Genomic DNA, 51,656 nt, shown 5'->3' on the forward strand with positions numbered 1-51,656 from the left:
TGCCCCTGTTGTAGTGGAAATATTCAAGCGGTTTCTAATGAAATCAAGCACTTGCCGCACTTCGTGTCGAACTCGGGTGGTGAGCTGCGCAATGCGACCTGGGCGGAGTTCGAGCTCGATAAAGCTGTATGGACGGTGCCTGCTGAGAGGATGAAGCGGGAGAAGGCTGGCAAGCTATTTGGTAAGCCCCATGTCGTGCCGTTGGCAAAGCAAGTTGTGACTGCATTGCGAGACCTGCATGGGTTGACCGGGGCCAGTCCATATGTGTTTCGCGGGGAGCGGCACCATGATCGGCCGATGAGTGACGCAGCCATCAACGCTGCGTTGCGAGCGATGGGTTTTTCGGCGGATGAAGTAACTGGGCATGGTTTTCGGGCAACTGCTCGTACGATGCTCGCAGAGCGCCTTGGCGTCGCTGAGTCGGTTATCGAGGCGCAATTGGCGCACTCTGTTCGAGATAGCCTTGGGCGTGCATATAACCGAACTGAATTTCATGCAGAAAGAAAAGCAATGATGCAAAATTGGTCTGATTATCTTGATGAATTATTGGGCTAACACATCTCTGTTTGTCTTCTTTATTTTAATTAAGGCTTGACTCGAATGTTGGAATCGCGGTGTCTGATAAAGAGTCTGCTGCTTTGATTGTTCCATTCATCGAGTAGGTGATGAGTCCCCTTTGAAGATTATGAATAACCTCGTAGGTGAACGAATCAATCCTGTAGTATTTGCCGGATATAAATGGTGCGATTTCTACAGGCAATCCTTCCTTTGAAGTTACCTCTAGTCGTCCTATGGCATTGTCATAGATTCTAAAGTCTCTGATTTTTGCAGATACCAATTTGGCATTGTCAAAGTTGCTTACGTGGGCATCAATCATCTCTTTCTTGATTTCCAATGCTTCCGTAAAGTAATCTTTTTCGCCTAATACTGCTTTTAAGAGTTCTTGAACAATCCAGTTCCCTCGGGGTGGATTTGTTATGGATAAATACATCTCGCCATTCTTTGCTTCAAAGAAGCTGGCTAAATGCTGATCCATTGTGGAGATTTTTGTTTTTATTTCGGTTCCGTCCTCTAAATACTGGGTCGTACTAAGGTCCCGGGTGATGATATGGCGAATTGTTATTTTTTTAGGGTCGGATTTTATTAAGTGCAAGCTCTTTGAGCTTAGATTCTTTATGTGCGACTCCAAATCGGATAATGTATGTCCTTTCACCCTTAGTTTGATGTAGCGTAGCTTGATCATGGCTTCTCCAATAAGGCGATTGCATTTTTAGCTGATTCTTCGATCAATCGGAAGAATTGATCTTGCTCTTCAAGCTTAGGCGCTCTCTTCTTCGCAGTTGGTTTGCCCTCGCTGCAAATGACAGCACCGCGAACTTGGTAAGAAAAGTCGGTGCAATCCTTTGGGTCGCCGAACTGAGCCTCTAGTTCAAATATATCGGAGTCGACACTGGATGCCGGTTTTACTCGCCATGCAACTTTAACGATGTAATAGCCTTTGTTATAGAGTTCATCGATAACAAATGACTTGGTGACACCAGTTCCTTTAAGTGAAACCTTTTCGACGTAGGAGCGATCCTCTAATTCCTTCTTTTCGCTCTCGTTGTTCTCCTCGTCGTCGTCACTAATGGTTCGATCAGCTACGTCTGGTTTGTAGCAGTAAGCCTCGGTTACGGTAATTAAGTTGTGCTTGCTAATGTTGCTCACAAGATTGTGAAAGAAGTTGGTCCTGACTTCTGGGTCAGCATAGCCTATCAATGAGATTTTTTTTCTGGTAATGGGGGTTTTGCACTCTTTTTCGATCTCGGAAATTACTTGATCGAGTAATAAATCTATGTATTTTTCTTGCGTGCTGCGAATTACATATTTGCCATCGTTGGTTTTTCTGAATTCGATCACTGCATCGCGTGGTTGAACCTGCCTGAATTCAACCTCTGTGTAGTCAATGTGCTCGTATTGAATATGTGCCGAAATACGGTCTGATTGAGAGTCGATGGTGAGCATTTCACCTTCTTCTTCGATTTTCTCCTTGACTATTTTTAGGCTGTTTATAATGTCTGTTGCAGATATTTGGTTTACTATTTCCGTGTAGGTGATCCTCGACCGCCTGGCAACCTTGCCGAGTTTTTCGCTGATATTTTTATGATCGAAGAAGTCGGCTGTGAGGCGGGAAAAGTATTGGGCTAAATCATCTTTGCTTGTATGTGATGAAACAACAATATTCCTTTCAAAGAGCAAGTCTTTGATTAGTTCGGTTGTGACCCGTGCATGGTTCATTGCATCAAATATCACTTTGTCTGATGCGAAATAAAGTGATGCTCCTACACGCCTTTTCATTGCTTCCACCCTAGTTCATCGGCCTTGTAGTTCGGCGCAATCTGATTGATTGAGTCAATTGTTATTGCGTCAATCTCATCTTTTCGACCATTTTCAAACTTCCAAATTTGACAGTAACGGCTCTTTGCGCGATTGAAATTATTTTTTATTTCATTGCTTGCTTCTGGGTTGAATGCCCGAATCTGCAAATTTTCTTGAGAGTTAATTAATTGGTGCCTTGATAGGCTGTCTAGAAGATAGACAAATTCATCAATTGTTCCACCTTTTCGCCCGTAGTAAACTAGATTTCCTCTGCGCTCAAGTACTTCTCCGTTATCGCCTAGCACCGGGAGATATTTGATTACAAAGTATGGGGAGAGGAGCATTTCAATTGTTGCTCCGACCCGCTGGTCATCTGCTGTCTTTCTCTTCCAAAGCGTGAGGTCCGGAAAGAAAAATCGGTAGTGTTGGTTGATCTTTTTGTCCGCGATCAATAACTTGATGTCCGTGGCAATCGAGAATAGATTGCTGATTTCATCCGGGCCAAGTATATGTATTGTTTGCCCTTTGGCAACAGGGATGGTTTTGTGTGATATTGATTTTAATAGCTGTTTAAAACGGCCCTTTGCTTTGTTGTCGTGGTTCGCAACAAAGAGTAATCCGCGAACCTCATACTTTTCATCTTCCTCAGCTAGAAATTTTGCGCGCCATGTATTTGTAATGGAGGCGCATTCAATTGTCATGGCAAGGGATATTAATGCCTCGCGAATCTTGCCTTGCTGAAGAGTGTTGTTGCCGTACGATTTTAAATCTGTGTGTAGGTATATTCGTTTGTTTAGGTACGGGTCGATATAGTGGTAGACAATATCTCCTGGGTGTGTGCGCTTTGGCTCTCCACCCTTTGTTTTGTGTGAGTCGGAAACGCAGCTGAAATTACTATCTTCCTGGGCGTGTACTTCCCAATGAAATACCTTGAAGATATCATTTTGAATTTTGTTTGCAATTAATGATGTGTTATGTGTTTCTGACAATTGCTATTCCCTGGGTAATCATCAATCCATTGTGTCAGATTGTGTTTCACAACGGAAGACGGGCGCAAGCCTGTACTGAGCAAGATTGAGTGTGCAGCCCTGAGCACTAAAACCAGCGATCTATGGCTTGGTCGAAGGGGACGGCGCGCTGTCGAGACCCCGCCCCGCCCCCGGGCTTCATAGGTCTGTTTTGACGGGCCTGCCGACACCCCAGAGAACAAGGCGTGGTGCGGCTGGAGAGTCCAAGCATGGGCGCGATCAGATGCCGGGATTTAACGGAATTTGTTGGTAGCCCGGCCTGGCTTCCAAGGGGGCAGTGACGTAACTGTATTTACTTGGGACTGCTATTTAGGGGATGAGTCGGCCCACCGCCAAGTGTCGCGTCCGGCCGCTTTCGCTGCATAAAGGGCGTGGTCAGCACGATCCATCGCATCGACAAGAGTCTCGCCCCGGGCAACTTCCTCAACCCCCGCACTCATCGTCAGATGTAAGGAAGTACCGTCGGCCAAGTGCAGCGGCGAGTCGCGGACGCCCCTCAAGAGGCGCTCTATCATTTGTGCCGCCGCTTCATGGTCTGCGACAAGCAGGAGTGCTATGAACTCTTCGCCGCCCACTCGAAAAACTGGTTCATCTGCCCGAGAGTTCGTCCGCAGTAAATCGCCAATATGCTTCAGTGCCAGGTCCCCCACGGCATGGCCATGAATGTCGTTGACGCGCTTAAAGTGATCCGCATCCAGCATGACCATGACAAGCTTCAGGCTCCGTCGTGCGGCTTGAATTCGGCTCCGCTCAAGTTGTTCCTCCAAGCCGTAACGCAGTGGCAGTCCTGTCAATGAGTCGATTCGAGCGCTATGTTCGATGAACTCCGTTTTGAAATACGCAAGGTCGCTTATTACCTGATCTTGAGTGCTTTCAAACGTCTCAAGTAGCAATGCATTGCCGGCCTGGGAGTCAATGATTGCCTTGCAAATTGCGCGCGCTGCATCGTGCATTTTTTGATGTTGCTGCTCTAGATGCTGTGACCTTGTCGTGTCAATTGCATCGAACTGAGCCCTCTCGCTTCGAAACCAACGGCCGAATTCACAGCGGTTGTGGGCGTCTTCGCTGACCAAATCTACTTTTGGTATGTCGCCCAAGACGGCGCAACGTAGCAACTGATGAGACCATCCGATGTGCACCTTTACAGCGCTATCTAACTTTTCTATGAAGTGTTCAGCTTCGCCTGTGAAGGTGGTGTTTCGCATGAGTGGGGAGCCTTGGAATACGACCTCTTGCCGACTTCGAGTCGAACTTCTCCCTTCGTCAATTTTGATCATCCCTTATTCCAAGTGCATCGTCGAGCGCACTTGCCGTCAATCGACAACAGTGTTGTCAGGCCCATATAAGAAATATGGGGCGTGCCCTCACAGGACACGCCCCTTTCACTTTGTGATGGCCTAGCCTGGCGCAACCCCTGCCTCAGGTCTCAGCGGACTCCTGCTGCTGGGCGTGCCGCGCCTGGTGAGTCTCCGCCGGGCTCATGAACTTGCGGTTCGCAAACGGCCCCAGCTCCAGAGTCCCCAATGCCTCGATCGCAGGCAGCTCATCGGCCACCGGATGGGCGCTGGCCATCTCCTTGATGCAGGCCCACACAAACGCCTCACGCCGGGCCTCCGGATCGTCGGTGATGGTCAACAGCCGGGGCAGCTCGCAATGGCGCACCAGGGCCAGCGCCCGGGCCAGGGGCTCACCCATCTCGTCCAAGGCCTGATAGACCTGCAGGTGGGCATAGGCCTCGAAGGCGGCGCGATGCGCCAGGAGATAGCTTTGGGCGTCGTTGGAGGCCTGCACCTGGGGCTCAAAGGTGTTGGCCTCGCACTCGGCCAGGGCCAGGCGCAATTCCTCGGCGATGGTGGCCGCGTCGTTCTTGTTGAACAAGGCGTTCTTCACTTCCTTGGTCTGGGTGTAGTTCGCAGCGGCGAAGGCCCGGCGGAAGAGGTCGTGTGAATCAGCGGCGGCCTGCTCATGGGCGGTGATCTTCGAGCGCAGTTCTTCACAGCGCTGCAGCAGATCGGCATAGGCCTTGTCTGAGCCGGCTTCGTAGGCTTGGCGGGCCATGGCCAGGTGAATAAGGGCTTCCTTGTAGGTCTCCTTGGCCTTGGCGAATTTGTCGTGAATCGAAGTCATTGTGTATCCAGAAAATGAGAACGTGAGATAGGGGATAGAGAGAAATAGCGGCCGAGGTGATCAGCAGTCGGTCAGATGGAAATGGGCCGTCCGGGCCTTGCCGTCGGCGGCAGTGAACTGCAGCGAAACCTTGGTGTCTTTGGCCGTAAATTCGCCCGTGATGTCGTTGAGCTTCTTGCGAGCTGCGGCGTATTCGCGGGTGGCCTCTTCGAGCTTCTGGCCGGCTGCGTTGAGGGCCATTCGGGCTTGAGATTCGTTGGCAAACATGGGTAGATCCAGTGAGAAAAAAGGGTTGAAAAACAGTTGAAGGAAAAAGGAGACGTTGAGCGCTATCCGGAGAGCAGGGCCAAGGCCCAGCTCCGCCCGAAACATCACGGCCTCAATCGGCATCGAGCCACTCGATAAAGCCCGTCTCCTGCAGGTGGGTGCGGGTCATCTGTCGCTGAGCCAGCGAGAGCCGCCCCAGAACGGCGCGCAAGGCCTGGCGAAGGGCCTTCATGCGTTGCTCCAAGGCCTCCAGTTGGGCGCGCTCTGCAGCGCGTTCCGTGGCGTGCTTGCTGGCCTGCTCTGTGAGCTGACGTTGAGCGGTCTGCAGCCGAGTGCGCAGGTTGTCGTCTTCGCGCTGCTGGGCCGTGCCTGCCCCCGAGGCCGGGGCTGCAGCCTGGGCCGGTGCCTGGCGCGAAAGCGCCTCGCGCACTTCGAAATATTCAACAGTAGCAAGCGCGGCCTTGAACTGAGCCCGGCGTTTATCGCGGTAGCGGCGCTGCCGCTCGGCAGGGGTGAGGCGGGCCATCAGTAGTCCCCCCCGAAGTCACGATGCGCCTTGAACCAGTCGCAGCGCTGCAGCACGTCCTTCATGGGCACCATGCGAGGGCTCACGCCGGGCATGTTGCCCCGGGCGGCCTCGGCACAACCGCCATAGGGGCGGAAGTGCCGGCACTCACTGCAGCGTCTGCGGTCGTCTCGCAGGCCGGCCGAATCGAGCAGCTCGGCCAGGGCGTCACGGTTGGCCTTGATGGCGTCGCGCAGCTCCTGGGTCAGCAGGCTGGCAGGAGTCACCCGCAGGGCGCCCGAGGCCTCCAGCTCCACCGAAATCCCCAGCTCGCGCAGGGTGCTCAGCAGGGCCTCGGCGCGCTCTTCTGCGGACGGTTCAGGCGAGATCCGGGCGGCGATCTCCCACAAGTTGGGCTCGCCGTTGACGGTCAAACACCCACCAAAGCCCACCAAACCCACCAAGGCCTGACGGCCGTGAGAGTCCGAAGTGCTCAACGTGGCGCGTCGATTCGCTGCCGCTAACCCTCCAATTCCCACCAAACCCACCAGAGGTAAGCCAGGCGTGCGGCTCAACTTGTCGCGCCGGTTCGCCTTCGCAAACCCACCAGAAGCCACCAAACCCACCAAAGGCAGGGCCGTTGATGTCGTGGTCGTTGTTGTGGTCGGGCGCATCAGAACACCTCCGCATAGGAGGGGGTGCCGGCTTGAGCCGCCTTCAAAGGTTGAATCGTGGCGCGTCGATTCGCGGTCACTAACCCCCCAATTCCCACCAAACCCACCAGAGGAAGGCCAGGCATGCGGCCCAACTTGTCATGCCGGTTCGCCTTCGCAAACCCACCAGAAGCCACCAAACCCACCAAAGCCGGGGCCTTCGTTGCTGTGGTCATCGTTGTGCTCAGATGCATCAAAACACCTCCACATCGGCGCCGGTGCCGGTCTGGTCACCGTTCAAAGGTCGATTCATGGCGCGTCGATTCGCCTCCGCAAACCCCCCAATTCCCACCAAACCCACCACGGCAGGCGAGGTGGTGCGCTCGCTGTCTTCGTCTTGCTCCGGGTCGTCGTTGGTGGGATTGGTGGGCTTTGGTGCGTTTGTGGCGGTCGATGGCCGCGCGAGATTCACGGCCCAATGCAGTGCACCTGCCCGCAGGCCCACCCGTGAGAACAGCTTGCCGCCCACGATGCGCCCCGTCATGCGCTCAATCCAGCGCCCCAAGATCCGCGAGTTGACCTTGCCGGCCTGGCCCGCGATGTCGTCCAAGGCCACGCCTAGGCGTTCGTCGGTGTCGGCCCTGCGGATGGCAATGGCGACAGTGGTCTGCATGCTTCCAAACGTCCCATACCAGGCCTCCAGCATCGCGGAGAGCTTCGTCGTCTCCGGGTCTTGCTCGAACGCCCTGGCGGCGGCCTCCATCGGGTCTTCAAGCGCTGGCAGATCCTCCGAGCCATCGGCCGCCACCAGGCCCGCCAGCCAGCAAATCGGCTGCCGCACCAGGTCGTCCCACTGCTCAAAGCTCGCGGTGCGTCCCTTGGCCGCTTTGGGTCGGCCGGCCGTGATGTACGCCCGCACGATGGTGAGCGCTGCCACCACGTACTGCAGCCGCTCGGCCGCGATCATCTGTGCCGGGTCGAATGAGAAATCCCGCGTGTACGGCTTCTCGCTCTGGGCATCGATGCGAGCCGTCAGCACCCGCCTGCAGGTGTCCGAGGTCATGCGCAGGTTGTTGCCCGTCGCAATGAACAAGGCCCGGTTGGGTAGCGTCACCGTCTCGCTGCTGCCCAGGATGCGGTCTGCAAAGGTGGGCGCGGTCAAGAACGCATCCAGCGAGGCCGAGCCCAGGGGCTCGCGCACGTTGTCCCACAAGACCACGCGCTGGCCTTCGCGCAGCACAGCAAACAAGCGCTTGCGCGTCTCTTCGTCGGTGTCGGCTGGTGGCAGCACCGCCGGGTCTGAGCCCATGGCCATCACCCCAATGCAGCGCGCCAACAAGGTCTTGCCGCTGCCCGCTGCAGGGGCGTCCAGGCCAATGCCTGGCGTCGTGGGCAGGCTGGCTCGCAGCGCTGCAGACAAGAGGCCATGCAACACCACGGCCCGGCTCACATCGTCCACCAGGGGGAACAGCGCAAAGGGCCGCCAGAGATACCGCAAGGCGTTGAGCGCGTCCGTGGGGCTCGGTGAACTCGGCACCCTGGGCGGGTTCGGATGCTCGCAGTAGTACAGCAGCCCCGAGCCCTCATCATGGCCGGGCCGGTCCAGAATCGTGCCGTCCACGCGCAGGGTCGGCGCTGTGACCACGGCCACCAGCTTTCTGAAGCCTCGCTCCCCATGCTTGGCCAGGATGGCCCGAGCCACACCCAGCGGCGCGTCCTCGGCGCCTTCGTCCGTCACGTCGTCCCCGGCCGAGTCCTTGCGGCGGCGCACCGAATAGAAGTCACACACCCGGCCCATGTGATCGGTGAGCCAGTCCGGCGAGACCGGCCGGGCCTTGCCCTCGCTCACGTAGGCAATGGCGCCTTCGCCATAGTCGAACAGCTCGCCCCGGGACTTGAGGACAGACAGCACCGCGTCAGTGGTGGCCACACGCATGCCTCGGCCAACTTGCACTCGGGCGGACTGTCGCATCAACTCAAACCGCACCCCACCATGGCGGTGCGTGTACAGGTAGGGCCGCTGCCCGCTCTTGAGGTTCACCACGGCCACGCGCCGGTCTTGGTCCGGGTCCAGCGGGTCGGCGAACTGGGCGTTGTGCCAGCGGTCAGGCAAATCCAGGATCTCGCCCACCGACACCGATTGGCCATCGGCCGCCGTGAGCATGAAATGCCCCATGAGCACCCGCTTCTCACTGGCCCGAATCAACACATCGCGGGCCTTCTCCAAGGGGATGCCGCGGCGCTGCGCCAGGGCCGGCGCCTTGGCCGAGGCCCAGCGCTCGCGCTGGGCAGCACACTGGCTCGCAATGGCCTCACGCTTGGCCTTCTTCAAGGCCTGCACCCGCTTCAAGGTCTCGCTGTCGGTCTCGATCAACGCCAGGTCAAACAAGGCGTTCCCGTCGCCGTGGATCTGCGGCGCCGCAGTGGGTCGGCTCAGCCCATCGAGCAGCACGGGCGGTGCGCAGAAGTCCAGGCGTTCAGGCTGCCACACCGTGGCATCCACCAGGCTGCGCTCCAGGGCCTGGCCAGCTCGGCCCACTTCGTGCCAGCCCTGGCCAGCGGCCCAGAGAAGCGCAAACAAGGTCTTGCCCGCATCGGGGATGCGCGAGGCATCGCGCACGGGGATGTACAGGCGGTGCCGGTTCAAACCCGAGAGCACGCGCCCGTCAGGCGCCTGCACCCCGGCCGAGCAGCTCGGGCGCCAGAGCATGGGCGCGGTGGCCAGAGCCGGGCAAGCGTCAATCAAGCGCTGCCGCAGCTCGTCGGCGCTGAGTTCGCCATTCGGGCACCCGTCGTGGTCCAGCATCATCACGCCAGGCCCGCGAGGGTAGGCGAAGTGCTGGCGGGTGCGTGAGATGGCCGCCGGCGCGCCGGGCTCGGTGAGCACCGCCTGGCCAGCGTGCGCGTCCTGCACATCCCGCTCGGGTGCAATGGCCACATGCTCTTGTTGGCAGATGCCCCAGCTCACGGCCTGGTCAGGTGTGAGCGTTTCGAGGATCTGGGCCAGCTCGGCCAGGTTCAGGGCCTGCAGGCGTTGAGCCAGGCCGCGCATCATGCCGGCAGACGATTGCTTGTTGAGGGTGCCGTCCCGGTTGAGGCTGAGCACCTTGGTGAGGCGCTCGGGCTCGGTGGAGGTGAAGACCGTGAACTGCAGGGCGGGGCCTTGCGTGGTCAGGGGCTTGGCCGCCTTCACGCGCGGGGCTGGTGCCGCCGCTGCGGGGGCCTTGCGGGTTGCCTTGGTGGTCGTTTCTGGGGCGTCCGTGGAAGGTACAGACGTGTTCGTGCTTGCCGCGCCCGATTCGATGGCGCTGGCCTTGTTCTTTGCCATGGTGAATCCTTGAGTTGTTAGCGCGGTGCGCGGGTGTCTTGCACGGGCTCGCTGGGCGAGTCGTCGGGGGTGTCGCTCGGTGGCTCCACTGCGTGGGCGACGGCCTCCACGCCACAGGCCGAGGCCTTGCGCAGCAGCTCCGTCACCGGCCTGGCGTCCACGTCATCCACGAACGCATGCAAGGCCGTGAGCCCCCGGGGCCACCGGAACGAGGCCAGGGCCTCGGTGCTCAGCACCGCCCAAAACGGCAGGCGCGTGGCGCGGCTGGCCTGCAGGGCAGCGCGCAGGCCCACGGCCACCCCCAGGCGCAGTTCCTTGCCCTTGTGCTGCGGTGGGCACAGGCGAATGGACGCGCCTTGCACCTGGCCATCCACACCCGTGAGCTTCATGAAGCTAGGCACAGGGGCCGGGTTGCCTTGCGCATCGAGATACACCCGCAGCAAGGCCACCGTGTGGAGTTGCGTCATATGGAAGGGCGCGAACTCCACTTGCAGGGCTGCCAGCAAGGCCGGGTGAGAACCGCAGGCCAGGGGCTTGCCGGCACCGTCAAAGTGCCAGTAATCCAAGGCCGGATGAAGCCGCAGCGTGTCGGGCACGGCGCGGGCGTTCAGGCCCTGGCACTGCAGGAAGCGGTGGGCCGCGTCACCCGTGCGGATGGGTTGAGACTCGGCCCAGAGTTGGGCGATGCGCTCGCGGTTTTGTTCGTAGGCATGGCGGCGCTCGGCCTGCAGCTGCAGGGCAGGAAGGCGCACAGGGTAGGCGGTCATGCGAGCCCCCTTGCAGCCTGGCGGCTCAGGTTTTGGATGCTGAGCACGCTCAAGGTGCGCACCTGGCCAAAGCGATCAAAGGCCAGGGTGCCGGCCGAGGCGCTGGAGCTGGCCAACTGGGTGTAGCGGTGCAGCTTGCCGCCTTGGTCCACCACGCGGATGAGATAGGCCTTCATGCTGCCCTCCCTTGGGTTGCGAGGGATTCGCGCAGGCTGGAGACGGTGGCCTCCGTGGCTTCCAGGCGTTGGGCCAAGGCTTCGTTGACCAAGCGCACCAGGGCGCCCAGTTCGTGGCGCTGAGGGGCCACGTCCTTGCAGTCGCTGGTCTTGGCCGGGCTCAGCAGTTTCTCCAGGCCCACATAGGCCTGCAAAACGTCGTGCAGGTTGGCCACGTCGTCGGAGACTTCGAGGGCCCAGGATGAGGCGGCGCGTGCCTGCCGATGGGGCAGGGCGGCGACGTTGGGGGTGTGGTGTGCCTGGTCGTCGGAGTCGATGCCAGGTGTAGGGGCGTGCGTGTACGCACGAGCGGAGTTAGCCATTGAGGGCCTCCAGGGTCTCGGTTTTAAAAACCGACGCACCCGCTTCCAAACGGGGGCGGCGGCTCGAACGGGTTGGAAGACCGGGAGACCCTGGCGGGACCGGCAGGGCGCGAGCCCTCCCATTCGAGCCGCCAAAAACTGGAGGCGCGAGCGAAAAAGCCGCACGAACTACGGTTGTCCTGCGGCTTTCGCTGCAGGGTCTCTTGAGGCTTCCAAACCCCATCACGCCTTTTTTTGACGTGACCGCGCCAGTATAGCTAGCGCTGGTGGGTTTAGGTTGGTTTTTGATGGCATCGGCAAACGCCAAGGGCTGCGCGCAATGGCCGGCCGCATTGGTGGGTTTGGTGGGAATTGGAGGGTTTGTGAAGGCGAATCGGCGCACCAAAAATTGCCGGGCCTGCTGAAAGCGCGCGCAGCCCACTGCCGGCACCGTGGTGGGTTTGGTTGGATTTGGTGGGTTGCTGACAGCGAATCGACGCGCCAAGAATTGCCCGGCTTGCTCAACCGGGGCTCGGTTCAGTGGGCCGGCCGTGGTGGGTTTGGTGGGAATTGGAGGGTTTGCGAGGGCGAATCGACGCACCAAAATTTGCCGCGCCTGCTCAAAGCGGGCGCCGTCCACTGCTCGCGCCGTGGTGGGTTTGGTTGGATATGGTGGGTGTTTGACGGCGAATCGGCGCGCCAAATTCGGGGCGCAGGTCCGCGAGTGCAGGGCGCTGGCCAGGGGTAAGAAACGGGGCTTCGGGGTCATGTTGACGGGCGTTTGGGTGAATTCGGGTTGTTTTGGGCAAAGTTCGTCCCGCAGGGCCTCAAAACGGGCTCCGCACAGTGGGAAATCGGGATTGGGGGCTAGGGCCTGAGCGCTATGCGCTGGGCACCGTGACAGGGGGTGTCGGTGGGCTTGAGCGCTGCGGTGGCAGGGGCTCGGGCTCTGGGGTGTCTGCGGCCTCGGGCAGGGTGTTCATCTGCTCCACGATGGCGCGGCGGTTGATGTTCTTGCCAAGCGGCAGGCGCACGCTGGGGTCAGGGGTGGCAGAAGGCGAGATGGTGCGCAGCACTTCGGCGCCGGCCATGAAGGTGTGCCCGCATTGGACGTTCGAGCAGATCAGGAATAGCTCGCGCAGAGTGACCGTCATCTGGCGGCTGTTGCGCACAGTGGCTTTGCTTCGGCAGTGAGGGCAGATGAAAAGCATGGGCGGGTCTTCCTTCTCAAGCGGCGGCGTGTTGGGCTGTGCTGGTTTTCGGTGCGCTGATCTTGGATGCGCGGACCTTGGGCACCAGGCTGGGGCGGCCTCGGGGTGCCTTGAGCTTGGAGGCTGGTGATGGGGCAGGAATGGGCGTTGCTGCCGCCGGACGCTGGGCAATCCAGGCGTCAATCTCCGATTCGCGCCAGGCCACCGCGTGGGCGGTCAGGTTGACGGCAGCGGGGAAGGTGCCGGCTTGGATGGCTGCATAGATGCTGCTGCGGCCGAGGCCGGTCATATGTTTGACGTCCGCCAGGCGCAGCAGGCGGTCGCGGTATTGACGCAGCGGTTGGTCTACTGCGGTGTCGTTGGCAATCTGGATGTCGGTGGATGAGTGCATGCCTCTATGGTCATGTACGGACGGCTGTGGATTAGCGAGTGCTGGTTGTGTACGGGCCGTACACAACCAAAGGTCGGGCAGATTGGTGCCATTGGATGAGGCTGGCGACATTTGTTCGGGTGGCCGGTTGGTGGGTTTGGTTGGAATTGGTGGGTGTTTGACGGACAACTGGCGCACCAAGTTTGCGGCGCGAGTTTTTGAGTGCGGTGTGCTGGACAGGGGCTGGAGGTTGGGCTTTTGAGTCATGGTGAGCAGCGGGTGAGGGCGGTTTGGCAGGGGTCGGGATGTTTTGGGCTGAGTTCGTCCCGCAGAGCCTCGAAACAGGCTCCGCAAAGTGGGCGGTTGGGGTTGGGGTTTGGGCCTGAGCGCTATGCGCCGGGCTCTGTGGCCGGCGCGGCCGTGGGGCTGGTCAGGCTCAGCGGCTGGGCGGCGCTGGTGTCGGCGGGCTGGACGTCGGTGGATGAGTACATGCCTCTATGGTCGTGTATGGACGACTGTGGAAATCCGAGTGCCGGGTGTGTTTGGTCGTTTTACACCTTGCCGTTGGCCGGGCGATGAGCGCTTGACGTGGGTGCACCAAGCGCCTCAGGAGCCCTGAGTAACTAAGGCGTTAGGTTCGGGTACGAAATGGGGTGATCAGGTCCGCGTGGTATGGTGCCGGCCTGGGCTCTTTTCAGGCTGGGGGCAACATTGGGGGCAACTCCAGTGACTTGCAACCACAAGAAATGAGTGTTTATGCGGCTTCCAGGGATTCTTTCGGTAGAGTCCCAGCCACCAAGACATCAAAAAAGCCCTAAGCACTCAAACGCTTAGGGCTTTTTTCGTTTTGATCCTCACCCATGCAGCCATCCTGCCGGATGGCTTTTTGTTTTTCTGCGTCGGCCCTGTGCCGTCTTCAGCCCCGTTGGCTGTTGTGGCATCTCAGTCGGGCCTGTCGGCCTGGCTGGTGGGATTGCCAGCCGTCGCGCCTCCAAAAGGACACCTCATGGTCGTCGTCGATACCCTTTCCATCCAGGACCACGCCCAGGCACTGCAGGGCATGCTCAGCACCCGCACCCTGAATGATTTCGCGGCGGAAGCCCGGCTGGATGGCGAGAGCCTGAGCCAAGCGGTTGAGCGCTATGAGATTGACTATGCCTGGAGCATTCTGGGTTCCGAGCGGCTGCTGGGTGAAACCTTGGCAGTACTGGCGTTGCGCTTGCAGGCGCCGCCGAGCGAGCCGCAGACGGCCCGGGTGGCAGCGGTCTTGCAGGCAGCGGCAGCGGCGCAGCCGCCCGAGGCGCTGATGAGCTTTGACAACGAAGTGCCCCAGCAATTGACCGGCCTGCTGTGGCCTGCTGTGGCGCCAGCGCACAGCGCCTGAAATTCAGCGCCTCAGGGCCTCAGGCCTCCGTGGGAGGGGTTCAAAAACTCTCCCAGTCGTCGTTCCCTTTGCTGTGGCTGAGCGCAGGTGACGGAGCCGACGCCGGGGCAGGCACTTTGGGCTGACTCAGCTTGGCCATGGCCGGGCCCCGGCTGACTGGTCGGGGGCTGGTGGGGGTTGCCTGGGGTTGGGGCGCTGTCTTGGCACGTGTCAGGTCGTTGGTGATCTTGAACTGCGCCACGGCCTCCACCAGTTCGGCGGCCTGGGTGCGCAAGGCATTGGCGGCGGCCGACATCTCTTCCACCATGGCTGCGTTCTGTTGAGTGGCCTGGTCCATGTGGGTGATGGCCTCGCCCACCTGAGCCACGCCCGAGCTCTGCTCGGTACTGGCGGCGCTGATCTCGCCCACGATGTCGGTCACCCGGCGGATCGAGCTCACCACGTCGGCCATGGTGGCGCCGGCTTTGTCGACCAGGGTGCTGCCATGGCCCACCCGCTCCACGCTGTCTGAAATCAGCGCCTTGATCTCCTTGGCTGCTTCGGCCGAGCGGCCGGCCAGGCTGCGTACTTCACTGGCCACCACGGCAAAGCCCCGTCCCTGCTCACCGGCCCGAGCGGCCTCCACCGCGGCATTCAGGGCCAGGATGTTGGTCTGGAAGGCGATCCCGTCGATCACGCTGATGATGTCGGAAATGCGGCGCGAGCTGTCATTGATGCCACGCATGGTGTCGACCACCTCCGACACCACCTGCCCACCCTGGCTGGCCACGTGGGAGGCGCTCTGGGCCAGCTGATTGGCACCGCGCGCATTGTCGGCGTTGTGCTTCACGGTGGCGTTCAACTCTTCCATCGAAGCCGCCGTTTGTTCGAGGGCGCTGGCCTGCTGCTCGGTTCGGTTGGACAGATCCTGATTCCCCATGGCAATTTCTGCGCTGGCGCTGGACACCCCCTCGGCATTGCTGCGCACCCGCTGCACGATCAGGCTGAACTGGTCGCGCATGTGGGCCATGGCTTTGAGCAGCAGGCCGGTTTCGTCTTGGCCAGACACATCAACCGCCACCGTCAGGTCGCCGGCGGCCAGGTGCTCGGCCACGCTCACCGCCTGGGCCAGGGGCCGCACGATGGCCCGGGTCAGCAGCAGCCCCAACATCACCGCCAGCACCAGCGACAGCGCCACGGCCACCGCCACCCACACCAGGGTCTGCGTGTAGCGATCTTGCGATCGGCGGAACGAGTCATCCGCGCCCTTCAGATTGATGTCGGCGAGCTTTTGCACGTCGGCGAAGGTGGCCTGCATGGTGCTGCGGGCTTCGCCATTGAAATAGACCCGCGTGTCGGCCAGCTTGTCCTCACCCTGGCCGGACAAGGCCGCCAGCTTTTCGGAGCTGACCAGGTAGCCTTGGCGGTGTTGCTGGTACTCGGCGTAAATCGGCCTTTCTGGGGGCGTCAACATGGCCTCGTAGCGCTTTTCCTGTTCGCCCAGGGTCTGGACCAGCTTGCGCATCCTTTCTTCCTGGGCCTTCTTTTCTTCGGCTGCGGTGGCAATCACATGCTGGCCTTCGGCCCGTCGGATCTGGCCGAGGGTGTCCTGTATCTCGCCCAGCACCCGTATCGAGGGCAGCCAGTTGCTGGCCAGATCGACCACGTTGTTGTTGATGGCGCCCAACTGGCTCCAGGCAAAAATGCCCAGAGCCATCGTCATCACGACGATGGCGGCGAATGCGGCGCCCAGCTTGGCGCCAATCCTCAGGTCGGACAACTTCATTGACAACTCCGATCGCGAAATGAACACGGCCACGGACAGAACACGGATGGGGTCAGAAGGTGACGGCACCCGCCAAGGAGAGCGCGGAAAGGGGGCGCGCGCTCTCGTATCAAAAAGTTTCAATGCTGTCCGTGTTTGTGACACGGTTGTCGACGGTTGGCAAGTGTCACGTGTCGGACGGTCGTGACAGACCCAGGGGAGGGCGCCTGAGGCGGATCAGCCCATGGCCGACAGGAACTGGCGCAGCTCGGGGGTTGCCGGCTGGCTGAACAAGGCTTCTGGCGGGCCCTCCTCATGCACCTTGCCCTGGTGCATGAAGATGATGCGGTCGCTCACCTTGCGGGCAAAGTTCATCTCGTGCGTGACCATCACCAGGGTCATGCCCTGCTCCGCCAGGCTTTCCACCACCTGCAGCACCTCGCCCACCAGTTCGGGGTCCAGGGCAGAGGTCACCTCATCGCACAGCAACACCTCGGGGTCCATGGCCAGCGCGCGGGCAATGGCCACTCGCTGCTGCTGACCGCCGGACAGTTGCTCCGGCAGGCTGTCGAACTTGTTGCCCAGGCCCACGCGCTCCAGCAACAGCTCGGCGCGTCGGCGCGCCTCGGCCTGCGGCAGGCCCTTGACCAGGGTGGGGGCCAGCATCACATTGCGCCCGGCGCTCAGGTGGGGGAACAGGTTGAAGCTCTGGAAGATCATGCCCACGTTCTGACGCAGCTCACGCATGGCCTGGGCGTTGTCGGGCTGCAAGGGCTGGCCGTGCACTGTCAGAGCGCCCTCCTGAAACACCTCCAGGCCGTTGATGCAGCGCAGCAGGGTGCTTTTGCCCGAACCGCTTTTGCCGATGATGCACACCACCTCGCGGCGATGGATCTGCAGGTCGATGCCTTTGAGCACCTCGTTGTCGCCGTAGCGTTTGCGCAGCCCACGGATGTCGATCAGGGGCAGGGTGGAGTTGGTGGCGGTCTCTGGCAGATTCATGGCGGGGATCCGGTGGGGCGGCAAGAGCGTGAAGCGTGAGTGTGGAGAGGGCTTCAGCGCTTGGGGCGCAGGGCGCGCTCGATGCGCCGGCTCCACCATGACAGCGGAAAGCACAGCGCAAAATACATCAGGCCCACGCAGCTGTAGACCAGAAACGGTTGGTAGGTGGCATTGGCAATCATCTGGCCGGCCTTGGTCACCTCCACAAAGCCGATCACCGAGGCCAGGGCTGTGCCTTTGATCACCTGCACCAGAAAGCCAACGGTGGGTGCGATGGCCAGGCGTGCGGCCTGCGGCAGGATCACATGGCGCAACTGCTCGCCAAAACTCATCGCCAAGCTGGCGGAGGCTTCCCACTGGCCGCGCGGGATGGATTCCACACAGCCGCGCCAGATCTCGGTCAGGTAGGCACTGGCGTACAGGGTCAGGCACAGCGAGGCCGCCGTCAGCGGCGTGGTCTCCACACCCAGCATGGCCAGGCCGAAATAGGTCAGAAACAGCTGCATCAGCAGCGGCGTGCCCTGGAACAGCTGCACATACAGCGCCACGCCGCGCTGCGCCCCGGGCCAACGGGCGGTGCGAGCCACCAGCAGGGCCAATCCGACCGCTCCGCCGCCGACAAAGGCAATCAGCGACAGGCCGGCTGTCCAGCGCAGGGCCAGCAGCAGGTGCCGGGCGATGTCCCACAGAGAAAACTCAACCATCGCAGCGACTCCTCAGCGGCCAAAGATGAAACGCGGCCCGAACCAGTTCAGCAGGTGGCGCAGGGCCACCGCCAGGGCCAGGTAGGCCCCGGTGACCAGGATGTAGGCCTCGAAGTTGCGGAAGGTGCGGCTGGCGATCAGGTTGGCGGCGAAAGAGAACTCCTCGGTCGAGATCTGCCCGCACACCGACGAACCCAGCATCACGATGATCATCTGGCTCACCAGCGCGGGCCAGACGCGGGCCAGGGCGGGTGGCAGCACCACCCGCGTGAAAATCTGCCAGCGGTTCATGGCCAGACTCAGGGCTGCTTCGATCTGCCCCTGGGGCGTGGCCTCAATGCCGGCGCGCGCGATCTCGCTGGCGTAGGCGCCCAGGTTCAGCACCATGGCCAGCGCGCTGGCCACCTCGGGCGACAGGCGCAGGCCCAGCGAGGGCAAGCCGAAAAACAAAAAGAACAGCTGGATGATGAAGGGCGTGTTGCGCACCAGTTCCACATAGGTCGCCACCCCGGCCCGCAGCCAGGCCGGGCCGTGCGCGCGAAGCCAGGCGCACAGCACCCCCAGGGCCACGCCCAGGGGCGCGGTCAGCAAGGTCAGCAGGCAGGTCAGCGCCAGGCCCTTGAGCAGCAGGGGCCACTGCGCCAGCACGATGGAGAAGTCCAGGATCATGGGTGCTCCCCCGCGTGCCGGGCCATCCGCCGGCCCCAAGGGGCTTCAGTGCCGCAGGCCTGGCGGCCCGGCAGTGCCATGTAGGGAAGAAGGGTGTTGGGCATGCCAAAGCCATAGCAAGATGCATGCTAGGCCCTGTGCTGACCTCGGTGCGTCGGCACCAGGGGCCCGCCTTCAGGGGGGGGCAGCCCGAGGGGAGGCCGGGGTTGTCAGTGGGTGTTGCGGTTGCCCGTCGACGACTTGCCGTAGGCCGACTGCGGCTGGCTGAACGGGCCTTGGCGGGGCGGCGTGGCCTTGGGAAACTTGCCGTGGGGCAGGGCATGCAGGCGATGGAACAGGCGCCGGCAGTAGCCCTGGATCCCGATGCACTTGTTGATTTCCTCCACAGGCAGAGGGCCCGACACCACCACGATGTCGTTGGCAATGTCGATGGCGCCTGCTGCCCGCAGCCGCCGCCGTGCACCGGTGGCCCACGACTGGATGCGGGTCGGGCTGCCGTGCTGGTGCAGTTCGCCGGTGCTGCGGTCAAAAGCGATGGCCACGGTGTCCGTCTTCAGGCGAAAACGCCGTTCACCCGTGTACGGGCTGGGCGGCTCCTTCATGTCGTACAGATAGTAGCTGCCGGCTTTGAGTTGGTATTGCAGATCCATCGGTGTGTCCTCTTGATCTGATTGTGGTGTGCGCGCTTCGGTTTGATGGCTGGAAAAGGCCGGTAAAACCCCCCGTAAAACACGGGGTGCCTCGGGCCGCTGCTGGTTGGCGCGCAAGCGTACACCAGCCAGCCCTTCCCGGGGCTGACGATCACCACGCCTTGATCTGGCTCAGAAGTCGACCAGGCTCAGGCCCACGCTGAACACCACCCGACGGCGGTTGTAGTCGACCAGGCTGTCCCCGTAGCCGCTGAACAACTGGGTGTGCAGGCGCAGCCCGCTGTGCCCGCCGGTGGCCGGGCCGTTGCCCAGGGCCTTGAGCCATTCCAGCCGCACCGAGCCCCGCGCCTGCGAGCCCAGCGAATGCCGTGCCGTGGCAATCAAGGTGTTGTCCAGGTCCTTGTTCCAGGCCAGCGACAGCTCGCCGCGCCCGATGTAGTTGCTGATGCCGGGGTTGTCGTCATTCGCCGCACTCTCGGAGATGCGCCGCCACAGCCGGCCCTGCAGGCGCCAGCGCGAGTCCAGCTCGGCGCCCGCCATCCAGTAATAGCGGTTCCAGCTGCGCGACAGCGGCAGGCTCTGGCCATTGGACTGGTGCACCAGCCCCAGCCCGTTGTAGCGCAGGCGCCAGCCGCCGGGCAAGGCCAGGGTGCTCGGGTACACATACACCAGCTCGGGCTCGTGGTCCGTGGTGCGGAAGGGGCGCGAGATCTCGGGGCTGAACAACTGCCAGTACGACTGCTGGGTGTAACCAAACCACAGCGAGTCTTTCAGGGTGGGGTGGCCCTGTGTCAACAGGCCCTGCGCGATCTTGGTGCGCACCGACAATTGAAGCCGGGTCTCGGTGCGCCGGTAATCGATGGCCGTGGTCTGGGTGTGGCCCTCGCTGGGGGAACTGGGCTGGGTGTTGACGCTGTCCGAGGCGATCACCGACAGGCTGATCGGGCGGTAGCCCCGGAGGCCGAAGGTGCCGCAGTCGCTGCCCGCCTCCAGCTCCCAGAAGCGCGACAGCTCCGAGTACTGCGGGTCGTGGCAGCCGGCGTCGCTGCCCACGGTGATGATGCGTGTGGCCGGCAGGGTGGTGTCGACCGGTCGGGTGCTGGGCTGCTGGCTGGCCAGTGCGCCGGGTGACACCGTCAGCTCGCGCGACGCCGCGGCCGCGCCTGTGCTGCTGTCGCTTGGCTTGGCCGCCAGGCTGGGGGCCGGGGCCGTACGCTGGGCAGCCCAATCGTCAAAGCAGGCCAGACGGGCGGCCGGGTCGTGCGCCAATGCTTTGCAGGCCTGCCAGCCGGTGGCGGGGCTGCCGCCCGGGGAGGCAGGCTCGACCTGCGCCTGAGCCTGAAATGGGCCGGCCAGGCCCATCATCAGCAGCGCAGGCACCGAGGCCGCGGCCCGGCGCAAGACGAGAAGGAGGGGCGTGGGCCACCTCATCGGGCGACCTTGCGGAGCACAAAGTGCAGCGGTTTCTGAGTCTGTGTTTCGGAGGTCCATGTGCCTTTGATTTCCCGTCCGCAGCTTTCAGGGCTGACTTCACCGAGCCAGGTGGCCGAGATGTTGCGCCCGTTGGCGGATTCTTCGAGCGTGAAGTCGCCATTGTCGACGTCGCCGCTGACCCAGGCCCGCACGCCTTCGCGCTGCAGCAAGCCCCGCACGCTGCCCGCCAGATCGGGGTGGCGCTCCAGCAGCACGGTGGCCGGGGTGGCCTGGGGTTCGAACTCGGCCCGCCACAGACCGTACAGGTCCGAGGCCTGCAATTCGTCGGGTTGGGGGCAGGGTGTGGCCTGAGGCACCAGGGGTGCGGCGGCCTTGGCTTGGGGGGGCTCTGCGGCGTCGGCCGCCAGCGCCTGCAGGCCGGCCGTCAGGGCTGCCAGCACCAGGGCGTTCTTCAAGGGACGAGAGGGTCGAAGCATGGCAATCTCTAGCGCATCGGGCCCCGTATGTCGGGGGCCGTCGGCGCGGGTCAGTTGGGGGCGGCCCCGGCCGCCGCCCGCTTGGCAAATTCGGCGCGCAAGGCCTTGAGCTTCTCGCGCGGGTCTTCCTTCACGGTCTTCTGGTCCAGGGCCATTTCGGCAATGAAGCGGCTGGGCAGGGCCGCGACCATCTCGCGGCCTTTTTTGCGCCGGCGTGTCCAGCTCACGGCCAGCGTGCGTTGGGCGCGGGTGATGCCCACGTACATCAGGCGTCGTTCTTCCTGCAGGCGCAGCGCCAGGCTTTCGCCACTCTCCGCGCTGCCGGGCTCCTGGTCCATCTTGAAGGGCAGGATGTTCTCGTTCACGCCCACCAGCATCACATGAGGCCACTCCAGGCCTTTGGAGGCATGCAGGGTGGACAGCGTGACCACGTCCTGCTCCTGTTCTCGGTCGCTGATGGTGGACAGCAGGGCGATCGTCTGCGCCACCTCGAGCAGGTTCTTCTTCTCGGTGCTGGTGGTCACGCCCGCGGTGTCATCGATCTGGCCGCCACAGCGTCCGGCCATCCAGTCGCAGAACTCCATCACGTTGGTCCAACGGGTGGCGGCTGCCTTCTCGCTGTCCTCGTTGTCATACAGATGCTGCTCGTAGCCGATCTCTTTGAGGAACTCATTGAGAAAGGCGCGCGCATCTTCTGCGCCCAGGGTTTGCTTGGCCCGGTATTCCAGGTCATTCACGTAGCGGCCGAACTCCTGCAGCCCGGCCGATGCCCGTGCCGGCAGCACGTTTTGCAGCGAGGAGCTGAACAGCGACTCGAACAGGCTCAGCTTGTACTGGTCGGCGTACACCCCCAGTTGCGCCAGGGTGGTGTGGCCGATGCCACGCTTGGGCGTGGTGATGGAGCGCAGGAACGCGGGGTTGTCGTCGTTGTTGATCCACAGCCTGAACCAGGCGCAAAGGTCCTTGATTTCGGCCCGGTCGAAAAAGCTCTGCCCGCCCGACACCTTGTACGGGATCTGCGCGCGGCGCAGCGCCTGTTCGAACATGCGGGCCTGGTGGTTGGCGCGGTACAGGATCGCAAAATCCTTCAGGTTCTTCCATTGCGAGGTGGCGCGCAGGCTCTGGATGCGGGCCACGGCCCGCTCGGCCTCGTGCTCTTCGTTGTCGGCGTCCACCACGCGCACCGGCTCGCCCTCGCCCAGTTCCGAGAACAGGGTTTTCGGGAACAGCTTGGGGTTGGGCTGGATCACGTTGTTGGCCGCGCGCAGGATGGCCGAGGTGGAGCGGTAGTTCTGCTCCAGCTTGATCACCTTCAGCTGCGGAAAATCGATCGGCAGCTTGCGCAGGTTGTCCAGTGTGGCGCCGCGCCAGCCATAGATCGACTGATCGTCGTCGCCCACCGCGGTGAAGCGGGCTCGCTCACCCACCAGGGCCTTGAGCACCTCGTACTGGGTGGCGTTGGTGTCCTGGTACTCGTCCACCAGCACGTGGCCCAGGGTGTTCTGCCATTTCTCCCGCACCTCGGGGAAGTCGCGCAACAGCTTCAGTGGCATGCCGATCAGGTCGTCAAAGTCGACGCTCTGGTAGGCCGTCAGGCGTTCCTCGTAACGCGCCATGATCTCGGCGATCACCCGCTCGTGGTCGTTCTCGGCCTGGGCCATGGCATCGGCCGAGTTCATGCCCTGGTTCTTCCAGGCGCTGATGGTCCATTGCCACTGGCGTGCCGTGGCCATGTCGGGGCTGCCGCCACAGTCTTTCAGGATGCCGGTCACGTCGTCGGCGTCCAGGATGCTGAACTGCGGTTTCAGCCCCAGCGCCTGGCCGTCTTCGCGCATCAGGCGCACACCCAGGGCGTGGAAGGTGCAGATCACCAGGTCTTTGGCGTTGCGTCCAATCAGGCTCTTGGCTCGCTCGCGCATTTCGGCAGCGGCCTTGTTGGTGAAGGTGATGGCGGCAATGCGCTTCGGGGGCATGCCTGCCTCGATCAGCCGTGCGACCTTCATCGTGATCACCCGCGTCTTGCCCGAGCCAGCACCCGCCAACACCAGGCAGGGGCCTTGCAGGTAGTTCACGGCTTCAAGTTGGGCGAAATTCAGACCGGCAGACATGGGGAGATGGAAGGCGCCTGTGACAGGCTGATGAGCGGCGGGGAGGCCAGCGGGGCCCGCAATGATACCGGCACCGGCCAGCGCACGCTGGTGGGGCCCCGGCTGGCGCCGGCGCGCTGGCTGGCCCGGAAGCCGGCACCTGCCTGACAGGGCCGGCTTCGTTCACATCGCTTCCGATCAGGAGACAACGTCCATGTTTTTGCTGTCCCGCCACCTTATTCCCTTCAAGGCCTGCTCAACCCGCGGGTCACGTCTGAGCCCGCTGATCCTGGGCGTGGCCCTGGCCGTGCCGCTCGCGGGCCTGCTGTCCGGCTGTGGCGGTAGCCACGCTGGCTCTGCCCAGGATCCGTCCGAGCCGCCCACCACCTTGACCGAGGTCGGCGAAACCCGGCCTGGCTCCGGCGTCATGCGCGGGTACCTGGCGGCCGACCAGTACCCCGACAGCCTGGCCCTGCTGCCGGCGCCGCCCGCGCCGGGCTCCGCGGCGGCCCAGGCCGATCAGGCCGCATTTGAAAGCACCCGAGCCTTGGCCCAGGGGCCCCGCGGCGTGCTGGCGCGCCAGGATGCCAACCTGAGCTTTCCGGCCTCGGCCAATGCCTTTGCCTGCACCACGGGCTTCGAGTTCGATCCCCAGCTCACCCCCCACCTGACCACGCTGATGCGGCGCAGCTATGTCGACGCAGGGCTGAGCACCTACAAGGCCAAGGTGTTTTACCAGCGCCAGCGCCCCTTTGTGGTCAACAACACCGGCACCTGCACCCCCGACGATGAGCCCGCGCTGCGGGGCGACGGGTCTTACCCCTCGGGCCACACGGCCATCGGATGGGCCTGGGCCCTGGTGCTCACCAGCCTGATGCCCGAGCGCACCGATGCGCTGCTGGCGCGGGGCTATGCCTTCGGGCAAAGCCGCGTGATCTGCGGCGCGCATTGGCAAAGCGATGTGGAAAACGGCCGTGTCGTGGCGGCCTCGGCCGTGGCGCGCCTGCAGGCCGATCCGGTCTACCAGGCCCAGTGGAAGCGTGCGGCGGCCGAAGTGGCGGCCCTGCGCCAAGCCGCGCCGCCCCTGACGCGCGACTGCGCGGCGGAAGCCCAGGCCCTGGCTCTGAAGCCTTGAGCGCCTCTGCAAACCTGGCAGCAAAGCCGGCAGAATAGGCCGCTTGCCGTGGCAGAGGGTCCGCCCGGCACCCTGTGCCGGGCTGCCGGCTGAAAGCGTTTGGCCGTGCTCTCGATTCTGCAAGTCACCTTTCCCTTCTTTGCCCTGGTTCTTTGCGGCTACTTGGCCGCGCGTCGGCGGATGTTGCCTCTGGAGGCCATTGGTGGCTTGAACGGCTTTGTGCTGTTCTTTGCCCTGCCCTGCATGCTGTACCGCTTCGGGGCCAGCACCCCGATCGCCCAGATGCTGGACGCCACCCTGTTCGCCGTCTACCTGCTGTGCTCGCTGGCGCTGGTGGGCTTGACCGTGCTCAGCACCCGCCGCGGCCCGGTGGCCACCCGGCTGGGGTGGAACGACACCGCTTTCGGCGCCCTGGTGGCGGCGTTTCCCAACACCGGCTTCATGGGCGTGCCCTTGCTGGTGGCCCTGCTGGGGGCCCAGGTGGTGGGGCCCACCATCGTCACGCTGGTGGCCGACATGGTCTTCACCTCGTCGCTATGCATCGCCTTGTCACGCCTGGATGGCGCCGGCCAGCATGGGGTGGCGCAGGCCCTGCGCAATGCCTTGCGTGGGGTGGTGGCCAACCCCATGCCCTGGTCCATCCTGCTGGGGGGGCTGGCGTCGGTGCTGGGCTTCAGCCTGCCGGCGCCGCTGCAGAAGACCGTTTCGCTGCTGGCCGATGCCGCCTCGCCCGTGGCCTTGTTCACCATGGGGGCGGTGCTGGCCCGTTCGCAGATGCTGCCCTCACGTCAGGCCGCGACCCAACGGGGCTGGGGCGATGTACCGCGTATCGCGCTGTACAAGCTGGTGTTGCACCCCTTGCTGGTGTGGGGTGCCGGCCATGCCGCGATGGCCGCTGGCCTGCCGCTCGACCCTTTTGCCCTGACCGTGGTGGTGTTGCTGGCCGCCCTGCCGAGCGCCAGCAACGTGTCCATGCTCACCGAGCGCTTTGGCGCCGACACAGGGCGTGTGGCACGCATCATCCTGGTGTCGACCGTGGTGGCCTTTGTCAGCTTTCCGGCGGCCGTGGCCTGGCTGCGCTGAGCGCGAACCGGCGCTGCTCAGCCTTTCAGCTGTGATTCAACTTGCTTGGCCCGTTCGCCCGGAGCGGGGTGGCTTGAGAACATGCTGTTCTCGCCGCCGCCCAGGTCTTGCAGTTTGCGCAGGGCGCTGCTGGCGGCCTGGGTGTCGTATTGGCGCTTTTGCATGAAGCGCACGGCGTACGCATCGGCATCGCTTTCCTGGCTTTGCGAGAACTGGGCGTGGATCAGTTTTTCCGCCAGATCCCCCAGCGCTGACTGGCTGAGCACCGCCACCGCGGCATTGCCCGATGCGGCGACCGCATCCCGCGCGGCAGAGGCCGCATAGGCGGCCTGCAAGGCTTTTTTGCTGTGGCCCAATTTCACGTGGGCGATTTCGTGGCCGATGACGAAGCGGAGTTCGTTGTCGTTCATCTTCTCCATCAGGCCGCTGTAGACCCGAACGGTGCCATCGGCCATGGCAAAGGCATTCACCTCGGGGTTGAGGTAGACCTTGAAGTTGAGCTTCAGCCCGTCTTCGTTCTTCAGACCGGCGGCCAGCCGGTCCAGGCGCGCCGCCTGTGTTGAGCCGGCCGCGGCGACCTTGTTGCGCTTGTCCTCGGCTGCGCTGACCTGCCGCGCCACATCGGCAACCTCGGCATCGCTCAGGGTGGCGGCCTTGAGGCCCTTGCCGGCCGCGCTGACGGCGCTCCCGAGATCGAATGCGTGTGCCAGGCTGCCGGTGAGGGTCAAGGCGGCGACCAGTGTGGCGCTGGGCCAGAAACTGCGTGTCATGAGTGAACTCCCTGTTCATCGTTGCTCGCCCTGCGTCAAGACCCGGGGCCTGTCCTTGGGCCTCGCAGAGCCTGCGCAGTGTCGGGCCCGGGGGCGGCCTCAAGACCTCGATTTTTCGCTTTGAGAGCTTTGTAACCAGGCCGATGGCGTGAGTGGCGCAGCTTCGGGCGCAGGAGGTTCAGATCATCAGTGGGTCGACATCGATGGCCCAGCGGATCAGGCCTTTGTGCTCGGGCTGGGCCCGGGTGGCGTGCAGCACGCCTTGCCAGGCGGCCAGAAAGCGCTGCAGCGCGGCGCGCGAATCCGACTCGATGAGCATCTGGGCACGCTCGATGTTGGCCACGCGCTGCACCGTCATGGGCACGGCCGGAAAGCGGAACACCTGCTCGGCCCCGGGCAGGGCCTCGCCTGCGGCACTGGCCGCATTCAGAAACGCCTGGGCCACGTCCTGGCTGCGGGCCTCGGCGCGCACCAGGGCCTGGAACGAGAAGGGCGGCATGCCCGCCTGTTCACGCTCGCGCAACTGTTGCGCGGCAAAGGCCGGGTAGTCGTGCCGTTTCAGGGCCTCGAACAGCGGGTGGTCGGGGTGGAAGGTTTGCACCCACATCTCGCCTTCGCTGTTTTGCGCACTCACGAAGGCGGCGTCGCGGCCGGCCCGGCCGCCAGCCTGCATCAGCAGGGCAAACAGGCGCTCGGGCGCCCGGAAGTCGCTGGAGAACAAGGCCCCGTCGGGGTTGATGGCCGCCACCAGGGTGACGCGACGGAAGTCATGCCCCTTGGCAATCATCTGGGTACCCACCAGCACATCGACTTCGCCGGTGTGCACCTGGGCCAGTTGCGACTCCAGGGCGCCCTTGGCCCGGGTGCTGTCGGCGTCGATGCGGGCGATGCGCACCGGCTGGCCATCGGGCCGCAGCGTGCCTTCGAACAATTCAGCCAGTTGCTCTTCGAGTTGTTCGGTGCCCCGGCCCAGCGGCGAGATGTCCAGATTGCCGCATTCGGGGCAGGCGCGGGGCACGGGCTGGGTGAAGCCGCAGTGGTGGCAGCGCAGTGTGCGATCGATCTTGTGAAAGACCCGGAATGCGCTGCAGTGCGGGCACTCGCTTTTCCAGCCGCAGTCGCGGCAGTGCAGCACCGGCGAATAACCGCGCCGGTTCAGGAAGATCATCACCTGCTCGCCACGGGCCACTCGCTCGCGCAAGGCGGCACTCAGCGGTGCCGAGAACACGCTGCCACGGGGTTGGCGGTTCATGTCCACCCGTCGCACCCGGGGCAGACCGGCAGCGGCCGCGGCGCCCACGCGCGTGGGCATCAGCAGGCGCTGGTAGCGCCCGCCTTCCGCGGCAGGGCGGCTGTGGTGCCAGCTCTCCAGCGAGGGGGTGGCCGATCCCAGCAGCACCTTGGCGCCCTCCTGTTGGGCTCGGTACACCGCCAGGTCACGTGCCGAGTAACGGGCCCCCTCCTGCTGCTTGTAGCTGGGGTCGTGCTCTTCGTCCACGATGATCAGGCGCAGGCCCGGCAGCGAGGCGAAGATGGCCATGCGCGTCCCCAGCACGATGCGCGCCACGCCCCCGTGCGCCGCCAGCCAGCTTTTCAGGCGCTGCGGGTTGGTCATGCCGCTGTGCATCGAGACCACCGCTTGTGGGCCCCAGCATGGCGCAAAGCGGGCCTGGAAGCGCTCCTCCAGTTGCGGGGTCAGGTTGATCTCGGGCACCATCACCAGGGCCTGAGCCGTGGGGTCGCGCTCCAGCAGGGCCTGCACACTGCGCAGGTACACCTCGGTCTTGCCGCTGCCGGTGGCGCCAAACAGCAAGAAAGGGCCGCTGCCCTCTTCAATGGCCTGGGTCACAACCCGCTGTTCTGCGGTCAGTTCGGGCAGCGCCGCCGCGCTGGCTTGGTTGTCGGCACTGTCGTCGGCCTGCGGCTGGCGCTTGAGCCGCCGTGCCAACTGCTCGGGGCCCAGTTCACGCAACTGGGGCGGCAGGGCCGCCAGCGCCACTTCGCCGAGCGAGCGCTGGTAGTACCGGGCCGAAAAACTCACCAGCCGCATCCAGGCCTGGCCCAGCGGTGGCACGCCTCCCAGCACGCCTGCGATCTGACGCTCGGCCACGCCTGCGCTGTCCAATTCGGCTTCGGCCACCGGCCAGACCACGCCCAGGGTTTCGCGCTTGCCCAGGGGCACGCGCACCAGGGTCCCCGGAGCCACGGGCTCCGGACTCAGGTAGGTGAGGGGCCCCGAGAGGCCGCTGTGGGCCGGCGTCTGGACCACGACGGCAATCCGGTGGGTCATGGGGCTGGATTGTGCGTCAGCGCGCCGGGGGGCAGACCCGAGTCATCGCTTCCGGGGCCGCAGCGATCTGTGGATAAGTTTGTTGACAGATGGCCGCGCAAGGCTGCTGGGTGTGGCCTGCGCCGCTCATTGAGCCGCTGGACCGGGGTCTCATGGCTGAAAACAATTTGAACAAGGACAAGGACTTAGCCGATTTTTGGTGGCATTCCTGAGGGGGGCTTTCCATGGGCCAGGACGTGCCCCAGTTTTGTGCATAACTTCGCTCAGCGAACGCCCTGCCGTGCCGAAGAGACTTGTCCCCAAGGCCAAGCCAACTGTCCACAGACTTGTCCGCACCCGCCCCGGCGTCATCACTTTTCCGCAAGTGCTTGATTTGTTTGAATTTTTCACATCAGCGCCGGTTTTCTGTGGATAACTTTGGGGATAGCCTGTCGCCAGCCGTGCCAAAGCCTTGTCCCACAAGGCTTTCAACAACTTGCCTGTTTATTTGGCAATTTAAAAACCTCAATGAAATCAATGGGTTGTCAATGCAGGAAAAGCCGGGGGCGGCGAATGCATGTCCCACCGCCCAAACAAGCTGGGGACTTGCTGCTGTGCACAAGTTCCGGATCGTGCAATGCCCCAAGCGGCCATGGCAGAAGGGTTGGCGGTGTGGACGCGGCCCGGTGACTTTCCGACTATCGGTCATTGCCTGCCGTTCAGTTCATCCTGCCCCGAGAAAACCGCGCTAAGTGCTTGATGCCAAAAGGGGTTTTTCAGGTGTTCACAGAAGCTGTGGATAACTTTGTTGATATCCAGCGCGCATGGGCTGCAAACCCTTGCCAAACAAGGGTTTGCTTACGTTGCCCACAAAATCGGCAGAGAAAAAAATCCATATAAATCAATGTCTTATTCTTTTTATAAGAAATTCTGTCCAGGACTGCCCGTGTTGCGATGCATCAGAAATTTTGTGCATAAGTGCTTGACGGTCTTCGCGTTTTCGGTTCCTGGTTGAGGCTGATGGCCTTGCGCTGGCAGAAAACGCAGGGCGCCGCCTGGGTGTTCGCACGGCGATCGCACCGCGTTCTCAGGCACCGCTTGAGAAAAATAGAGTAAGTCCTTGTCGGGATAGCGATTTAACAAAAATTCACAGATCCTGTGGATAACTTTGTTGATATCCCACTCGTGAACCGTCAAAACCCTTGTGCCACAAGGCTTTGCTTAGGTTGCCTGCAAAATTGGCAGAACACAAAACCTATATGAATCAATAACTTGCAAATTTGTCGTGGCGAGATCGTCAGGGCGCTCAAGGGTTGCGGTGCATCAGATGATTTGTGCATAAGAGGCTTGACGAGCCTGCCGATGCGGGCTCCAGCGTGGCGTGAGAAGGCGAAAAAAAACGCCCGCATCGGGCGTTTGGGGGCAGGGCGGCCTGTGAGGGCTTCTGGCGGCCTTCGACGGCCTGTGATGGCCTCAGAGCCCGCGCTGGCGCCTGGAGTGGGTGTGCACGGCCTCGACCAAGGCGCTCACGTGCTCGGGCGGGGTGTATTGGCTGATGCCGTGACCCAGGTTGAAGATGTGGGTGGGGCCGGTGGTCAGCGGGTCCAGGTGCGGGGTGCCGAAGCTGTCCAGCACGCGGGCCACCTCTTGTGCAATCTGCGGGGGTGGCGCAAACAGCACGTTGGGGTCGATGTTGCCCTGCAAGGCCTTGCCCGGGCCGCCGACAGCGCCGCCAACGCGGGCGCGGGCCTGACCCAGGTTGACGGTCCAATCCAGGCCCAGTACCTCGCAGTCCAGGGCCGCCATGGCGTCCAGCCACTGGCCTCCCCCCTTGGTGAAGACGATGCGTGGAATGGCCACGCCCTCATGTTCACGCTTGAGTTGCTGCAACACGCGGGCCGTGTAGGCCAGGCTGAACTGCTGAAACGCGCCATCGGCCAGCACACCGCCCCAGCTGTCAAAAATCATCACCGCCTGGGCGCCCGCCTCGATCTGGGTGTTCAGGTAGGTGGCCACGGCGTCGGCGTTCACCTCCAGCATGCGGTGCATCAGGTCGGGGCGGCTGTACAGCATGGTCTTGACCAGGCGGTAGTCATCACTGCCCTTGCCTTCGACCATGTAGCAGGCCAGCGTCCAGGGGCTGCCCGAAAAGCCGATCAGCGGCACCCGGCCCTTCAGGGCGTGGCGGATGCTGGTCACGGCATCGAACACGTAGCGCAGCTTGTCCATGTCGGGCACCTGAAGGGCCGCCACGGCGGCCTCGTCGCGCACCGGGGTGGCAAAGCGCGGGCCCTCGCCCTGGGCAAAGGACAGGCCCAGGCCCATGGCGTCGGGCACGGTCAGGATGTCGGAGAACAGGATGGCCGCGTCCAGCGCGTAGCGCTCCAAAGGCTGCAGCGTGACCTCGGTGGCGAAGTCGGTGTTGGTGGCCAGCCCCATGAAGCTGCCGGCCCGGGCCCGGGTGGCGCAGTATTCAGGCAGGTAGCGGCCGGCCTGGCGCATCAGCCACAGCGGCGTGTGGTCGGTCGCCTGGCGCCAGCAGGCGCGCAGAAAAGTGTCGTTTTGCAGCGGCGCGAAGCGGCTGGCGGCGGGATGGGGGGCGGCAGAGGTGCTCATCCCTGGATTGTCGCAGCACCGCGCGTTCTGGCTGTAGCGCAGGAGGCCCGGGTTTCTTGCCCTGGATCAATTTTGATGCGCTGAGAAAGTGCGGAGGAAAGCGGCAGAAGCCAGGCCGCTGCGAAACCTCAGCGCTGAGGGTGCATCTTCAGCCACTCTTTCAAGGCTTGATCGATGCGGGTTTGCCACCCGTCTCCAGCTGCACGGAAAGCGGTCAGCACCTCGGGCGACAAGCGAATGGTGGTGGAGATCTTGCGCGCTGCCTTCTGCGGGCCGCGGGGGCTGCGCCTGAGCTTGTCGCGCAGGCTGGCGGGCAGGTCGTCCACACGGATGGCCTGCTCGAACATGGCCTCTGTCCAGGCCGGATTGTCGGCGTCAGTCATTTCAGGATCGGGCTTCTTGCTCATAGCGGCTTTGCTCTCTGAAGTTGGCCTTGCGAAAACTGATTACCCGGATGCCTCGGCTCGTCTCTGCGTACACCACCACGTGGGTTCTCGCACCGATCAGGCCCAGAGCGATGTAGCGTGTTTCTGGGTAGGGCTGACGCCTGTCCTGCCAGATCAGCGAAGACTCGAAGTCAAACTGTCGCACCAGTTCGAACGAGAGGCCGCGCTGCCGGATGTTGGCCTCGTTTTTACGAGGATCATATTCAAGTTCCACCATTTTAGGATGGTGGATTTGCAGGCTTCAATCTTCATTTTGTTGTAACAAAAAGATTGTCAGCCCTGGGCATTGGCCTGTTTGCCCTGAGCCCTCGGGTGGCTTCCAGGCCTCATCAGGTGGCCAGCAACTGCAGCACCGCGGCGGTCTCGGTCGGGCGCACCAGCCGGGCCTTTTCCTGGCCATCGACCAGCAGGATCAGGGTGGGCCACAGCTTGACGCCGTAGACACGCCCCAGCGGACGGCCGGGGCCGTCTTCCACCAGCAGGTGGCGCAACCCAGGGTGGGCAGCCAGCGCTTCGGTCACCGGACCCTGGGCGGCGCGGCAGTGGCCGCACCAGTCGGTGCCGAACTGCAGCAGGGTGCGTCCGGGCAGGGCTTCGACTTCGGCCTGCGAGGGGGCTTCGGGTTCATACAGTGGAAAGGCGGGCATGGTGGTTCGTTCAAGGGAAGGGGCCGGGGCGCTCAGGAGCCAGGCAGGTTGAGGGCCTGGCGCACGTCGCGCACGCTCAGCAACTCGGACAGCACCTGGGGCGGCTGGCCCGGCCGGTAGGCCACGTAGACGGGCACGCCGCTGCGGCCCAGGGCGCGCAAGGCGGTGGTGATGGCCGGGTCCTGCCGCGTCCAGTCGGCTCGCAGCAGGGCCACCTTGTTCTGGGCCATGTCGGCCAGCAGCGCCGTGTCGGACAGGGTGCTGCGCTTGTTGACCTGGCAGGTCACGCACCAGGCCGCGGTGAAGTCGATGAACACCGGCCGGCCTTGGGCCACCAGGGCCTGCACCTGGGCTTCAGACCACGGGGCCCAGGTCGCGTCGGCCTGGGCGCTGCTGGGGGTCGGTTCAGCCAGGTGGGTCACCTGGGGCCCCAGGCTCCAGCCCAGCCACAGCAGCAAGGCGGCAAAGGCGGCACCCAGCACCAGCCGGGCGCGGTGGCGCAACGTCAGCGCCCAGACGGTGGCGCTCAGGGCCACCAGCAGGGCCAGCAGGGCACCCGCGCCGTCGATGCCGCTTTGCTGGCCCAGCACCCAGACCAGCCAGGCCACGGTGCCGAACATGGGGAAGGCCATCAGCTGGCGGAACACCACCATCCAGGGGCCGGGGCGGGGCAGGCGCCGTGCCAGCCCGTGGCTCAGACCGGGTACCAGGGCCACGGCCAGGTAGGGCAGGGCCATGCCCAGGCCCAGGGCGGCGAAGATGGCCAGCGCTTGGGTGGCCGGCAAGGCGACGGCAAAACCCAGCGAGGCGCCCATGAAGGGCGCGGTGCAGGGCGAGGCGATGGCCACCGCCAGCACGCCCGACAGGCCGGCATCGATGACCGGGTGGCGGGCCTGCACACTGGCCAGCCCGCTGGGCAGCCAGGCGCCAAATTCGAACACGCCGGCCAGGTTGAGCCCGACCAGGGTGAACAGGGCCGCCAGCAAGGCCACCACGCCGGGCGACTGCAATTGAAAACCCCAACCCAGCTGCGCTCCGCCCGCGCGCAAGGCCAGCATCAGCGCGCCCAGGGCCAGAAAGGACAACACCACGCCGCCGGTGTAGGCCAGGCCTTGCAGGCGCAGGTGGCGGGCCCCGTGCTCGCCGCTGTGGCGCGAAAAGCCCAGCAACTTGATCGCCAGCACCGGGAACACACAGGGCATCAGGTTCAGGATCAGCCCCCCCAGCAAGGCGCCCAGCAGGGCTGGTAGCCAGGCCGAGCCTGAGCCGCTTGTGGTGACCGGCGCCGCTTGGGCCGCGGCCTGGTTGGCCGCCAGCGCGGCACTCAGCGCGGGCGAGACCTCGGCCTTGCCCGCCACCGGTGTGGCCGGCCAATCGCCGTGCACGGGCAATTCGATGCGCCAGGCCGGCAGGGCCGTGCCTTCGCGCTGCAGCACCACGGCGATCTGGGCGGTCTGGCCGCTGCGCTGGGCCGACAGGGGCACGCGGGTGGTCCAGGTGTCGCCGTCCCAGTGCGATTCGGCGGGGGCGGCGATGTCAAGCAGCTCCGGGGTTTCGGGGTACAGGTTCAGGGGCTGGCCGCGCCAGGCGGCAGGCAGGCCGGCAATGCGCAGGCTCAGGCCATCGGCCGACACCTGGGCCGCACTGTGGCTGGTTGGGGCACCCGCCAAGGCCTGAGGCTGGGCGGCCCGAGCGGCCTCAAAGGCGGGCAGGCTGGCGGCCGTGGAGCTGCCCACGGGCAGGTCCAGGCCCAGCTCGGCTTCTTCGGGAATGCATTCCTGGCGGCACACCAGCCAGCTGGCCTTGAGGCGGATCGGCAGCGTGCCCGAGGCCGTCGTCCAGCCCGGCGCCACGGTCACCGGCACCGGCAGCAACACCGTGCCTTCGTAGCCCAGGTTGGCCAGGGCACCGATGCGGATCTTGTGCGGCACAGGCCAGGCGATCTCGCCCGCACTCAGGCCGGCGGGCAACTGCCAGCTCAATTGGGTGGGCAGGCCGGAGTCCCCCGGGTTCTTCCAGTAGGTGTGCCACTCGGGCTGGTGGGTGATCTGCAGGCCCAGCCACAGCGGCTGGCCCGGGCCCACGCCCTGGGGCGCCAGCGCCAGCAACTCGGCCCGCACGCGCGGGGTGCTGACACTGCTGGGGGGGGCAGCCGGGCTGGACAAGGCCGGCCGGCCGGCCCCGGCACCTGTGCGCAATTCAATCTGGGCCGGGGCGGTGGCGGGCAGCAGGCTGGCCGCGCCCAGCAGGGCGGCAGCCAGCCGCCAGGGGCGGAGCAGGGGCGAGAAAAAGGACATGGCCGCTCTGGGAGCGGATGGGGCGGCCGAAGTTCCGCCGACCGGGGGCTGCTGCGTCACGCCGCAAACCCCAGCACCACGCGGCGCGAGTTGGCGCTTTTCTTCTCGATCTTGGTCACCACCATGGCACCGATCTCGGCCGTGTTGGCCACATGGGTGCCGCCACAGGGCTGCAGATCCACCAGGGCGGTGCTGCCGGGCAGGGCCGCAATGCCGATGGTGCGCACCTGGCCGCTGCCCCGCGGGGGTTGCACCGACATGCTTTTGACCAGGTCGGGGTTGGCATCCAGTTCGGCATCGCTGATGGCCCCCACCGTCACCGGCAGCGCCGCGGCCACCAGGCGCGCCAGGCCAGCGCTCAGGGCCTCCTTGTCCAGGGGCTCGGTCATGTGGAAGTCGAGCCGGGCGTAGTCGGGCGTGATGGAGCAGCCGTTCACGGGTTGCGCCACCAAGTGGCACAGCAGGTGGGTGGCGGTGTGAAAGCGCATCAGCCGGTGGCGGCGCTCCCAGTCGATGCGCGCCGTGAGCTCGCTGCCCGGCTGCAGCCGGGCCAGCAGGGCCTCTTGCCCGGGGGCCGGCACGTGCACGATGTCGGCGGTGGGCTGGCCCTGTTCGTCCTTGCCCTTGCGGGTGTCGATGATCTGAAGCACGCTGCCATCGGCCAACAGCAGTTGCCCGGTGTCACCGGCCTGGCCTCCGCCCAGCGGGTAGAACACGCTGCGGTCCAGCACCACGCCGGCTTCGGTCAGGGCGGTCACATGGGCGCTGCACTCACGCAGCCGGGCATCTTGGCGGAACAGGTCTTGGGTCATGGGCTCGATGGTAGCGAAGCGGGCCCGCCCGCGTGCGTCAAGGGGGTAGGCAATCCCATGCCGGAGGCTTCGAAGCGCCGGGCCAGGGTGTCGACCAAGGCCCGCACCCGGGCCGGCACGAAGCGGTTGCTGGGCAGCACCGCGTGCAGGGGCATGGTGATGCCCTGCCAGTCCGGCAGCAGGCGCACCAGGGCGCCGCTGGCCAGGTGGGCGTGCACGTCGATTTCGCTCTTGCACAGGATGCCGTGGCCCGCCAGGGCCCAGCGGTGGGCAATCTCGGCGTCATCTGCGCTGCGCCGACCGTGCACGCGCACGCTCAGCGTTTCTTGCCCGTCGTTGCGTTCAAACGGCCACTGCAGCACCCGCCGACCTCGGATCACGAAGCTCAGGCACTCGTGCCGGGCCAGCTCGCTGGGGTGCTGGGGGGCACCATGGCGGGCCAGGTAGGCGGGGGCCGCGCACACCACCCGCCGCGTGGTCAGCAGGCGCCGGGCCACCAGGCGCGAGTCGTCCAGCTCGCCATAGCGCAGGGCCAGATCCACCTGATCGCGCACCACGTCGGTCAGGGTGTCGCTGACGGCCAGCTGCAGTTCGACCGCCGGGTGCTCTTCCAGAAAGTCGTCCAGCCAGTCGAGCAGCACGCGCCGCGTCAGGTCGCTGGAGGCGGCCAGGCGGATGGTGCCTACGAGCTGGGCCCCATCGTCGTGCAATTGCGCTTGGCCCTCGTCGAGCAGGTCGAGGGCGCGCCGGGCGTACTGGCAGAACAATTCGCCCCCCGGCGTGATGCGCATGCTGCGCGTGCTGCGCTCGAACAGGCGCACGCCCAGGCGGAACTCCAGCTTTTTGAGGGCGGCACTGGCCGCCGCCGGGGTGATGTGCAGGCGTTGTGCGCTGCGCGTCAGACTGCCCGTGTCGGCGCAGGCCAGGGCCACGCGCAGTTCGTCGATGTTTTCAAGTTTCATTTGAAACTGATGCTGTTTTTGGGTGGTTTATCAAATGATCAGGCAGGCCTAGATTCTCGTCTTCATCACACATTCTTGTCAGAAGGACGATTGCCATGACCACTTCTCCCCTCATGAAAGCGGTGGGTTACCACCAGGCCTTGCCCATCGAACACCCCGAGTCGCTGCTCGATTTGCAACTGCCCGCGCCGCAGGCGCAGGACCTGGCGCCGCACGACCTGCTGGTGGCCGTGTCGGCGGTGTCGGTCAACCCGGTGGATACCAAGGTGCGGCGCAGCCGCGCTCCGGCCCCGGGCCAGGCCGAGGTGTTGGGCTGGGACGCGGTGGGCACGGTGTTGGCCGTGGGCCCGGCCGTCACGCTGTTCCAGCCTGGTGACCGGGTCTGGTACGCCGGCAGCATCACCCGCCCCGGCAGCAATGCCGAGCGGCAGGTGGTGGATGAGCGCATCGTCGCGCGGGCGCCCAACAGCCTGAACGACGCACAGGCCGCTGCCTTGCCGCTGACGGCCATCACCGCCTGGGAGCTGTTGTTCGATCGACTGGGGGTGCCTTTGCAGGCCGACGGGCAGGGGGGCGCCGGCCAGACTTTGCTGGTGCTGGGGGCCGGTGGTGGCGTCGGTTCCATCTTGCTGCAACTGGCCCGGCGGCTCACGGCGCTGACCGTGGTAGCCACGGCATCGCGCCCCGAGACGCGCCAATGGTGCGAGGCCTTGGGGGCCCATGCGGTGATCGACCACGGCCAACCCTTGTTGCCGCAGCTGCAGGGCCTGGGCCATGCCGAGGTGGCGCTGGTGGCCTCGCTGACCCACACCGGCGACTACTTCCCGCAACTGGTCGAGTTGCTGGCGCCTCAGGGGCGGCTGGGCCTGATTGATGACCTGGCCCCCGGAGAATTGGATGTGATGGCTCTCAAGCCCAAGAGCCTGAGCCTGCACTGGGAGATGATGTTTGCGCGCAGCCGCTTTGCCACGCCTGACCAGATCGAGCAGCACCGCCTGCTGAGCCGCGTGGCCGAACTGGTGGACGCTGGCCAGTTGCGCAGCACCGAGGGCGAGCACATGGGGCCCATCCATGCGGCCAACCTGCGCCGAGCCCATGCCCACGTCGAATCAGGGCGTGCCCGTGGCAAGGTCGTGCTGCAGGGCTGGGTCTGATCCCGGGGGGGCGCCCGGCGTTTCGGTGGGCCAGCGTCGACCCAGCCAGACCGCCATGGCGGTGGCGGGCATGGGGCGGGCGAACAAAAAGCCCTGCAGCGTGTCGCAGCCCATGTCGGCCAGCAGGCCGGCCTGGGCCTGGGTCTCCACGCCCTCGGCCACCACATGCAGCTTCAGGGTGGCGGCCATGGCCACGATGGCTGCCACCAGTTGCTGGTTGCCGGCATCCTGATGCACCTCGGCCACAAAGGAGCGGTCGACCTTGAGCGTGTCCACCGGGAACTGGCGCAAGTAGCTGAGGCTGGAGTAGCCGGTGCCGAAGTCATCCAGCGCGACCTGGATGCCGGCCGCCTTCAGTCGGCGCAGGGCTTCGCGGGTCTGCTCGGGGTGGCTCATCAACGAGGCCTCGGTGATCTCCAGCTCCAGCAGGGCTGGGTTGATGTGCTGGCGCTCGGCCTGGGCGAGCACCTGTTCGACAAAGCCGGGGGCGGCGAATTGCAGCGGTGACACGTTCACGCACAGCCGCTGCACCGGCAGCCCCTGGTCCTGCCATTGGCGCAATTGGGCACAGGCCTGCTCCAGCACCTGTTCGCCCAGGGCCACGATCAGGCCGCTTTCTTCGGCCACCGCGATGAACTGCCCCGGGCCCCAGCACGTGTCAGGCCCGCGCTGCCAGCGCACCAGGGCTTCGGCCCCGATCACGGCGCCATCGCGGGCCCGCACCAGAGGCTGGTAATGCACGATGAATTCGCGCGTGGCAATGCCCCGACGGATGTCCTGCTCCAGTTGCAGGCGCACGGTGGCGGCCTCGTCCAGCGCGCGCGAGAAGAAGTGGTAACGATTGCGGCCCTCGCGCTTGGCCCGGTACATGGCGGTGTCGGCGTGCTTCATGAGCAGCTCCACGTTTTCGCCGTCGGCCGGGAACAGGGCCAGGCCCAGGCTGACCGACATGTTCATGTCCCGGCCAGCGATCAGGCAGGGGCGCGCCACCTCGGACAGCACCTTCTCGGCCACCGCCCCCAGGTCCTGGGGGCTCTGGATATCCCCCACCAGCATGACGAATTCGTCGCCCCCCAGTCGGCAGATGGTGTCGCAGGTGCGCAGCGTGGCCTTGAGCCGGCGCGCCATTTCGCGCAGCAGCTCATCGCCAGCGGCATGGCCCAGTGAGTCATTGACATGCTTGAAGTGGTCCAGGTCGAGAAACATCACGCCAAAGCCACCGCCTTCACGACGGCTGCGCTCGCAGGCCTGCTGGATGCGGTCTTGCAACAGCACGCGGTTGGGCAGGTCGGTCAGGGCGTCGTGGTGGGCCAGGTGGGCCATGCGCTGCTCCAGGGCGCGGGCCTCGCGCACGTCCTGGAACACCATCACCGCGCCACGCAACTGGCCGAGCGGATCGAAGATGGGTGACACCGCGTGCTGGATCGGGTGTTGCTGCCCCGACAGGCCCCGCATCAAGGCTTCGCGGGGCAGGCCGGAGCCGCGTCCGGTGCGCAGGCAGCGCAGCACCGGGTTATCGATGCGCAAGCGGGTTTCGGGGTCGAGCAGGACCAGGGTCTGGTCAAAGGCATGGCCTTGTGCACTCTGGCGCTGCACGCCCAGCAAGGCCTCGGCCACGGGGTTGAGGTACTGGATCCGGCCCTCGGCATCACAGGCCACCACCCCATCGCCGATGGAGTGCAGGGTCACTTCGATGAACTCGCGCTGGGCCGCGAAATGGGCCAGGCGTTGGTTCTCCGTCACATCCTCGATCACAGCCAAGGCCCGCGTCGGCTGGCCACGGGCGTTGCGTTCCCACACGGCGGACAAGCGCGACTCGATCAACTCGCCCCGGCCGGTCACCCAACGGCAGGCGACATCGCGGCACTGGCCACGCTGCAGCAGCTCAGGCAGCACATGGGCCTGGATGTACTGGGCCGACTCGGCCGGCATGAAGTCGGTGAAGGGCTGGCCCAGCACCTCGGGGCCCGAACGCCCGAGCTTGTTCAGCCACAGATCACTCACGCTCAGCAGGCGGCCGTCGGGCAAAAACGACATCATCAGCGCGGGGGTGTGGCTGTACAGGGTGCGCAGCCGGCGCTCGCTGGTGCGCAGTTCGCGCAGGCTGCGGCGGTAGCCCTCCATGGCACTGGCCAGCAGGGTGGGGGGCACCACCACGGCCAGGATGGGCAGGTAAAACAGCACATGCTCCCAATGCAGCGTGGTGGGCGGTGGGATCAGCAGCCCCAGGCCGATCTGGGCCCCGGTCAGGATCGACACCAGCAGGCTGGCGCTGGCCGTCACGGCAAAGCCGCCACGCAGGGCGGCCAGGGCCAGCGGCAGGGTGACGTAGACAAAGGGAAAGGGCACGCTCACGGGCACCACCAGGGCCACGGCCGCACTCAGCAGCAGCAGCGAGCCGTTTTCGAGGCTGCGCAGTTGGTGTAACAGGACACGCGCACCGTGCATCAGAACGAACAGCACCAGCGGAAGCATGGAGATGGCGCCGATCAGGCTGCCCTCCAGCCAGCGCGGCCACAGGAAGCCGAAGCTGGCTGCGGTGCTGCCCGCCAGCATGGCTGCCCCCAGCGTGGCGCCAATCAGCGCGGGCACCAGCCCGGCATTCAGCACGATCAACAGCAGTCGGGCCGGGCTGCTCAGCAGATCGATGTCCCCCTTCACCCGCCGCAGTGCCTGGGCTGCCAGGGTCACCTCGATCAGGTTGGGCAGCACAAAGGCCACGGCCGCGTGCCAGTCTTCGACCAGCAGCAGATTCGCGCCCAGGTTGCCCAGGGTCAGGGCGGGCAGCAGCACCCAGGCGTCGCGCGCGGGCCGGCGCGCCACCAGCAAGGCACCGGGCATGTTGGCGAACCACAGGGTGGCCACACTGCCCGGCAGGCGCGACAAAGCGATGCTCATCCCGGCCAGCAGCGCATACAGCACGGCACCGAACAGGGCCGCACCCCACACGCTGTGGCGTTGCACAGGCGGGCCGGAGGGGTCTGATTCCAGTTCGCTGGAGGCGTAGGCGTCGGGCTCAGAGGGCGTCGTCATCCGGGCTCCTGCGCACCAGGGTCACCGCCAGGCCCAGCACGGCCACCCCGGCCAGGCCCAAGCCGATACGCCGCAGCCAAACCGCGCGCGGATCGTCACTGCTCTGTTGGCGCCCGTCCAGCCAGCGCTGGCGCAGCGTCTGGCGCCGGGTTTCCGGCAGGCGCAGCAAGCTCTCCTCCAGTACCCGCCCGATGTCCGGACGGGATTTGGGAAAGGCAAAACTCAAGGGGTATTCGAAGCCGATGGCCGCATTCACCTGCACGGCCCGCAGGCCCAGGCGGTCGGCTGCAAAGTGCACGCTGGCCACATCGGCCACCACCGCTCCCACCTGACCCGCGCGCAGCAGGCGCAGCCCCTCGCTGTCGTCATCCACCGGCATCCATTGGACCTCGGGGTACTTCTCTCGAACAAAGGATTCCACCGCGTAGCCCCGGCCCACGGCCACCGGCCGGCCACGGAAGTCCCCCAGCGACTGGGGGTCGCGGCTGGGCAGGGTGACCAGCACGGCAGGCACCGTGACATAGGGGCGGGTGAAGCCGAGAAATTCGGCCCGTTCCGGGGTGGGGCGCAGTGAGGAGATCAGGTCAACCTGCCCCTGCCGCGCGGCCTCCAGGATGGAGGCCAGGGGTTGGGCCGGCAGGGTGTCGATCCGAAGTTCGCCCTGGGTGGCCATGGCGTTCAGAAAGTCGGCCGACAGGCCTTCCACCTGCCCCTCGTCGGTCAGGTAGATGAACGGACCGTAATCCTTCTCAGGCGCAAAGCGCAGGCGCAAGGCCTCGCCGGCCCAGCCCAATTGGCCGAGGGCCATCAGCCCCCAGGCCAGCAACGCATGCCGCAGCCCAGCCCGCAGCCTGTCGCCTGGACGATGATTTTTTTGAACTCCCCTGCCCTGCATGATTGGCGGCCTTCCTGGAACGGATCCGACGAAACCGGTTTGGACAGCCCCATTCTGGGTGAATCAAAAAATTGTTACAAGATGAATTTGAGGGGTGTGTCAAGGTCATTTGTCTCGTATCGACGGATCAGCGACCCATGGAGGGCAATGGAAGCGCAGTTTTGTAACGCACCTGCTTGAGGGCAAAGCTGGAGCGGATCTTTTCCACCCCGGGAATGGGCGTGAGCTGTTCGAGAATGAAGCGCTCCAGGGCGGCGATGTCGGTCACGGCCACGCGGATCAGGTAGTCGCTGTCGCCCGTCATGAGGTAGCACTCCATGACCTCGTCGTGCTCGCAGATGCGCTGCTCGAAGTCGGCCAGGGCGGCCTTGCTTTGGGTGCGCAGACTGATCGAGATGAACACATTGAGGCCCAGGCCCAGCGCCGCCGCACTGGCCAGCGCCACGTAGCGCGAGATGACGCCTGCCTGCTCCATCGCCTTCACGCGGGCCAGGCAGGGCGACGGTGACAGGTGCACGCGACGGGCCAATTCGACGTTCGACAGCGCGCCATCGGCCTGCAGTTCGGCCAGGATGCGAAGGTCCAGTGTGTCCGGCTTCATATGCGCGAATTTATTAAATAAGCCGCATATTGTGCTGAGATTGCTTGTTTTTGAGGCTTGTTTTGGCGACTCATTCTGTGGTGATTTCCCTAAAGTACTGAACCATGAACGCACCTGCCGATCCCCGCTTCCTGCAGCTCATCGATGGCATCCCCGATGCTGACCCGACCGAGACCGCCGAATGGCGTGAGGCCTTCGAATCCCTGGTGCAGACCCAGGGGCCGGAGCGAGCCCGTTTCGTGCTGGACGAACTGGCCCGCCTGGCCCGGGCGCATCAGACGGGATGGCGCCCCGGCTTGAACACAGCCTATGTGAACACGGTGCCGGTGGGGCAGCAACCCGCGTTTCCGGGCGATCTGGCGATCGAAGAGCGGCTGGCGTCGCTGATGCGCTGGAACGCGCTGGCCATGGTGGTGCGGGCCAATCAGGTGGAAACCGGTGGCTCGGCCGAGCTGGGCGGCCACATCGCCAGCTATGCCAGTGCGGCCGATCTGTTCGAGGTGGGCTTCAACCACTTCTTCCATGCCCGCCAGGGCCTGGGCCCGGGCCAGCATCGCGGGGACCTGGTGTTCTTCCAGCCGCACAGCGCCCCGGGGGTGTATGCGCGCGCCTTCCTCGAAGGGCGCCTGCAGCAAGCCGACCTGATGCACTACCGGCAGGAAATTTCGGCCCCGGCGGCAGGTGCCCAAGGGCTGAGCAGCTACCCCCACCCGTGGCTGATGCCCGAGTTCTGGCAGTTCCCCACCGGCTCGATGGGCCTGGGGCCGATCAGCTCGATCTACCACGCGCGCTTCATGCGCTACCTGTCGCACCGCCAGTTGCTCGATTGCAGCGCGCGCAAGGTCTGGGGCGTGTTCGGCGACGGCGAGATGGACGAGCCCGAAAGCATGAGTGCCCTGACCCTGGCCGCCCGCGAGGGGCTGGACAACCTGGTCTGGGTGGTCAACTGCAATCTGCAGCGCCTGGATGGCCCGGTGCGCGGCAATGGCCGCATCATCGACGAGCTGGAGCGCCTGTTTGCCGGCGCCGGCTGGAACGTGGTCAAGCTGGTGTGGGGCAGCGACTGGGACGGCCTGTTTGCTCGCGACATCACCGGCGCCCTGGCCCGCGCCCTGTCGGCCACGGTGGATGGCCAGATGCAGACCTTTGCGGCCAAGGATGGGCGTTTCAACCGCGACAATTTCTTCGGCCAGAACCCTGAGCTGGCCGCGCTGGCCATGGGGCTGACCGACGAGCAGATCGACCGCCTCAAGCGCGGCGGGCACGATCTGGTCAAGATCCACGCCGCCTATGCCGCGGCGGCTGCGCACCGTGGCCAGCCCACGGTGATCCTGGCCCACACCAAGAAGGGCTATGGCATGGGCACGGCCGGTCAGGGCAAGATGACCACGCACAGCCAGAAGAAGCTCGACGAAGACGACCTGATCGAGTACCGCAACCGCTTTCAATTGCCGCTCAGCGATGAGCAGGCCAAGTCGCTGACCTTTTACAAACCCGCGCCCGACAGCGATGAGATGCGCTACCTGCATCAGCGCCGCGCCGCGCTGGGGGGCTTTCTGCCGCGCCGCGAGGCCGCCTGCGAGGTGGTGCCGGTGCCCGAACTGAGCCGCTACGGCCAGTTCGCCCTGCAGCCTGATGGCAAGGAGATGAGCACCACCATGGCCTTTGTGCGCATGCTGGGCAACCTGCTGAAAGACCCGCAACTGGGCCCGCGCATCGTGCCCATCGTGGCGGACGAGGCGCGCACCTTCGGCATGGCCAATCTGTTCAAGCAGGTGGGCATCTACAGCAGCGTGGGCCAGCGCTATGCGCCCGAAGACATCGGCTCGGTGCTGAGCTACCGTGAGGCGCTGGACGGCCAGATCCTCGAAGAGGGCATCAGCGAGGCCGGGGCCATCGCCAGCTGGACCGCTGCCGCCACCAGCTACAGCGTGCACGGGCTGGCCATGCTGCCCTTCTACATCTATTACTCGATGTTCGGCTTTCAGCGGGTGGGCGACGCCATCTGGGCCGCGGCCGATCAGCGCGCCCGCGGCTTTCTGCTGGGTGCCACCTCGGGCCGCACCACGCTGGGCGGCGAGGGCCTGCAGCACCAGGACGGCAGCAGTCACCTGGTGGCGGCCACCATCCCCAACTGCAAGGCTTACGACCCGGCCTACGCGGGCGAACTGGCCGTGATCATCGACCAGGGCATGCGCGAGATGCTGGTCGAGCAGCAAGACGTTTTTTATTACCTCACCCTGATGAACGAGAACTACGCCCAGCGCGACCTGCCCGAAGGCGCGTCTGCAGGCGTGTTGCGCGGCGCCTACCGGCTGCAGCGCATCCCCGGCACGGCCACCCACAAGGTGACCCTGCTCGGCTCGGGCGCCATCCTCACCGAGGTGGTCAAGGCGGCCCAACAACTGGCCGCCGAGGGGTTCACCGTGGACGTGATCAGTGTCACCAGCTGGAGCGAACTGGCCCGCGATGGCCAGGCCTGCGAGGCCCGGGCCCTGGCGGGTGAGCCTGACCCAGGAACCCCTTGGCTGACGGACTTGCTGGCCGACACCGAAGGCCCGGTCATTGCGGCCACCGACTATGTGCGCGCCGTGCCCGAAAGCGTGCGCGCCTGGATGCCGGCCGGGCGCCGCTATGTCACCTTGGGCACCGACGGCTTCGGCCGCAGCGACACGCGCGCCGCCTTGCGCGCTTTCTTTGGCGTGGACGCCGCCCAGGTGGCGCGGGTGGCGCGGCAGGTGGCCGGCTGAGCACATGAGCTCTCAACCTTGAGGGCTTCACAAGGTCTGAGGTTGACGTGCAAATCTTGTGTGGAGGACGCAGTGGTGACAGAACTTCAAGCGCCAGTTCAACGCAAGCACCTGGGCACTGCGCCTCAACCCAGGCTGGCGTGGATGCTGTCACGCACCCGCGGGTAGATCTGCTGGTTCCACTTGCGGCCGCTGAACACGCCATAGTGGCCCACGCCGGTCTGCACGTGGTGGTTCTTCAGGTAGGGGCGCACGCTTTTGCACAGGTCTTGTGCGGCCACGGTCTGGCCGATGGCGCAGATGTCGTCGCGCTCGCCTTCGACGGTGAGCAGTGCCGTGCGCCGGATGGCGGCCGGGTTGACGCGGCGGCCCTGGTAGTGGAGCTGGCCCACGGCCAGGTCGTAAGTCTGGAACACTTTCTCCACCGTTTCCAGGTAGAACTCGGCGGGCAGGTCGTTCACCGCCAGGTACTCCTCGTAGAAGGTCTTGATGGTCTCGGCCTCGTCGAGGCGGCCCTCCAGGATGTGCTGGTAGAGGTGTTCGAACGATTGTTGATGGCGTTCCAGGTTCATGCTCATGAAGGCGCTGAGCTGCACAAAGCCCGGGTACACGCGGCGCATGAAGCCCCGGTGCGGCAGGGGCACATGGCTGATCAGGTTCTTTTCAAACCATTCGATGGGTTTGCTGGTGGCCAGTCGGTTCACCTCGGTGGGGTTGACCCGGCAGTCCACCGGGCCGGCCATCAGGGTCAGGCTGCGCGGCTGGGCCGGGTCATCGTCTTCGGCCAGCAGGGCGGTGGCGGCCAGGGCCGCCACGCAGGGCTGGCACACGGCCACCAGGTGGGTGCCAGGGCCGATGTGCTGCAGGAACAGCATCATGTAGCGGATGTAGTCGTCCAGCCCGAAGGCGCCTTCGCGCAGGGCCACGTCGCGGGCGTTGTGCCAGTCGGTGATGTAGACATCGTGGTCCTGCAGCAGGGTGCGCACGGTTTCGCGCAGCAGGGTGGCAAAGTGGCCCGACAGGGGGGCGGCCAGCAGCACGGGCGGTTGGGTGGGCAGGCCGGCGGCCGGGTCTTTGGCAAAGTGCAGCAGGGTGCCGAAGGGCAGGGTGTGCGCCACCCGTTCGGTGATGGCCACGCGCTGTTCACCGATCTGCACCGCATCGATGCCGTAGGCCGGCCGGCTGTGCGTGAGCCGCAGGCGCGAGAACACCTCGCCAGCCGCGGCCATCTGGCGCAGCACCGTGCGTTCGGTGCCGGGCACCATGAACGCCGAGCCCATGGCCTGCGCCATCAGGCGCAGCGGGGACATCAGGTCAGACTGGAGTTGGTAGGCCTGATACAGCATGGCAATCTTTCGGTGGGTGTTGCCGGGGCGAAGGCAAGTTGCGGGCCAAGGCCTGGCGCTGGCGGCATGGCACGGGGCTTGCACAGCCGCTGCACCTACAGGAGCAAGCCATGGCCAAAGCGGTTTTGACGATCAGCAGCAAGAACTACGGTGCCTGGGCCTTGCGTGGCTGGCTGATGGCGAAGCTGGCGGGCTTGCCGTTCAGCGAAAAGGTGATTTCTCCCGATGACCCTGACATGAAGGCCGAGATGCTGCTGTTGTCGGCCTCGATGCGGGTGCCGGCCCTCGATCACGAGGGACTGCATGTCTGGGACACCCTGGCCATTGGCGAGTACCTCAACGAGATCCGGCCTGATGCCGGCCTGTTGCCGGCGGATCGTGCTGCCCGGGCCCATTGCCGAGCCATCTGCGGTGAGATGCACTCGGGCTTCAGCGCCCTGCGCTCGTCCCTGCCCATGAACATCAAGGCGCATTTCCCGGGGTTCAAGCTGTGGTCGCGTGCACAGACCGACATCGATCGCATCACCACCATCTGGACCGAGTGCCTGCAGCGCTACGGCGGCCCCTATTTGTTCGGCGCCCAGCCCTGCATCGCCGATGCGATGTTTGCGCCGGTGGTGACCCGCTTCCAGACCTACGATGTGGCGCTGGATCCGGTGTGTGCCGCGTATTGCAAGACCATCATGGCCCTGCCCGCCATGAAGGAGTGGGTGGCCGCCGCAGCCTTGGAGCCCGATGAAATCGACGAACTCGACGCTGAGTTCTGAGAACGTCAACACGTTCTCGGTGGTGCACCCGCCCCATGCGGGTGCATGGCCTGTGTCAGACCCAGGGCGTGGGCGCCGGAATGGGGCACACCGCGGGCACGTCCACGGTCTTGAAGTCGGCCGGTGAGACGATCTCAAGGTATTCCATGTCGGGCGAGTAGTCGAACAGGTAGTGCCGGATGCCCGGGCGTTGGTGCACGCAGTCGCCGGCCTGCACCAGGGTTTCCTGGTCTTCGTACATGAAGCGTGCCCAGCCCTTGAGCATGATCACGATCTGAAAATCGGCCTCATGCCGGTGCCACCCGGTGCCCGCTTCAGGGGCCATGTTGGCTTTCACCAGGTGGGCGATCACCTGGCCGTGCGTGGCGGCGGCCACGCCCAGGTCTCGGTACAGGAAGAAGTCGCGCAATCCGCCACTGACGTAATCGTTGTCGCCAGGCTTGACGTGGGAAAACAAGGTTGAGCTTCGGTCCAGCATGAAGGGCTCCTGTCGAGGGTTGGGAAAGAGGCCAGAAGACCCCACGTGACGGCGGGTCACAGGGGTATTGCTGCGGTGCAGCATCAAGCATGAAACATTCCCGGTTTCAGGGGGCTTTGGGCGCCAGATCGGTGCCCACAAGACAGGCGGGTCCGGGCGACGTGAGTTCGGCGACAGCAGCCGAGGCGGGAATTGGCTAGAGTGTTTGGCGGTACCCAGCCCGTTCCCTGTTTCCCGTTTTCCGTTTCCAAAGCTCCAACCAGCGAGACAAATCCGTGAACACCCCATCTTCCTTTGCCCGATTTGGCAGCGGCCAGGCTGTGCTGCGCCTCGAAGACGAAGGTCTGCTCAAAGGGGCAGGCCGTTATGCCGATGACTTCAGCCTGCCTGGACAGGCCCATCTGGCGTTTCAGCGCTCGCCTTACCCGCATGCACGCATCGTGAGCATCGACCGCTCGGCGGCCCTGGGCCTGCCCGGGGTGCTGGGCGTTTACACCGGGGCCGATCTGGCGCAGGCCGGCGTCAAACCCATGCCCGGCAATGCCGGCTTCAAGCGGGCCGATGGTGTGGCCGCCTCGCCTTCACGCCACCCGCTGGCCCAGGAGCGGGTGCGCTATGTGGGCGAAGCCGTGGTGGCGGTGGTGGCCGACACGCCACAGCAGGCGCGTGATGCGGCCGAGGCGGTGTTCGTCGAGTACGAAGAGTTGCCCATGGTGGTGAACCTTGACGACGCCACCCACCCTGGCGCCCCCGCGTTGTGCCCTGAGGCCCCCGACAACGTGGCCGCCGAGATGCAGCACGGCAACGCGGCGGCCTGTGCCGCGGCATTTGCCCAGGCCACCCATGTGGTGGCGCTGGAGGTGGTCAACCAGCGCCTGGCGGCCCTCACGCTGGAGCCGCGCACCGTGTTGGCCTACCCCGATCCGGCCGATGGGCGCCTGACCCTGCGCATGAGCACCCAGATGCCCTCGGGTGTGCGCGACACCCTGATCGCCGTGCTGGGCCTGCCGCGAGAGCGGCTGAGGGTGGTGGTTGGCGATGTGGGCGGCGGCTTCGGCATGAAGACCGGTGCCTACCCCGAAGACATGGTGGTGGCCTGGACGGCCCAGCACCTGCAGCGCCCCGTGAAATGGGTGGCCGAGCGCAGCGAAGAGTTCCTGTCGTCCAGCCATGGCCGGGATCTGCAGACCCGTGCCGAACTGGCGCTGGCGGCCGACGGCAAGATCCTGGGCTTGCGCTTGCGCTCACTGGCCAATGTGGGGGCGTATGCCACGGGCACGGGGGTGGCCATCCAGCTGCTGATCGGCCCCTGGGTGCAGACCAGTGTGTATGACATCCAGACCATCGACTTCCACTTCAAGGCGGTGCTGACCAACACCGCACCCACCGGGGCCTACCGCGGCGCCGGGCGGCCCGAGGCCATTTTCACGATGGAACGCCTGATGGATGAGGCAGCCCGGCAGACTGGCATCGACCGCGTGGCCTTGCGCCGCCGCAACTTCATCCAGCCCGAGCAAATGCCCTACAAGAACCCCATGGGGCAGACCTATGACACCGGCTGTTTTGAGAAGGTGATGGACCAGGCCCTGGTGCAGGCCGACTGGACCGGCTTTGAGGCCCGGGCTGCGGCCTCGCGCCAGAAGGGGTTGCTGCGTGGCCAAGGCATTGCCACCTTCCTGGAGTGGACCGGTGGCAATGTGTTCGAGGAACGCGTCACCGTCACCGTGCTGCCGGACGAGACCATCGAAGTGTTCTCCGCCGTCAACGCCATGGGCCAGGGCATTGCCACCACGCTGGCCCAGCTGGTGGTGGATGTGTTCGGGGTGCCGATCGCGCAGGTGCGCGTGGTGCTGGGTGACACCGACCGCGGCGACGGCTTCGGCAGTGCGGGCTCACGTTCCTTGTTCACCGGCGGCTCGGCCGTGCGGGTGGGGGCCGAACGCACCATCGAGCACGCCAAGACCCTGGCGGCGGCCGAACTGGAGGTGGCCGCCGAGGACATCGCCTATGAAGGCGGGCGCTTCAGTGTGAAAGGCACCGATCTGGGGATCGACCTGTTTGCGCTGGCGCGGGCCCAGCGCGAGCAGCGCATCCACATCGATTCGACCAGCACGGTATCGGGTCCCACCTGGCCCAATGGCTGCCATGTTTGCGAGGTCGAGCTGGACCCTCAGACGGGCGATGTGCAGGTGGTGGCCTATTCCTCGGTCAATGATGTGGGGCGGGTGGTCAACCCCCTCATCGTGCGCGGCCAACTGGACGGTGGCGCTGTGCAAGGTTTGGGGCAGGCCCTGTGCGAGCACCTGCTGTACGACCGCGAAACCGGGCAACTGGTCACCGGCAGCCTGATGGATTACGCGGCCCCGCGGGCCGACCTGGCGCCCGAATTCCACACCACGATGGACGAGTCCACCCCTTGCAAGAACAACCCGCTGGGGGTCAAGGGCGTGGGCGAGCTGGGCACCATTGGCGCCACCCCCACCCTGGTCAATGCCGTGGCTGATGCCCTGGCCCGGGCAGGCCGGGCCGGCACGGCGCCGAGGCTGCAGATGCCGCTGTCGTCAAGCCGGCTGTGGGCCCTGCTGCAGTCAGGCGCGCCGGCGTGAAGCCATGAAAAAAGCCCCTGGCGTGAGCAAGGGGCTTCAACTTGGAGAAACCAGAGACCAGAGGGGCCGGGCAGCGACCCTCCCTGGTCAGATCGAGGGGGCCGATCAGAAGGCGTGACGCACGCCCAGCATCAGGTTGGAGCGGGTGCTCAGCGTCGAGGCGGCGCCAAACAGATCGGAGCCGGCGGTGATCGCGGTGGCCGAGTAGCCGCTGTTTTGCTTGGAGCGGTCCACATAGGTGTAGACCATGGTGCGCTTGCTCAGCGTGTAGGTCAGGCCCAGTGCCAGGGTGTTGCGGCTGCCGTCCACATTGGTGGTCGACTTGGTCTTGTCGTTGTAGTAAGCACCGATCAGGCCCACCAGCGGGGTCACTTCGTAGTTCACGCCCAGGGTGGCGATGTCGCTCTTGGCGCCGGTGCTCAGCTTGGTGTCCATGTAGTTGAAGAACACGCGGGCCGGGCCGAAGCCGTAGTTGGCGCCGATCATGGCGTTGGAAGTGCTGCCCAGGTTGGTGCTGGCCGAGGCGTTCACGTCAAACTTCTGGTAGGCCGCGCCGACCAGCAGGGGACCGGCGGTGTAGTTGGCTTGCAGACCATTGAGTTGGCCGGCCGAGGTGGAGCCCGACACGTTGCCAAAGCCGTGCATGGCGGCGAAGTTCACGCCAGCGATGTTCTTGGCGTAACGCACGGCGTTGTTCTGGCGGAACGTGCCGTAGGCCAGGTAGAAGCCCGATTCGTTGACGTTGGAGATGCCCCACAGCGGGTCAAAATTGCCGTAGTGCTCGAACAGCGGGGTGTACTGGCGGCCCACGGTCAGTTGGCCAAAGTCACCACCCAGGCCCACGAAGGCCTGACGACCGAAAGCCAGTCCGCCTTGGCCACGGCTGCCGTCATTGGGGTTGAAGCCGGCTTCCAGGGTGAACAGCGAGTACAGACCGCCGCCCAGGTCTTCCTTGCCCTTGAAGCCGTAACGGCTACCGCTGATCGAACCCGAAGTCACAGCGTTCAGGCTGCCGCCGGTGGCGGTCGCGTTGGTCTGGTGTTGGTAGGCGGTGTCGATCACGCCGTACAGGGTGACGCTCGATTGGGCGTAGGCAGAGCCCAGGCTCAGGGCCAGGGCGGTCATCAGAAATGTCTTTTTCATTGCAAGTCCTGTGTTCAGGTGGGGCAGGGGTGAGTCAGAAGGGCCGCATCGCGCCACGTCTGGGTGCATCCGACCAGGAAGGCACCAAGATGAGGCGAAATGGTTTTTCGCCCACAAATAAATGTCATTGACGACAGGTCGCGGATTTTAGGGACATGTTTGCATTTCGTAACTTTTTGGTGTGGGGTTTTTGTGACACCCGTATGCCAATTAGCGCGCTTCATGACTCATCAATTTTTCTGATGAATCTCCTGGGGATCGAATCTTGCTGATTGAGGCTGGAGCGTTCGTTGCCTGCGGATCGATCGTTCATGCGGTGGGACGTTCTATTAATCAGGCTGCTGGTACATGAATCGAATTGATGGAGAGGGGCTTTAAGGGCATCTCCCGACAAAGCTGGCCCGGAAATTGAAATACCTTCCACCGCCGCCTTCTATCGGCGTTTATTACTGATTCGGAGTTCATCCATGCAATTGAAGTTGACACTTACCGCTGTTGCTGCCCTGGCAGTTCTGGCAGGCGCTGCCTCGGCACAAGACGTTCAGGTCGTGAAGATCGGCCACGT

At 64.5% G+C, this 51,656-nt stretch carries 45 protein-coding genes; 8 read left to right on the forward strand and 37 right to left on the reverse strand.

The genetic code is table 11. The features are described from left to right. Positions 1-555, forward strand: a 555-nt coding sequence (locus tag AC3WUT_RS28030) for a tyrosine-type recombinase/integrase (protein ID WP_492350350.1), incomplete at its 5' end; no start/stop codon positions are given. A gap of 25 nt (positions 556-580) precedes the next feature. Here AC3WUT_RS28030 and AC3WUT_RS28035 read toward each other — a convergent pair. The 14 genes from AC3WUT_RS28035 to AC3WUT_RS28100 all read right to left on the reverse strand — a co-directional run bounded on the left by AC3WUT_RS28035 (position 581) and on the right by AC3WUT_RS28100 (position 13,152). Beyond that, positions 581-1,243, reverse strand: a complete 663-nt coding sequence (locus AC3WUT_RS28035) for a hypothetical protein (RefSeq protein WP_492350351.1) — start codon at positions 1,241-1,243, stop codon at positions 581-583. Then, complete coding sequence (locus AC3WUT_RS28040; RefSeq protein ID WP_492350352.1) at positions 1,240-2,346, reverse strand: hypothetical protein; 1,107 nt, start codon at positions 2,344-2,346, stop codon at positions 1,240-1,242. Before AC3WUT_RS28040 ends, AC3WUT_RS28035 begins: the two co-directional genes overlap by 4 nt. Beyond that, positions 2,334-3,347, reverse strand: coding sequence for a PD-(D/E)XK nuclease domain-containing protein (locus AC3WUT_RS28045; RefSeq protein ID WP_492350353.1), 1,014 nt, complete (start codon positions 3,345-3,347; stop codon positions 2,334-2,336). The genes AC3WUT_RS28040 and AC3WUT_RS28045 overlap by 13 nt, the downstream gene beginning before the upstream one ends. Before the next feature lie 344 nt (positions 3,348-3,691). Next, positions 3,692-4,591 (reverse strand): diguanylate cyclase, encoded by a 900-nt coding sequence (locus AC3WUT_RS28050; protein WP_492350354.1) that lies wholly within the window; start codon positions 4,589-4,591, stop codon positions 3,692-3,694. A 214-nt stretch (positions 4,592-4,805) separates the two neighbouring features. Further along, the gene (locus AC3WUT_RS28055) at positions 4,806-5,513 is read right to left on the reverse strand and encodes a hypothetical protein (protein WP_492350355.1); all 708 of its coding nucleotides are present in this window, start codon (positions 5,511-5,513) and stop codon (positions 4,806-4,808) included. Positions 5,514-5,573: 60 nt separating this feature from the next. After that, positions 5,574-5,903 carry a hypothetical protein gene (locus tag AC3WUT_RS28060; protein WP_492350356.1) on the reverse strand — a complete coding sequence of 110 codons (330 nt, stop codon included), beginning with the start codon at positions 5,901-5,903 and terminating at the stop codon, positions 5,574-5,576. Next, positions 5,893-6,306, reverse strand: a complete 414-nt coding sequence (locus tag AC3WUT_RS28065) for a hypothetical protein (protein WP_492350357.1) — start codon at positions 6,304-6,306, stop codon at positions 5,893-5,895. Before AC3WUT_RS28065 ends, AC3WUT_RS28060 begins: the two co-directional genes overlap by 11 nt. After that, positions 6,306-6,782, reverse strand: coding sequence for a hypothetical protein (locus AC3WUT_RS28070; protein WP_492350358.1), 477 nt, complete (start codon positions 6,780-6,782; stop codon positions 6,306-6,308). The genes AC3WUT_RS28065 and AC3WUT_RS28070 overlap by 1 nt, the downstream gene beginning before the upstream one ends. Before the next feature lie 409 nt (positions 6,783-7,191). After that, complete coding sequence (locus tag AC3WUT_RS28075; protein WP_492350359.1) at positions 7,192-10,266, reverse strand: P-loop NTPase family protein; 3,075 nt, start codon at positions 10,264-10,266, stop codon at positions 7,192-7,194. A 17-nt stretch (positions 10,267-10,283) separates the two neighbouring features. Further along, positions 10,284-11,033: a DUF7146 domain-containing protein gene (locus AC3WUT_RS28080; protein WP_492350360.1), complete on the reverse strand. Its 750-nt coding sequence runs from the start codon at positions 11,031-11,033 to the stop codon at positions 10,284-10,286. Beyond that, positions 11,030-11,209, reverse strand: coding sequence for a hypothetical protein (locus tag AC3WUT_RS28085; protein ID WP_492350361.1), 180 nt, complete (start codon positions 11,207-11,209; stop codon positions 11,030-11,032). The genes AC3WUT_RS28080 and AC3WUT_RS28085 overlap by 4 nt, the downstream gene beginning before the upstream one ends. Continuing rightward, entirely contained in the window at positions 11,206-11,571 is a 366-nt protein-coding gene (locus AC3WUT_RS28090; RefSeq protein WP_492350362.1) for a hypothetical protein, read from the reverse strand. Before AC3WUT_RS28090 ends, AC3WUT_RS28085 begins: the two co-directional genes overlap by 4 nt. An 860-nt stretch (positions 11,572-12,431) precedes the next feature. Next, complete coding sequence (locus AC3WUT_RS28095) at positions 12,432-12,761, reverse strand: Ogr/Delta-like zinc finger protein (protein WP_492350363.1); 330 nt, start codon at positions 12,759-12,761, stop codon at positions 12,432-12,434. A gap of 16 nt (positions 12,762-12,777) precedes the next feature. After that, the gene (locus AC3WUT_RS28100) at positions 12,778-13,152 is read right to left on the reverse strand and encodes a helix-turn-helix transcriptional regulator (protein WP_492350364.1); all 375 of its coding nucleotides are present in this window, start codon (positions 13,150-13,152) and stop codon (positions 12,778-12,780) included. 985 nt (positions 13,153-14,137) lie between these two features. On the opposite strand from AC3WUT_RS28100, the gene AC3WUT_RS28105 reads away from it, so the two are divergent. Next, positions 14,138-14,515, forward strand: coding sequence for a hypothetical protein (locus AC3WUT_RS28105; protein WP_492350365.1), 378 nt, complete (start codon positions 14,138-14,140; stop codon positions 14,513-14,515). 40 nt (positions 14,516-14,555) lie between these two features. Here AC3WUT_RS28105 and AC3WUT_RS28110 read toward each other — a convergent pair whose 3' ends face one another. From AC3WUT_RS28110 to AC3WUT_RS28145, 8 genes are all read right to left on the reverse strand, one after another. Next, a complete protein-coding gene (locus tag AC3WUT_RS28110; protein ID WP_492350366.1) occupies positions 14,556-16,280 on the reverse strand; it encodes a methyl-accepting chemotaxis protein in 1,725 nt (574 codons plus the stop codon). Positions 16,281-16,496: 216 nt separating this feature from the next. Next, positions 16,497-17,261, reverse strand: coding sequence for an amino acid ABC transporter ATP-binding protein (locus AC3WUT_RS28115; protein ID WP_492350367.1), 765 nt, complete (start codon positions 17,259-17,261; stop codon positions 16,497-16,499). Positions 17,262-17,314: 53 nt separating this feature from the next. Next, positions 17,315-17,965, reverse strand: coding sequence for an amino acid ABC transporter permease (locus AC3WUT_RS28120; protein ID WP_492350368.1), 651 nt, complete (start codon positions 17,963-17,965; stop codon positions 17,315-17,317). A gap of 12 nt (positions 17,966-17,977) precedes the next feature. Continuing rightward, positions 17,978-18,634, reverse strand: coding sequence for an amino acid ABC transporter permease (locus AC3WUT_RS28125; RefSeq protein WP_492350369.1), 657 nt, complete (start codon positions 18,632-18,634; stop codon positions 17,978-17,980). 209 nt (positions 18,635-18,843) lie between these two features. Then, positions 18,844-19,284: a hypothetical protein gene (locus AC3WUT_RS28130; RefSeq protein ID WP_492350370.1), complete on the reverse strand. Its 441-nt coding sequence runs from the start codon at positions 19,282-19,284 to the stop codon at positions 18,844-18,846. Positions 19,285-19,455: 171 nt separating this feature from the next. Continuing rightward, complete coding sequence (locus AC3WUT_RS28135; protein WP_492350371.1) at positions 19,456-20,715, reverse strand: phospholipase A; 1,260 nt, start codon at positions 20,713-20,715, stop codon at positions 19,456-19,458. Continuing rightward, positions 20,712-21,194 (reverse strand): hypothetical protein, encoded by a 483-nt coding sequence (locus AC3WUT_RS28140; RefSeq protein ID WP_492350372.1) that lies wholly within the window; start codon positions 21,192-21,194, stop codon positions 20,712-20,714. Before AC3WUT_RS28140 ends, AC3WUT_RS28135 begins: the two co-directional genes overlap by 4 nt. Before the next feature lie 50 nt (positions 21,195-21,244). Next, positions 21,245-23,302, reverse strand: a complete 2,058-nt coding sequence (locus AC3WUT_RS28145; RefSeq protein WP_492350373.1) for an ATP-dependent helicase — start codon at positions 23,300-23,302, stop codon at positions 21,245-21,247. Between the two features lie 193 nt (positions 23,303-23,495). On the opposite strand from AC3WUT_RS28145, the gene AC3WUT_RS28150 reads away from it, so the two are divergent. Both AC3WUT_RS28150 and AC3WUT_RS28155 read left to right on the forward strand, forming a co-directional pair. After that, positions 23,496-24,416: an acid phosphatase gene (locus AC3WUT_RS28150; protein WP_492350374.1), complete on the forward strand. Its 921-nt coding sequence runs from the start codon at positions 23,496-23,498 to the stop codon at positions 24,414-24,416. A gap of 105 nt (positions 24,417-24,521) precedes the next feature. Next, the gene (locus AC3WUT_RS28155; protein WP_492350375.1) at positions 24,522-25,499 is read left to right on the forward strand and encodes an AEC family transporter; all 978 of its coding nucleotides are present in this window, start codon (positions 24,522-24,524) and stop codon (positions 25,497-25,499) included. A 17-nt stretch (positions 25,500-25,516) separates the two neighbouring features. On the opposite strand, the gene AC3WUT_RS28160 is transcribed toward AC3WUT_RS28155, so the two are convergent. The 9 genes from AC3WUT_RS28160 to AC3WUT_RS28200 all read right to left on the reverse strand — a co-directional run bounded on the left by AC3WUT_RS28160 (position 25,517) and on the right by AC3WUT_RS28200 (position 36,318). Then, the gene (locus AC3WUT_RS28160; protein ID WP_492350376.1) at positions 25,517-26,269 is read right to left on the reverse strand and encodes a M48 family metalloprotease; all 753 of its coding nucleotides are present in this window, start codon (positions 26,267-26,269) and stop codon (positions 25,517-25,519) included. A gap of 178 nt (positions 26,270-26,447) precedes the next feature. Further along, positions 26,448-28,559 carry a replication restart helicase PriA gene (gene priA / locus AC3WUT_RS28165; RefSeq protein WP_492350377.1) on the reverse strand — a complete coding sequence of 704 codons (2,112 nt, stop codon included), beginning with the start codon at positions 28,557-28,559 and terminating at the stop codon, positions 26,448-26,450. A gap of 1,452 nt (positions 28,560-30,011) precedes the next feature. After that, positions 30,012-31,154: a uroporphyrinogen decarboxylase gene (hemE, locus tag AC3WUT_RS28170; RefSeq protein ID WP_492350378.1), complete on the reverse strand. Its 1,143-nt coding sequence runs from the start codon at positions 31,152-31,154 to the stop codon at positions 30,012-30,014. Positions 31,155-31,282: 128 nt separating this feature from the next. Further along, positions 31,283-31,561, reverse strand: coding sequence for a BrnA antitoxin family protein (locus tag AC3WUT_RS28175; RefSeq protein WP_492350379.1), 279 nt, complete (start codon positions 31,559-31,561; stop codon positions 31,283-31,285). Then, positions 31,539-31,817: a BrnT family toxin gene (locus AC3WUT_RS28180; RefSeq protein WP_492350380.1), complete on the reverse strand. Its 279-nt coding sequence runs from the start codon at positions 31,815-31,817 to the stop codon at positions 31,539-31,541. Before AC3WUT_RS28180 ends, AC3WUT_RS28175 begins: the two co-directional genes overlap by 23 nt. A gap of 112 nt (positions 31,818-31,929) precedes the next feature. Next, a complete protein-coding gene (locus tag AC3WUT_RS28185) occupies positions 31,930-32,247 on the reverse strand; it encodes a thioredoxin family protein (protein ID WP_492350381.1) in 318 nt (105 codons plus the stop codon). Positions 32,248-32,279: 32 nt separating this feature from the next. Next, complete coding sequence (locus tag AC3WUT_RS28190; RefSeq protein WP_492350382.1) at positions 32,280-34,544, reverse strand: protein-disulfide reductase DsbD family protein; 2,265 nt, start codon at positions 34,542-34,544, stop codon at positions 32,280-32,282. A gap of 56 nt (positions 34,545-34,600) precedes the next feature. Continuing rightward, positions 34,601-35,356 (reverse strand): alanyl-tRNA editing protein, encoded by a 756-nt coding sequence (locus AC3WUT_RS28195; protein WP_492350383.1) that lies wholly within the window; start codon positions 35,354-35,356, stop codon positions 34,601-34,603. Continuing rightward, the gene (locus AC3WUT_RS28200; RefSeq protein ID WP_492350384.1) at positions 35,353-36,318 is read right to left on the reverse strand and encodes a LysR family transcriptional regulator; all 966 of its coding nucleotides are present in this window, start codon (positions 36,316-36,318) and stop codon (positions 35,353-35,355) included. The genes AC3WUT_RS28195 and AC3WUT_RS28200 overlap by 4 nt, the downstream gene beginning before the upstream one ends. A 113-nt stretch (positions 36,319-36,431) precedes the next feature. Here AC3WUT_RS28200 and AC3WUT_RS28205 point away from each other — a divergent pair, with 113 nt between their 5' ends. Continuing rightward, the gene (locus AC3WUT_RS28205) at positions 36,432-37,472 is read left to right on the forward strand and encodes a zinc-binding alcohol dehydrogenase family protein (RefSeq protein ID WP_492350394.1); all 1,041 of its coding nucleotides are present in this window, start codon (positions 36,432-36,434) and stop codon (positions 37,470-37,472) included. Here the strand turns inward: AC3WUT_RS28205 and AC3WUT_RS28210 are convergent. The 3 genes from AC3WUT_RS28210 to AC3WUT_RS28220 all read right to left on the reverse strand — a co-directional run bounded on the left by AC3WUT_RS28210 (position 37,428) and on the right by AC3WUT_RS28220 (position 42,001). Further along, positions 37,428-40,505 carry a bifunctional diguanylate cyclase/phosphodiesterase gene (locus AC3WUT_RS28210; RefSeq protein ID WP_492350385.1) on the reverse strand — a complete coding sequence of 1,026 codons (3,078 nt, stop codon included), beginning with the start codon at positions 40,503-40,505 and terminating at the stop codon, positions 37,428-37,430. The genes AC3WUT_RS28205 and AC3WUT_RS28210 overlap by 45 nt on opposite strands. Continuing rightward, on the reverse strand, positions 40,489-41,313 hold the full coding sequence (locus tag AC3WUT_RS28215) for a transporter substrate-binding domain-containing protein (RefSeq protein WP_492350386.1): 825 nt from the start codon (positions 41,311-41,313) through the stop codon (positions 40,489-40,491). The genes AC3WUT_RS28210 and AC3WUT_RS28215 overlap by 17 nt, the downstream gene beginning before the upstream one ends. A 214-nt stretch (positions 41,314-41,527) precedes the next feature. Then, entirely contained in the window at positions 41,528-42,001 is a 474-nt protein-coding gene (locus AC3WUT_RS28220; RefSeq protein WP_492350387.1) for an Lrp/AsnC family transcriptional regulator, read from the reverse strand. Between the two features lie 104 nt (positions 42,002-42,105). Here AC3WUT_RS28220 and mdeB point away from each other — a divergent pair, with 104 nt between their 5' ends. After that, the gene (gene mdeB, locus AC3WUT_RS28225) at positions 42,106-44,751 is read left to right on the forward strand and encodes an alpha-ketoglutarate dehydrogenase (RefSeq protein ID WP_492350388.1); all 2,646 of its coding nucleotides are present in this window, start codon (positions 42,106-42,108) and stop codon (positions 44,749-44,751) included. Positions 44,752-44,876: 125 nt separating this feature from the next. Here mdeB and AC3WUT_RS28230 read toward each other — a convergent pair whose 3' ends face one another. Then, entirely contained in the window at positions 44,877-46,097 is a 1,221-nt protein-coding gene (locus tag AC3WUT_RS28230; RefSeq protein WP_492350389.1) for a polyhydroxyalkanoate depolymerase, read from the reverse strand. Between the two features lie 110 nt (positions 46,098-46,207). Between AC3WUT_RS28230 and AC3WUT_RS28235 the strand changes: the two genes are divergently transcribed. Next, positions 46,208-46,864 carry a glutathione S-transferase gene (locus tag AC3WUT_RS28235; RefSeq protein WP_492350390.1) on the forward strand — a complete coding sequence of 219 codons (657 nt, stop codon included), beginning with the start codon at positions 46,208-46,210 and terminating at the stop codon, positions 46,862-46,864. A 55-nt stretch (positions 46,865-46,919) separates the two neighbouring features. Here the strand turns inward: AC3WUT_RS28235 and AC3WUT_RS28240 are convergent, their stop codons facing one another. Next, entirely contained in the window at positions 46,920-47,342 is a 423-nt protein-coding gene (locus AC3WUT_RS28240; protein ID WP_492350391.1) for a cupin domain-containing protein, read from the reverse strand. Between the two features lie 275 nt (positions 47,343-47,617). On the opposite strand from AC3WUT_RS28240, the gene AC3WUT_RS28245 reads away from it, so the two are divergent. Beyond that, on the forward strand, positions 47,618-49,948 hold the full coding sequence (locus AC3WUT_RS28245; RefSeq protein WP_492350392.1) for a xanthine dehydrogenase family protein molybdopterin-binding subunit: 2,331 nt from the start codon (positions 47,618-47,620) through the stop codon (positions 49,946-49,948). Between the two features lie 105 nt (positions 49,949-50,053). Here the strand turns inward: AC3WUT_RS28245 and AC3WUT_RS28250 are convergent, their stop codons facing one another. After that, a complete protein-coding gene (locus tag AC3WUT_RS28250; protein ID WP_492350393.1) occupies positions 50,054-51,091 on the reverse strand; it encodes a porin in 1,038 nt (345 codons plus the stop codon). Between the last annotated feature and the right edge of the window lie 565 nt (positions 51,092-51,656).

Source organism: Curvibacter sp. EU05-FHT14A10 (assembly GCF_058791075.1).

Coding starts and splice junctions, on each gene's coding strand:
- AC3WUT_RS28035 (WP_492350351.1), bottom strand. CDS start 1,243: ATGATCAAGCTACGCTACATCAAACTAAGGGTGAAAGGACATACATTA.
- AC3WUT_RS28050 (WP_492350354.1), bottom strand. CDS start 4,591: ATGCGAAACACCACCTTCACAGGCGAAGCTGAACACTTCATAGAAAAG.
- AC3WUT_RS28055 (WP_492350355.1), bottom strand. CDS start 5,513: ATGACTTCGATTCACGACAAATTCGCCAAGGCCAAGGAGACCTACAAG.
- AC3WUT_RS28060 (WP_492350356.1), bottom strand. CDS start 5,903: ATGCCGATTGAGGCCGTGATGTTTCGGGCGGAGCTGGGCCTTGGCCCT.
- AC3WUT_RS28065 (WP_492350357.1), bottom strand. CDS start 6,306: ATGGCCCGCCTCACCCCTGCCGAGCGGCAGCGCCGCTACCGCGATAAA.
- AC3WUT_RS28075 (WP_492350359.1), bottom strand. CDS start 10,266: ATGGCAAAGAACAAGGCCAGCGCCATCGAATCGGGCGCGGCAAGCACG.
- AC3WUT_RS28080 (WP_492350360.1), bottom strand. CDS start 11,033: ATGACCGCCTACCCTGTGCGCCTTCCTGCCCTGCAGCTGCAGGCCGAG.
- AC3WUT_RS28085 (WP_492350361.1), bottom strand. CDS start 11,209: ATGAAGGCCTATCTCATCCGCGTGGTGGACCAAGGCGGCAAGCTGCAC.
- AC3WUT_RS28090 (WP_492350362.1), bottom strand. CDS start 11,571: ATGGCTAACTCCGCTCGTGCGTACACGCACGCCCCTACACCTGGCATC.
- AC3WUT_RS28095 (WP_492350363.1), bottom strand. CDS start 12,761: ATGCTTTTCATCTGCCCTCACTGCCGAAGCAAAGCCACTGTGCGCAAC.
- AC3WUT_RS28100 (WP_492350364.1), bottom strand. CDS start 13,152: ATGCACTCATCCACCGACATCCAGATTGCCAACGACACCGCAGTAGAC.
- AC3WUT_RS28105 (WP_492350365.1), top strand. CDS start 14,138: ATGGTCGTCGTCGATACCCTTTCCATCCAGGACCACGCCCAGGCACTG.
- AC3WUT_RS28110 (WP_492350366.1), bottom strand. CDS start 16,280: ATGAAGTTGTCCGACCTGAGGATTGGCGCCAAGCTGGGCGCCGCATTC.
- AC3WUT_RS28115 (WP_492350367.1), bottom strand. CDS start 17,261: ATGAATCTGCCAGAGACCGCCACCAACTCCACCCTGCCCCTGATCGAC.
- AC3WUT_RS28120 (WP_492350368.1), bottom strand. CDS start 17,965: ATGGTTGAGTTTTCTCTGTGGGACATCGCCCGGCACCTGCTGCTGGCC.
- AC3WUT_RS28125 (WP_492350369.1), bottom strand. CDS start 18,634: ATGATCCTGGACTTCTCCATCGTGCTGGCGCAGTGGCCCCTGCTGCTC.
- AC3WUT_RS28130 (WP_492350370.1), bottom strand. CDS start 19,284: ATGGATCTGCAATACCAACTCAAAGCCGGCAGCTACTATCTGTACGAC.
- AC3WUT_RS28135 (WP_492350371.1), bottom strand. CDS start 20,715: ATGAGGTGGCCCACGCCCCTCCTTCTCGTCTTGCGCCGGGCCGCGGCC.
- AC3WUT_RS28140 (WP_492350372.1), bottom strand. CDS start 21,194: ATGCTTCGACCCTCTCGTCCCTTGAAGAACGCCCTGGTGCTGGCAGCC.
- AC3WUT_RS28145 (WP_492350373.1), bottom strand. CDS start 23,302: ATGTCTGCCGGTCTGAATTTCGCCCAACTTGAAGCCGTGAACTACCTG.
- AC3WUT_RS28150 (WP_492350374.1), top strand. CDS start 23,496: ATGTTTTTGCTGTCCCGCCACCTTATTCCCTTCAAGGCCTGCTCAACC.
- AC3WUT_RS28160 (WP_492350376.1), bottom strand. CDS start 26,269: ATGACACGCAGTTTCTGGCCCAGCGCCACACTGGTCGCCGCCTTGACC.
- priA (WP_492350377.1), bottom strand. CDS start 28,559: ATGACCCACCGGATTGCCGTCGTGGTCCAGACGCCGGCCCACAGCGGC.
- hemE (WP_492350378.1), bottom strand. CDS start 31,154: ATGAGCACCTCTGCCGCCCCCCATCCCGCCGCCAGCCGCTTCGCGCCG.
- AC3WUT_RS28175 (WP_492350379.1), bottom strand. CDS start 31,561: ATGAGCAAGAAGCCCGATCCTGAAATGACTGACGCCGACAATCCGGCC.
- AC3WUT_RS28180 (WP_492350380.1), bottom strand. CDS start 31,817: ATGGTGGAACTTGAATATGATCCTCGTAAAAACGAGGCCAACATCCGG.
- AC3WUT_RS28185 (WP_492350381.1), bottom strand. CDS start 32,247: ATGCCCGCCTTTCCACTGTATGAACCCGAAGCCCCCTCGCAGGCCGAA.
- AC3WUT_RS28190 (WP_492350382.1), bottom strand. CDS start 34,544: ATGTCCTTTTTCTCGCCCCTGCTCCGCCCCTGGCGGCTGGCTGCCGCC.
- AC3WUT_RS28195 (WP_492350383.1), bottom strand. CDS start 35,356: ATGACCCAAGACCTGTTCCGCCAAGATGCCCGGCTGCGTGAGTGCAGC.
- AC3WUT_RS28200 (WP_492350384.1), bottom strand. CDS start 36,318: ATGAAACTTGAAAACATCGACGAACTGCGCGTGGCCCTGGCCTGCGCC.
- AC3WUT_RS28205 (WP_492350394.1), top strand. CDS start 36,432: ATGAAAGCGGTGGGTTACCACCAGGCCTTGCCCATCGAACACCCCGAG.
- AC3WUT_RS28210 (WP_492350385.1), bottom strand. CDS start 40,505: ATGACGACGCCCTCTGAGCCCGACGCCTACGCCTCCAGCGAACTGGAA.
- AC3WUT_RS28215 (WP_492350386.1), bottom strand. CDS start 41,313: ATGGCCCTCGGCCAATTGGGCTGGGCCGGCGAGGCCTTGCGCCTGCGC.
- AC3WUT_RS28220 (WP_492350387.1), bottom strand. CDS start 42,001: ATGAAGCCGGACACACTGGACCTTCGCATCCTGGCCGAACTGCAGGCC.
- mdeB (WP_492350388.1), top strand. CDS start 42,106: ATGAACGCACCTGCCGATCCCCGCTTCCTGCAGCTCATCGATGGCATC.
- AC3WUT_RS28230 (WP_492350389.1), bottom strand. CDS start 46,097: ATGCTGTATCAGGCCTACCAACTCCAGTCTGACCTGATGTCCCCGCTG.
- AC3WUT_RS28235 (WP_492350390.1), top strand. CDS start 46,208: ATGGCCAAAGCGGTTTTGACGATCAGCAGCAAGAACTACGGTGCCTGG.
- AC3WUT_RS28240 (WP_492350391.1), bottom strand. CDS start 47,342: ATGCTGGACCGAAGCTCAACCTTGTTTTCCCACGTCAAGCCTGGCGAC.
- AC3WUT_RS28250 (WP_492350393.1), bottom strand. CDS start 51,091: ATGAAAAAGACATTTCTGATGACCGCCCTGGCCCTGAGCCTGGGCTCT.